Here is a 57,671-nt window from a genome sequence, read left to right as displayed (position 1 = left end):
GCGGGGTCCGGAGGCCGGCCGCCCAAGCCCCGCCCGGCGCGCCCGGCAGGGCGGAGCGGGCGCGCCGGGGGAAGCGGCGTGGCCGAACGGCGGAGCGGAACACGGCGGAGCGGTACACGGCGGAGCGGAGCGGCCCGGGAACGGCAGAGCGGAGGCGCCGTCGCCGGTCGCCTCCGCTCGGGCCCCGCGGGCCGGGCCGGTGCCTGCTCAGGCGTTTCCGGTCATGGACGCGTAGACCACCACGTTGTCCGAGTAGTGGTGCTTCGTCTTGTCGAAGTCCCCGCCGCAGGTGATCAGCCGCAGCCCCGCGTGATCGATGTTCCGGTAGACCTCCAGGGTCGGGAACTTGCTCTTCGGGTACTGGGCGATCTTGTCGACGGTGAACTTCGCCGTCCGGCCGTCCTTCCGGGTGACCTCGATGTCGTCACCCTTCTTGAGCTCGCCGAGCCGGAAGAACACCGCCTTCGCGCCGTTCCAGGTGACGTGACCGGCGATCACCGCGGGGCCCTTCGCGCCGGGGGTCGGACCGGGGGTGTACCAGCCGGCCTTGTCCGGGTCGGTCGGCGTCTCCATGGCGCCGCGCTGGTCCTGGCCCAGGTCCACGAGGGACGACGAGACCTGGAGCGAGGGTATGGAGATCCGCTGCGGCGGCGAGGCCTCCAGCGCTGCCGCCTTGCCCCCGGGCGCGGCCTCGCCACCGCCCGCCTGCCCGCCGCCACCGTCGGCCGGGGGCGCCGGCGGCGCGGCGGGCGCCGCGCTGGGCGGGGCGGACTCCTGGCGGGAGAGCCCCACCACCAGCAGGACCGTAGTGGCCACCGCGAGGACGGCGCCGATGGCGACGAAGAGGCCGCGCGACCCGCCCCGGGAACCGTGATGCGATCGGCTCATCGTGCTGCTCCCCTCAGCCGTTCTGGGCGGATCGGCGGGCCCGCTGCCGGGCGACGGTGAGCGCGCCCGCGGCCGCGACGAGCGTCAGACCGCCCGCGGCGAACATCCCCGGGGCCTCCATGCCGTCGGTGGAGCCGGATCCGGTCTCGACACCGCCCACCGGGACCGAACCGACGGCCGCTCCCATGACCATGCCGCAGTTCGTGGGCGCGGTGGCCTCCTGGGGCAGCTTGGGGTCGAGCTCGCTCTTGCCCTTGCCGAAGTCGTACTTCTTGTTGCCGTTGGGGTCGATGCCGTGCTGGACGACGTGCAGGTCCTTGAGGTGCTCGATCACGTCCGGGGAGACGGCGAGCGTGCGCTCGTAGGAGAGCTTGCCCTGCGCGTCGGCGGCGGGCATCCGGTCGACGGCGAGGCCGCTGTCCGGTGTCGTGTCGCCCGAGGTGGTGAGCGAGATGTTGATGTCGCCGTAGTCCTTGGTGGCTTCGGTGTTGTTGAGGATGCCGTCGCCGTCGGTGTCGTCGCTCGCGTCGGGGCAGTGGAAGTCGATGCCCTCGGTGGAGCCGTGGAGGTGCTGGGCGTGCGGCTGGCCGGGCGTGAGCCCCTCGGCCTCGATCTTCACGTTCAGCTTGTTCGTCCCCTGGGCGCTGAGCATCACAGTGCCGCTGGCCCCCGAGTCGTTCAACTGCTCCAGATCGATCTGGTAGGCCTTCCCGCTGCCTGCGGCCAGCGACGGGGCGGCCACCGCGAGCGTCAGGGCGGCGGGCAGAGCGACGAGCGCGGCGAGGCGGGTGGTGCGCTGGACTGTCACGGGCGTGCATCCCCTTCCGGGGGTTCCCCCGAGGTGGCGGGAACCGGTCTGTCTCGGTCTGAAGGGCCGGTGCACCGTTCGGCGATCGGTTCGTCCGGAACGAATGAGCGGCTCTTGACGGGGTATTCGGACCGCTCCCGGAAGCGGATTGGTCCGATGCGAAAAAATTTTTCTGCGCACCCCGACGGCGTACCGGAACCGGCCCCGACGGGAGGGTCCGTGACCCGGTGACGCCACCGTCCGGGGGCCCGGAACGACACCAACCCCCAGCGTGGCGCCGGGGGTTGGTGGGGATGCCGCGGGGTCAGGGGACGAGCTTCACCTCGGCGTGCGTGCCGGCCTTGTCGACGCCCGGGTAGAGGCTGAGGGCGCCCGACTCCCAGCGCACGATGATGTCGTTGGGCACGGTGTTGGCGCCGAAGGCACCCGCCGTGACCACATCGGCCTTGGTCCAGGCGGACTTGGGCTCCCGGATCTTGATCTCACCGTGGAAGCCCGCCGCGTCGACACCCGGGTAGATGGTGCCCTCGCCGTCGGACCAGCGGACGAGCAGGTCGTTGGTCCCCTTCCCGGTGAAGCTGCCGGCGCTGATCTGCTCGGCGTGCGTCCAGGTGCTGTTCGCCTTGGTCAGCTCGGTCTCCTTGCCGACACCGTTGGTGTCGATGTCGGAGTAGAGCGACACCTTTCCGCTGTCCCAGACCACGATCAGGTCGTCCCGCAGCGCGTTCGCGGTGTAGCGGCCGACCGCGACGAGCTTGGCGCTCTCCCAGGCCTTGCTCTTCGCCGGACGCAGCGTCTTCTCGCCGTGGAAGCCCTTGGCGTCGACGTGGGTGTACTCCGTGAGCTCCCCGTCGACCCAGCGGACCACCAGCCCGTCGGTGCCGCTGCCGGTGAAGCTGCCGCCGGACATGGTCCGCGCGTGCTTCCAGACGCTGCCGGCCGCGGCGAGCTTGTACTCGGCCGAGAAGGGGTACTTGGGGTTGTCGTGGTCGGCGCCCTGGTACAGCGTGACCGAGCCGTCCGACCAGCGGACGATCAGGTCCATGTGCCGCTTGCCGCCCGCGGATCCGCCGGTGAAGTATCCGGTGGCCAGCAGGTCGGCGTTGGCCCACTTCGCCTTGGGCAGCAGGTCGCGCGCGGTGAACTGCTGCATCCAGTCGGAGAGGTCGTCCACCCGGGCGTCGACCGCGCCCCGGCGGGTCTCGGCCGCGTCGGTGCCCAGGCACCCGCCCTGCCAGGACAGGCTGTTGACGCCCGCGAGCTCGACCCGGCCGTCCTTGATGCGCAGCGCCGGGCCACCGGTGTCGCCCTTGCAGACCGCCGCCTCGGCCGGACTCTTCGGGGACAGACCGAGCGTGGTGCCCGTGGTCGAGTCGACGGTGAACGTGCCGGTGTGCAGGCGGTCGGGGACCCACGCGTCGCGGGTGCGCCCGTAGCCGGCGACCCGCAGCTCCTCGCCCTGTGCGAGGGCGGTGCTCGCGAGCGCGACCGGAGCGACACCGGTGACCGGCTTGGCGAGCCTGACCATCACGGCGTCGCGGTCGGTGCGCGGGACGAGCTCGACGCCCTCCACCACGGCTCCGGTCGACGCGGTGAGGTTCGTCCGGCCGACGGTCACGGTCGTCTTCAGCTTCGGCGCACCGGCAGCGATCGTGAACCCCTGCGCGGGGTCGTCGGCGAAGCACGAGGCCGCGGTGAGGACCCACTGGTCGTCGACGAGCGCACCCGAACAGCTGCGCTTGCCGCCGATGTCGAGCTTCGCGGTGAACGAGTACGTCCCGTCCTTCGCGTCCTCGCCCACGACGGCGTGCGCCGGGGCGGCGGGCAGCACACCGGCCGCGACCGCTGTGAGAAGACCTGTTATCCACGCCGTGCGCGGATGTCTGCCAGACACGTTCATCTTTCCTTTGTTCATCGTGACGAAAAGAGCTGGGGTGTGCGGATGCGCCGTGAAGTGCCTCCGGAGCGCACCGGTCAGCCGGTTACCTTGAGTTCGACCAGGACGGTGGGCTTTCCGGTGGTGCCTTCACCGACGGGCTTGAGTTCGTCCTTGGGGATGTCGACGGTCGTCGACTTTCCGTCGGAGGTCAGACTGGCCCGGACCGCACGGTCCTCCGTCTGCACCGCGAACACCTCATTGACCTCCAGTGTGAGGTTGCCCGTCCTGCCGATGACGCGGAAGCAGAACTTTCCTTCCGCGTTCTGGCGCGTCCAGACCTGGATCTGGTTGGGCTCGCTGCACTCGGTCAGCAGGATGTGGCCGTCCCCCTTGCGCAGGACGATTCCCTTGTCCTTCAGGATCCGATCGGCCAGCGGGTACGTGAAGTCCTCGACCGCGGACGGCGGATTCACGTCATCAGAACCCGCTTGAGCAGCGGGTTTCGCGCCATTCTGGGCGGCCGAGGCGGAGGTCGGAGCGGAGACGCCGACCACGGCCACGGCAGCGGCGGCGAGGCCGGCGAGCAGTATTCCGGGCATGCGAAGTTTCACCAGAGGTTCCTTCCGGGGTGGCGTGCGGTGAGTGAAACCGCCGCAAGAGATGGCCCGTTCCTCCGGGCCTGCCGAAATTTAGCACCCTTTTACACCGGTGTTCGCCGAGGAGAGCGGCGATAACGAGTGCGTAACAACAATGTAGTTGGTGGAACGGAAGCCGATGAGTGGCGCTCCGGGCCGGAATTCATCACTCCTCTTCGTAACCCTTTCGTCACATCGGACGCGGTTATGCTCAGTCGGCCGAATTCTCGGCAACCCGCCGCGAATGAGCCGGGTTTGAAAATGGAGAGGTAGCATCTACTTGAACAGAACAGGGGGGAGATGGGTCCGTGGCATACGCACGCTGTGCCTCGGAGCCCTTTCTCTGTCATTGACCGCGGGGATTCTGGGCTCGAGCCCGGCGATCGCGGACGAAGGGCCCGGTGACGACAGCGTCACCAGCCCGATTCCGGCGACCGACCGCGGCCGTGTGGTCGAGGCCTGGCGCGAGGGCGGACCGGGGGTCAAGGCCGCGGCGGAAGTCGCGCTCATGGGGAGCGACGCCGATGTACGGCGCTTCCTGGACACCGAGAAGACCGTCGCCGAACTCCACGACGACCGGGTCACGACCACGCAGATCTTCACGGTCGGCGGCCGGGGGGTCCGCGACGCGGCCAAGGAAGCACTGGGCGGAACGCCCGAACAGCTCCGCGCGTTCCTCGACAGCGGCTGGCAGGCGCCGCTCGAACAGGACCAGCGGGTGCAGGTCACCCAGATCATCAACGAGGGCGGCCGGGGGACCAAGGAAGCCGGCAAGGCCGCGCTCAACGGCTCCATCGAGGACGTCCGCACGTTCCTGAACTCCGGTCAGGAGGCCGCCCGGGCGGCCGACGACCGGGTCGAGCTCACGCAGATCATGGCCACCGGTGGACCCGCCACCAAGGAGGCCGCCAAGGTCGCGATGAACGGCTCCATCGAGGACGTGCGCGAGTTCCTCGAGGTGGGCCAGCACGTGGCCCGCGCCCGCGACCAGGAGCGGGCGAGCATCGCCCAGCTGGCGTCGCAGGCGAAGGCCGCGGGCGCGGAGGCGAAGCGGCAGACCGAAGCCGCCAAGGAGGCATCGGCACGCGCGGTCGAGGCGTCGAAGCTGGCCAAGGAGGCGGCGCAGAAGGCCGCGAAGGAGACGGAAGAGGCCCGCAAGGACTCCCACCGGGCGGCGAGCGCCGCGGGGCGGGCCGCCGACGCGGCGCGCGGTGCGGCGTCGGCGGCGCAGGAGGCCATCAGCGCGGCCCGGGCGGCCAACCAGTCGGCGCGCGTGGCGGCCAACGCCGCGGCCCAGGCGGCGGCCGCCGCGGCCGGTGCGGCCGAGGCGGCTTCGCGGGCGCGGGGTGCCGCCGCTGCGGCGGCCACCGACGCGGGCCAGGCGGCCACGGCGCGGAAGGCCGCCGAGGAGGCGCGCAACGCGGCCAAGGGCGCCAAGCTGGCGGCGGAGGCCGCACAGCAGGCGGGTGTCGCGGCGACGGCCGCCGGTGACGCGGCCCGGTCGGCCGCGAGCGCCGGTGCGAACGCCGACGCGGCGGCGTCCGCGGCGAGCGAGGCCAGTGGCTTCGCCGACGCCGCGGGCGCGCACTCGGCGACGGCCGACGCCGCCGCTGCCGCGGCCCGCCGTCAGGCGCGCGCGGCCACCCGTGCGGCGAACTCCGCGGAGGAGCTGGCGCGTGAGTCGGCAGCCGCGGCCTACGAGGCGCGGGACGCGGCGAAGGACGCCGCCGAGCACGCGGAGAACGCGGCGAAGTTCGCGGACGAGGCGGCCGACCACGCGGGGGACGCGGCCACCGCCGCCAAGGAGTCCACCGCGCACGCCGAAGCGGCCAAGAAGGCCGCCGATGTCGCCACCAAGGCGGTGGCCAAGGCCCGCACCATCCAGGAGCTGGCGCGGAAGACCGAGGCGGCCGAACTGAGCGCCCGGACCGACGCCGCCATCGAGCGGGCCAAGGACCTCAAGGAGACCGACGACGAGCGCAACGCCGAGGCGGCGCGCGTCGCCAAGGAGGCCAGGAACCTCGACGAGGAGGCCGAGCGGCTGGCCGCCGAGGCCGCGAAGCCGGACGCGGACGTCCGGCAGGTCGCGGAGAAGGGCCGCCGGATGGCGGTCATCGCGATGAAGAACCGCGGGCCGTGGAGCAAGGCCGCCGCGGAGGTCGCGCTGGCCGGTTCGGACGAGGACATCCGTGAGTACGTCCGCTCCGGCCGGCAGGCCGCGGTGGAGCAGGACGAGCGGGCCCGGGTCGAGCGCCTGGCGGACGAGGCGGAGTCCGCGTCGGTCCGGTCGGCGGCCGGGAAGGCACTCGCCGGCGACGCCGGAGCGATCGGCGCCTTCCTCCGGGAGGGCCAGCACAAGGCGGCCGCCAACGACTACCGCGTGCGGGTCGTCCAGATCTCCGACGGAAGTCAGCGCGGCGTGAAGGAGGCCGCCCAGGCGGCCCTGAAGGACGGCTCGACGGACGCGCTCCGCGCGTTCATCACCACCGGCCAGTACGCCGCCCGGGAGGCCGACGAGCGGGTCCAGGCCGTCCAGCTGGTCAACAGCGGCGGCGCGGAGGTCAAGGCCGCGGCGCGGATCGCCCTGGAGGGGCCGCCGCAGCTGCTGCACGCCTTCATCGAGTCCGGCCAGTTCAAGGCCAAGCGCAAGGACCTGCTGACGGCCACCCACGTCGCCGATGTGCAGTCAATGATCGCCGGCGCCGCCGGTGTCGCGGCCCAGGCGCAGAAGCACGCCGCCGAGGGAGCACGGGTCGCCGCTCTGGCCCGGCGGGCCGCCGCGGACGCCGAGAAGTACGCCAAGCAGGCCCGTGATTCGGCCACGCTGGCCAAGAAGTACGCGGACGACGCCCGCGCGTCGGCCAAGGAGGCGGAGGCATCCGCCGCCGAGGCCAAGGAGTCGGCGAAGGCCGCCCGCAGGGCCGAGGCGGACGCGCACCAGGCCGCCCGCGAGGCCACCGCCTCAGCGGCCTGGGCCAAGGCATCGGCCGTCTCGGCCCGCGGCTCCGCCGAGGACGCCTGGACCTCGGCCAATGCCGCCCGTGCCTCGGCCACCGCCGCGGGCAAGGACGCCAAGGCGGCCGACAAGGCGGCCAAGGACGCCTTCGCCGCCTACGTCGTGAAGAAGCGCGCCGAGGACGAGGCCAAGCGGAAGGAGCAGGACCGGAAGGAGCAGGAAGAGCTCCGGAAGCTCGCGGAAGCCCTCGTGGAGTCCGCCGGCGAGGAGGAGGACGACACCAGCGTCTGGGACATGCTCTCCGAGGGCGGCCACTTCGCGCTGGACGTCGTCGGCCTCATCCCGGGAGCCGGAGAGATCGCCGACGGCGGCAACTGCCTCTGGTACGGCGCCGAGGGCGACGCCCTCAACGCGGGTCTCTCCTGCGCGAGCATGGTCCCCGTCGCCGGCTACGGCGCCTCCGGCATCAAGTTCGGCAAGTGGGGCAAGAAGGGCGCCGGCTTCTTCAAGAAGCTCTTCTCCAAGGGCGGCAAGCTGCCGCCGCCGTGCCGGAAGCCCAACAGCTTCACCCCGGAGACCCCGGTCCTGATGGGCGACGGGTCGTCCCGGCCGATCCGGGACATCCGGGCCGGGGACCGCGTCCTGGCGACGGATCCCGTCGCCGGCCGCACCGAGGCGCGCCCCGTGGACCGGGTCATCACCGGCTTCGGGGAGAAGAACCTGGTCCGGCTCACCGTGGACACGGACGGTGACCGGGGCGACGCCACCGGTACCGTCACCGCCACCGAGGGCCACCCGTTCTGGATCGCGGACCGGCAGGCCTGGGTCGAGGCGGGCGCCGTGGAACCGGGCGCCATGCTCCGCACCTCGGCCGGTACCTGGGTGAAGGTGACGGCGACCCGGGCGTGGACCGCCGTCCAGCGGGTCTTCAACCTCTCCGTCAACGGCATCCACACGTACTACACGGTGGCCGGGACGGCTCCCGTCCTGGTGCACAACGCCGGCAGCTACTGCGACATCAGTGATTTCCGGGCCGGCAAGGAGCTCGAGCACACGCTGAAGACCGACAAGGGCGACGTGGGCATGCTGGCGGATGTCGCCGTCGACGGGGACAACCTCCACCTGTCCAATCTCTCGGTCTACGGTGACGGGATGGAGCGCGGAGATCTCAACGTGGGCATCCTCATGAGGGAACTGCGTCAGAACATCGCCCCGTCCGCCGCGCGGCAGGGGTTCAAGAAGCTCCGCATCACCGCGAAACGCGTCAGTGGCAACGTCGGGCACGAAGTGGACTTCACCCTCGATCTCGCCCGTTATGCACAGTGAAGGAGACCGCCGATGAGCGCGTCAGGTGACCTCGACACCTCCGTGCGGAGGGAAGCGGGGCTGATGGAGGACGGCAAGCCGATGGAGTCCGTCCTCCGAGACCTGCGGGCCGAGGGCTTCGGGATGATCGACTGCATCAAGGCCGTGACCCGGCTGCAGTCGTGCTCCCTGGGCGAGGCGAAGCGGGTGGTGCACCTGTCCGCCGCCTGGTCGGACCGCCGGGAAGCCCATGACGCCTTCCACGACGAGCTGGAGCGGCAGGCGAAGGAGGAGCTGAACTGAGACCGGGGGCCGGACGGCCCCGCGCATGACGAGGCCCCGCCGGTCGGAACCGGCGGGGCCTCGACGCCAGAGGCGCTCGGAGGGTCTGCCGCGCGGATCACGTCCGATGGACCGGCCTGATCCGGACGGGAGGCCCTGGGGCGTGTTTCGAAAGTAGCGTCGTCCGCCCGAAGGGCGGGGCCGGAGGTGTCCGGTGCGTGCGATCGCAAGGCGGAGGGTGGGGGTACCTCCCGGGCCGCCAGGCCCAGGGGGAGAGAGCGCAGCGGGCTGCGCCGACGACCGACAACGCGGCGAGCGTGCGTGCCGGACACCTCCGGCCAGGCGGGACTTTCGAAACACTCCCTAGGTTTCGGAGTGACGGGGACTGGTGCACAGTGCCCAGATGACGAAGACGTCGATCGCTATCAGCGCCACGGCCCAGACCGGGGCGTAGGGCAGCCACAGGAAATTCGCCACGGCACCCAGGCCGGCCAGCAGGACACCGACCGCACGGGCCCACAGCGCCCCGGTGAACAGAGCGAACCCCGCCAGGACAATGACGACGCCCAGGATCAGATGGATCCAGCCCCATCCGGTCAGGTCGTACTCGAAGACGTAGTTCCGCGTGTTGACGAAGACCTCGTCGTTCGCGATGGCGGCAATGCCCGCGAAGAGGGTCATCAGCCCGCCGAAGACCATCATCACCCCGGCGAAGGTGACCCATCCGGACACGAAACCACTGGTGTCGGAGCTCCGGGCAGCACCGCCCGCCCGGGCACCGTGAACATGGCCGGTCATGGTGGCTCCTTTACAGGATCAGCCTGGCCGTCGGCGGGATTCACCCGATCGGCGGTCCTTGATTCCACAGTCACACAACCGGGCGTTCCGGGCATCTCGGCTCCGACCTCCCCGATCGCCGGTGGAGCGCCACCTCCGGTACCCCGGCGGAGCGGTCCGGGCACCGCGCCCGGAACCGGTGCGTCATGCCCTGCCGTCGGGCCCGCCGGCAGGGCTCAGCACCCGGTGCGCCGGGGTGTCCTCGCCCCGGTGGAAGGTCAGCCGGCCGTCCTCCACGTCGATCCGGAGGCTGGTGTGCGGCCGCAGGTTGCCGTCGAGCAGCATCCGGGAGAGCCGGTTGTCCACCTCGCGCTGGATGGTCCGGCGCAGCGGCCGGGCACCGTACTCCGGCTGGTACCCCTGGTGGGCGAGCCAGTCGACGGCCTTCGCGGAGATGTCCACCGCCACGTCCTGGGCGCGCAGCCGGCGCCGGGTCTCGTCCAGCAGCAGGTTGGTGATCTCCCGGAGCTGTTCGTCGGCGAGCCGGCGGAAGATCACGATCTCGTCGATGCGGTTGAGGAACTCCGGCCGGAAGTGCTCCCGCAGCGGGCGCAGCGCCCGCTCGCGCCGGGCCTCCTCCTCGGCGTCCGCGTCCCCCGCGCCGAACCCCGGCGCGCCGCCCCGGCCGCTGATCGCTTCCGAGCCCAGATTGCTGGTCATGACGATGACGGTGTTCTTGAAGTCGATCGTGCGGCCCTGGGAGTCGGTGAGCCGCCCGTCGTCGAGCACCTGCAGCAGGATGTTGAAGACATCCGGGTGCGCCTTCTCGACCTCGTCCAGCAGCAGCAGTGAGTACGGGTTCCGCCGCACCGCCTCGGTGAACTGCCCGGCCTCCTCGTGCCCGACGTATCCGGGGGGCGCGCCGACCAGCCGGCTGACGGTGTGCCGCTCCTGGTACTCGCTCATGTCCAGCCGGATCATCCGGTCCTCGCTCGCGAAGAGCGCCTCGGCCAGTGCCCGGGCGAGCTCGGTCTTGCCGACGCCCGTGGGGCCGAGGAAGAGGAAGCTCCCGATCGGGCGGTCCGGGTCGGCCAGCCCCGCCCGGGACCGCAGCACCGCGTCGGCCACCGCCGCCACGGCCTCGTTCTGCCCGACGACCCGGTGGTGCAGATGCTCCTCCAGGCTGAGCAGCCGGTCCCGCTCCTCCTCGGTGAGGCTGCTGACGGGGATGCCGGTCTGCCGGGACACGACGCCGGCGATGTCCTCCATCGTGACCTCGTCCACCTGGCCACGCTGGTGGCTGCCGCTGCCGATGCGGCCGTCCAGATCGGCGATGCGGTCGCGCAGTTCGGTGGCCCGCTCGTACTGTTCGGCGGCGACCGCCTGGTCCTTGTCCCGGGCGAGCTGCTCGGCTTCGCGCTCCATGGCGCGTACGTCGGTGCCCCGGGTGGCGGACCGCAGCCGGACCCGGGCCCCGGCCTGGTCCATCAGATCGATCGCCTTGTCGGGCAGGTACCGGTCGGTCAGGTAGCGGTCGGAGAACTCGACGGCCGCGAACAGCGCCTCGTCGGTGTACCGGACCTGGTGGTGCGCCTCGTAGCGGTCGCGCAGTCCGCGCAGGATCTCCACGGCGTCGGCGGTGCTGGGCTCGGGGACGAGGACGGGCTGGAACCGCCGGGCGAGCGCGGCGTCCCGCTCGACGTAGCGGCGGTACTCCTCCAGCGTGCTCGCACCCACGACGTGGAGCTCCCCGCGGGCCAGCGCGGGTTTGAGCATGTTGCCGGCGTCCATGGCCCCGCCCTCGGAACCGCCGCCCGCGCCGACGACGGTGTGCAGCTCGTCGATGAAGACGACCAGCTGGTCCGAGTGGGTGCGGATCTCGTCGATCAGGCCGGTGAGCCGCTCCTCGAAGTCCCCGCGGAAACGGGTGCCGGCCACCACTCCGGAGAGGTCCAGCTGGATGACCCGGCGGCCGAGGAGGATGTCGGGGACGTCGCCGTCGGCGATCCGCTGGGCCAGGCCCTCGACGATGGCGGTCTTGCCGACCCCCGCCTCACCGATCATGACGGGGTTGTTCTTGCCCCGGCGCGCGAGCACCTCGATGGTCTGCTCGATCTCCTCGTCGCGCCCGATCACCGGGTCGATCCGGCCTTCGGTGGCCAGCTCGGTGAGGTCCCGGCCGTACTTGTCGAGGTTCGGGGTGTTCCGCTCCTCCGGTCCGGGCCGCTGCCCGGTGGTACCGGACGTGCTCGTCGAGCCGTCCCGGGATCCGGCCGGCGGCGAGAAGTGCGCGGCGTTGAGAATCTGGCCGGCCGTGGAGTCGCGGTTCGCGGCCAGCGCCACGAGCATGTGCTCCGGGCCGATGTACGAGGCACCGGTGGAGCGCGCGATCTCATGGGCGTCGAGCAGGGCGCGCTTGACCGCCGGGGTGACGGCGATCGAGGTGCGCGGCGGTCCGTTCCCGGCCTGCCGGTCGATCTCCGCGGCGAGCGCGTCGGGGTCCGCGCCGGCCCGGGTGACCATGCCGCGCGTCGGCTCGGTGGAGAGCGCGGCCCGCAACAGGTGCTCGGTGTCGAGGTCGGAGCTGCCGTGCCGGGCGGCGTAGGTGGCCGCGGCGGAGACGAGCTGCCGCGCGGAGCCGCTCATCATGCGGCTGAAGTCGATGCGCCGCGCGTCCGGCGGCTGCCCGGGCTGGCCGCCGCCGAGGAAGTGCGAGAAGAAGTCTCCGAGGGGGTCCGGGCCGTGGTCCTCGGGACCCTGCTGGCCGTCGGTCATGGGTATCCGTCCCCGTGGTCCGGCCGGACCGGGCCACGCTGTCTCGGTGCGCGTGCGGCGGTCGGACACGGTCCCGCAGGCCCGGCGTACAACGGACCGCCGTAACCCCACCTGCCCCAATTTAGACGATATGGGGGCAGTGTGCCGGGCCCGGACGGAGGCGGTGCGCCGGGTCGGGCCGGCAGCCGGAAGGACTCACTCCGGCCGCTCGCGGTCATGGGTGACTCCGCGGGCGCCGACCGGCCGGGGAGTCGCGGAGTCGTCCCGCGCGGAGCCCGGCCGGGCCCCCGTCCGCATCGTGTGCGGCCGACGCGGCGCGGGCGCCGGCCGTGCCGGTCCGCCGTTCCGTGACCTCCGGCCGGCCCTCCGCTCCGCGCGGCGTCCCGCGAGGGCCGGCGCCCTCCGGGGGCGCCCCTGGGAGGTGGTTCCCCGTCAGCGGCACACTCCCGGCAGTGTTCATCTGTCACACCGTCAACTCGACTGCGAAGAAGCGGAGTTGGGGATACCGGAAGTGCCGGGAAGTGGCGCTGAAGATGCCCAACTTCAGGCTGATCAAAGCCCGTTACCGAAGGTATTCACACCGCCCGGCGCGCCCGGATCGCCCAATCGGATGAGAGTGAAGAAGTTCACAGAAGGCCATTTCGGCTCTGAAATACGGTGGTTGATGACGCAGGATCCATAACCGACAACAAGCCCCCGCCGACCGAGGCGGGGCGATCCGGATGGACGCCGAGTCCTGCCGCCGTCCGGATGTACCGCGAACACCCACCTTCGGCAGGAGCGGGAGACCCAAGCACGACCGAGCCATGAAGGTGATGGCTCTTGGGGTGAAGCCACATCATGTGGCCGGGCAACTTCGCCGGCCCGAACCCGACAGGTCATCTTTCGCAGGCGGATGACGAAGGGCTTCCGCATGTCTGCGCGTACACGCATTCCTGCGCTCATATCCCGTGCCGGAACCACCTCGGTTCTCACGGCCGCCGCTCTCGCCGGTTCGACGCTGATACCCGCTGCCGCGCCCACCGCGGAAGCGGCCACGCCGGCCGGCAAGGCTCTGAGGATCGCGGCTTCCAAGAAGGGATCCCCCTACCGCTACGGTGCGGTGGGCCCGCACCGGTTCGACTGCTCCGGCCTCACGCTGTACTCGTTCAAGCGGGTGGGCAAGAAGCTGCCACGCACGGCGGCTGCCCAGTACAACAAGACCCGCCATGTCTCGGTGCGCTCCCGAAAGGCGGGTGACCTGGTCTTCTTCCACTCGGGTGGCAGCGTCTACCACGTCGGCATCTATGCGGGGAAGGGCAGGATCTGGCATTCGCCGAAGCCCGGGAGGACGGTGCGCAAGGAGCGGATCTGGACCCGCAGCGTCTGGTACGGGCGGGTCAAGTAGGCCGTACCGCCGCTCGGCCGGACTGGCTGGGGGCCGGACGGCCTGGCGGCCGGACCGGCCGGGGCGGGGTCGGCCGCGTCGGCCGGTGCCGCGGATGGTCCCGTCGCGGGCCGGCCGCGCCCGGCCGCCGGCGCCGACGCCGGCCCCGGCCTCCCTCGTGAGGCCGAGGCAGGAGTCGGCGGAGGTTTCCGGGCGTACCGGCTTTCACCGGCCGAGCGCATACGGCGGTCCGGAGAGGGAAATTCCGCTTGCCCCGGATATTCCATTCCGTTTCCCTGACCGGCCCGCCCGTATGCCGGTATCGCGCCCCGTACGGATATCCCGCCGCTCTTCGGGCGGGTGATACGTGGGGCACCGGCCATGACCGACCCGGAGAAGTGGTCATGGCCGGTGCTTTCACCCCTGCATTCCGGTTCGGCGCGGCCGCCGGCCATTCCCGCCGTATCGCGGAGTGATGGCGCGGTGACGCCGCGCGGTTTCTTCTCCGCATGCGAGGTCACCGTCCGCCGATATTTCCGATGCGCCATGCGACCCGAAGTCCGGCTCACCCGCCGCAGCGAAACTCTGACCGGAAAACGTCGCTTCTGGCGCGGGCCGACGGAGAAAGGCTGACGGAGAGCCGTCCGTCGGGTGGGACGGGTGTGCGGTCAACGGGAAGGCGGGCGTCCGGCCGGCCCGCCGGGGTCCGTCCGGAGCCCGGCGTGGACCGGAACCGGAGTGTCAGCGCTGGGCGCCGCAATTGGTGCACAGCCAGCCGCCCTTGGGGCTCTGCTGCATCGGTGCGCCGCACTGCGGGCACTGGTTGCGGATCTCCGCCGGATCGATCCTCACGGCTGCCTCCTGTCGTCTGTCGTCGTCCATCGGATGAGAAGACGCTCCGTGGAGCCCGTAGGAAGTGCTGCCCCCTGATCGTGGCGCAAACGCGGGCCGAGAAGGGGAACATCCGGCCGAGGGACGATCCCGCGCACGCTTTCGGCCACCTGCCGGTATCCGGCCGGGAGGCCCGGCCCGCGTCCGGGAGACGCGGTGTCAGCTCTCGGACGGAGTGGCCGAAGGGAGCGGTACGGCCAGCAGCTCCGCGACCCGTCGCGCCGTCGAGGCATCCCGTGCGGCGGTGAACGGGACGACGCCCTGGTTCATGCGGAACGGCTCCCCGCGCGCCGTGAGCGCGGTCCCGCCGGCCTCCTGCACGAGCAGCACACCGGCGGCGTGGTCCCAGGGGTTGTCCCAGGTGTAGGCGACCGCGTCCAGTTCGCTCCGCGCCACGTCCAGGTAGTCGCACCCCGCCGAACCGCTCGCGCACGCCTTCACGCCGTGCTCCGGGGCCAGTTCGTAGAAGCGGTGCTGCTGCTCGGCGGTCAGGTGGGCGGGCCGGGCGCTCGCCACCTGCAGGACGCCGCTTCTCGGGGCGGGGCGCAGCCGCAGCGGCGCACCGTCGAGCAGTGCCCCCTCGCCGCGCCGTGCCACGGCCGTCAGGCCCGGCACCGGCAGATGGGTCCACGAGGCCAGCAGTTCGCCGTGGCGCACGACGGACACCAGGGTGGCGAACTCGGGCAGCCCGCGGACGAAGTTGGCCGTCCCGTCGATCGGATCGATGATCCAGACCGGGCCGTCGTCGTGCAGGGAGTCCAGCAGGCCGGGGTCGGCCGCCACCGCCTCCTCGCCGATGACCAGCGAGCCGGGGGCCATCGAGCTCAGCACCTCGGTGAGCCGCTCCTCCACGTTCCGGTCCGCGACCGTGACGAGGTCCCCAGGGCCGGTCTTCTCGCTGATGTCGGCATCCGACAGCCTGCCGAAGCGGGAGAGCACCTCCTCGGCGACCACGGTCCGGATCAATTCTTCCACCGCACCATACGTTCCAGAGCCGAACATGCGTCCATCTAACGCGATCGGTGCGCGCCGCCTCGCGGCGGGTCGGTGCCGGTGGTGGGGGGCGTGGTCGTCGCGGCCGACGCGGTGGGGAGGGGCCTCCGGGGGCCGGTATCCGTCCTCGCCGAGGGGCGACGCTCGGCGAGGCGGCTTCCGGCGAGGGGTTCGGCCCTCGCCGGGGGCGCGTGGCGAGAGGGGTCAGTCCTCGACGCGGGGTACGGGGGGTGGGGGGTTCTCTTCCTCGGGCGGGCTGACCCAGCCGCAGATGCCGCAGACGTAGCGGTTGTGCAGCCCGTCTATCTGTGCCCCGCAACCGGGGCACGTCGTGGTCCAGTAGGGCTCGCCGCTCAACGTTGTGCTCCGCAGTTTCCGCACAGCCAGCCACCGCTGGGGCTCTGCTGCATCTGGCCGCCGCACTGCGGGCACTGGTTTCGCAGCTCTCCCGGATCGATTCTCACATTCTTCTCCCGTCGTTCTCCGTCAGATGAGAGCCGATGCGAGGCGCACAGGTTCCCCTTTTCACTCATCTTTGGCTAGTGATTCACGCTCAGTAATTGACTGTCGGGGGAATTCGTTGCGGGCTCAACCGATGTCCGCGAAGCGGACTCTGATATTCCGGGAAGTCGGGAGGCGGTCCGGAAGGCGGGAATCGTGCCGGCGCGGGAAACGGGTCACTCGATTATCCGGACCGCGCGCGGAGCCTGTCATCGTTCTGCGGGTGGAGTGTCGCCACCCTGAGTGCGCGCGTTCCGGCCATTCCGAGCGGTGTTTCCGGCCAGTCGCGGTGCGGCCGACCGTCGGCGGGACGCGACCCGCTGGCCGCGTGTGCCGTCCGTGTCGCCGGGCTCCGCCCGGGGGATTCCGGGTGCGGCCGGGACGACCCCTGTCGGGACGGTGGCCCTACCGGCTCCGCCATCCGTGCCAGTGCTCCACGGCCACCAGGATCACCGGGCCGTCCGGGGGAGTCCTTGCGTACTGGGGGTACTTGGCCCGCAGCGGTGCCAGTGCCGGGTGGAGGTGTGGTGCGGCTCCCGGTGGGTGCTCCGCCGGGTCCTCGATGCGGGCCGTGCCGTCGGCCCGGACCCACCACAGGTCGCCCCAGTCGTCGTCGTACGCGTCGGCCAGGAGGCAGACGGAGGGGTGTGCCCTGATGTTGGCGAGCCGTTGCAGCTCATGGGTCCGTTTCGGCTTGTGGTCGACCGCCGTGACCACTGTGTCGTCCCACAGGGCGAAGGTCACCGGCACCAGGTGCGGACGCCCTTCGGGGCGCACGCCGGCCAGCCGGGCGACCCGGGCATCGGCGAACAGCCGCCTGGCCTCGCCCTCGTTCATGCGAGGCATCGCGGCCCCGCCCTCTCCCGGGGGTGCGGTCCGTCGGCCGTCGCGCCCCTCGGCAGGCGGGTGCCTCCGGCCCCCGGAGCGTCGGAGCGGGTCCCGTGGCTCCTGGGTGTCATGCCTCCACCATGACGCCGGCCCGCGGACCGTGCACGGAGCCGGGTCGGATGCGGTCCGGGTCCTGCGGAGCGCGATGGTGTGCGGTCGGCGCCCCGGCAGCCGCGAGAGCCCGCAATCGTGACAAAAGGTGCAAATATCTCGGTATGGGTTGGGAGGATGTTGCCGACGAGCTCTACGGGCTGCCGCCCGAGTCCTTCACCGCTGCCCGGGACGAGGCGGCCCGCGCCGCACCGCGCGGCCAGGCGGCCAGGATCCGCGCCCTGCGGCGGCCGACGCTCGCGGCATGGGCGGTCAATCTGCTGGTCCGGCGCGAGCGGGAGCAGGTCGAGGCGGTGCTCGGGCTGGGGGAGCAACTGCGCCGGGCCCACCGGGACCTGGACGGACGGCAGCTGCGCGACCTCTCCCAGCAGCAGCACCGACTGGTCACCGCCCTCTCCGGGCAGGCCCGCCGGCTCACCGCCGAGGCCGGCCGCCCGGTGCCGGACAGTGCGCTGCGCGACGTGGAGGCCACCCTCCAGGCGGCGCTGGCCGACCCCGACGCGGCCCGTGAGCTGGCGGCCGGGCGCCTGGCCAGGGCCTTCGCTCCGGTGGCGGGCTTCGGTCCGACGGGCGAGGCCACCGTCCACGCGCTGCGCCCGCCCGGGGAGGAGGCCCCCGGCCGGACCGGTTCCCGGGGCCGTGCCGACGGCCCCGCCGAAGGAGGTGCCGGACCGGGCCGGGCGGCGCCCCGCGGGACGAAGGGGGCCGAGGCGGAAAGGAAGGGGGCGGGGGAGCCGGCCCCGGTGACCGATCTGACGGAACGCAGCCGGCAGCGTGAGCGGGCGGAACGGGAACGGCGCGAGCGACTCGACCGGGCCCGCCGGGAGGCAGAGCACCTCCAGCAGGAGGCTCGTGCGCGTGCCGACGAGGCGGCCGCCGCGGAGCGCGGCCTGGCCGATGCGGAGGACCGCTTCCACCGGGCCCAACGGCGCGTGGAGGAGCTGACCGAGCAACTGCGGCAGGCGAGGAGCGACCTGTCCGCGGCACGGAGGGAGCGGCGCGCGGCGGGAGCCCCGGCCGAGCGGGCCAGGGACGCGGCGGAACGGGCCCGGGCCCGCGCCGAGGAGGGGGCGGCCGAGGCGGAGCGGGCGAGAAAGCGCCCGCCGGGCCGGCCGGCTGGGCGCGGCCGCCGCAGGACCTGACCCGTCGCGGTGCCGACGGCTTCCGGGCCGACGCCGGAAGCGCCGCTCCTCTCATGGCTGTCCGTGCGCCGTGCGGACCCCGCCGGGCACCCGGAGGGAGCGCGTCAGCGCGGTCAGCCGGGCGGTGGCCGTTCCGTACGGCGTCCCGTCCGGGTGCAGGGTGAGGACCGTGACGATCGAACGGTCGCCCGCCCCGACCGTTCCGGTGGTGTGGAGCGCCTCGCGGACCAGGTCGAGCCCGCCGGGTCCCGCGGTCCGCGGCCCGGCGGCCGGAGCTCCGCCGCCGGGCCGCCGGTGCCCTCCGCACCCGCCCGCCGCGCCGAACCCGGACCACCCCTGCTTCACCGCCCAGGGCCGCTCGAACGCCCCCGGGATGCCGAAGCGCTGGTCGAAGCCGTCCGCGGCGCAGCGGGCGGACCGCCGCAGCCGGCCCAGTACGAAGTCCCGGACGGCCGCCGGCGCCGAGTCCAGCAGATAGCGGTACACCTTCACGGTGTCGGCCGCGGTGACGGCCGTGTACCCCCAGAACCCCGGATACGCGGGTGGCGGCCCCGCGGTGCGGGTCAGGGCGAGCCGGGACGCCATCCGGGTGACGGCGGCGGCCCCGCCGCCCCGCTTCCAGAAGTACTGGGCGGCCGAGTCGTCGCTGCTCCGGAGCATGGCGTCCAGCCGGCGCCGGTCGGCGGGCGGTACGGCGTACGACGGGCCCCGCGTCCACAGAAAGTCGAGCGCGATCAGCAGCTTCACCACGGACGCCGAACGGAACCGCCGGTCCGCATGGCGCCGTTCGGTGAAGGTGCCGGTCCGCCGGTCGAAGACCGCGATGCCTGCCGTCAGCGGCGCGGCAGCCGCGGCGCGCGGGGCGGGCGGCTGCGGCGCCGCCGTCGTGCCGGTGGGTGCGGCGAGGAGTGCGGCGAGCGCCAGGGCGACGAACGCCCGGTGCCCGGTGCGCCGTCGGTCGGGGGTGAGCTGCACGGAGGTCCACTTTCCGCGGGGGTCCGGGGTGCGGCCTCCGGGGAGGGCCGGAGGTCGGAAGCCTGTTCGGCCCTGCACCGTAGGCCGGGAGCCGGCGGTCCGGACCCTGTGAACTCCGAGGTTCCGGCCGCCGCCACCCGCGACGCCCCGGCCTCCCGTCGGCCTCCTGCCGACCTCCGGTCGGTCTTCCGCTGCCGGGCGGGCGCGGGCCGCGCACCCGTACGGCGGTGCGCCCGGCTGCCGTTCGGAGACGGTGCGTCCGCCATCCGGGTGGCGTCACGGGGAATGCCTCGCTAGTGGGAATATCTGATATTTAGTCCGTTTCTGCGGAACGTATCGGCCGAGAGCAGGCCCAAGCAGTGGGCCGCACCGAACATGGAGATCCATATGCGCAATCGAGTGATCGTCAGCGCGCTGGTCGTCGCCGCCGGCGCCGCGCTGCTCAGTCCCGTCGGGACCGCGGGTGCCGACGACGGCGCGGCCGCGGTGGACCCGTCGCGGGGCGTTCCGGTCGTCGGCCTCGTCGGCGGCCGCGCGCTGGCCGCGTTCGACTCCGACCGGCCGGAGCACGCGCGTCCGCTGGGCAGGATCGAGGGCCTGCGGGACGACCAGTACCTCGTGGGCATCGACTACCGGGTGCAGGACGGGCGGCTCTACGGAGTGGGGAACCGGGGTGGCGTCTACACCCTGACCACGCCGCACCTGCGGGGCGGTGGCGGCGGTGAGCCGCAGGTCCGCGCCCGGAAGGTGTCCCAGCTGACCGTTCGCCTCCAGGGCCGGTACTTCGGCGTGGACTTCAACCCGGTCACCAATCAGCTCCGCATCATCAGTGACACCGGCCAGAACCTGCGCCACCGGTTCGAGGTCCGCGACCACGGCAACGGCCGGGCCGTCGACGGCGACGAGCACGGCAAGGGGCGCACCTTCGTCGACGAGCGGCTGACCAATGTCTCGACGCCGTCGACGAACTCCTCGCCCGACAACTCGACGCATTCCTCGCCCAGCAACGCGATGAACTCCTCACCCGACAACGCGATGAACTCTTCGCCGAACTCCTCGATGAACCCGTCGATGACCTCCGGTGACCGGAACGGCGGCCGGGGCCGGGTCGCGACCGGGGTGACGGGTGCCGCGTACAGCAACAACGACCGCAACCCCGGCTCGGGGACGACGCTCTTCGACATCGACACCGACCTGGACCGGCTCTCCATTCAGGCCCCGCCCAACGCGGGAACGCTCAACCCCGTCGGCCGGCTCGGGGTGAAGGTCGGCCCCAACGCCGGATTCGACATTCACACCGACGCGCAGCGCGGCACCAACACCGGTTACGCCAGCCTGGGCACGCGCGAGGAGCCGCGAGCCGGTGGCGGCAACCACGAGCGGCGGGGCTTCTACCAGGTGAACCTGCTCAACGGCCGGGCCCGGCTCATCGGCTTCTTCCCGGAGCGGCAGCCGGTCGAGGACGTCGCCGTCCCGACCGACAACCACTCCTGACCCGAGGACGCATTCGCGCTCGAACAGCCGCCGCCCGTCCGCCGGTTCGCCCGGCGGGCGGGCGGCGGCGTGCTGCCCGGAGTGCCCTCCGGCGCCGGGCCGGAACCCGTCGGTGGTCTCGAGCGGTGGGAGTCATTCCGTGGTCCGTGCCGGGAGAGTCCCGCTGACCAGGGGGTGCGGAAGCTCCGCTACCGGTCGCCTGCGGCAACTTCCCCGCCCCGGCTGACGGCGGCCGGATCCGTACCGTACGATCTTCACCTGTGACGATCAGTCAATTACACGGCGTTACGTCCTGGGGAGAGCTCCCGGGAGTGCCGCTCCGTTGGCCAAGACCCGCGGACCGGCCCCGCGCACTCGCGCGCGACTGAGTCCGCGGAGCACCTCGGGCCGAGGTGGTGGCACCGGTCCGGACGGGATGGGTTCGCCATCCGGTTCCCGGACGTTCCCGGCAGTGACCGGGAGCCTTGGCCCAGCGGCCGTACCTTCATATTCCCCCCACCGAAACGATTTTCCGGGCAGGCTTGATGGATGAGCACGTAGCAGTGGCACTGGCGTGGATCTTCGGCGCGTGCACGCTGGCTGCGGCACTGCTGGCCGTTCGCCAGCACCGGGCGCGCACTGCGGAGCGGGCCCGCGCGGCGGAGCAACTGGCGGCGGCCGAGCACCGCGCGGCGGAGACCATAACCGCGCTGGAAGGAGTGCGCGCGGAACTCCGCCACCTCGGCAACCGCCGCATCTCCGGTGCCGTGACCGCACTGACCCACCCCCACCTGGACACACCCGGCCTGCTGGACCCCCGGTGGGCGGGCAGCGACGTCGACCACGCGAGCCGGCGGGTGCTGGAGCACGTGGGGGAGGCGGTGCTCGCGGAACGGCAGCGGGTGGACGCCTCCGCCCGCTCCGCGCTGCGCGGCGCGACCACGCGGATCCAGGCGATGAGCTATCGGATGCAGGAGCTGCTCCAGGAGCTGCAACGCCGTTACGACGGCGAGAAGGTGATGCAGGACCTGGTCGATGTGGACTTCCTCAACGAACAGATTCTGCGCCGCATCCAGGTCACCGGCATCGTGTCGGACGCCTGGCCGGGGCTGGCCCGAGCCGACTCCTATCTGTCCGAGATCGTGATGGGGGCCAGCTCCCGGCTGCTGGGGTACCAGCGCGTCCAGGTGAGCAACCAGCTCCGGGACCCGATCGCCGTGGTGGCCCGCGCGGTCGAGCCGGTGGCGGTGGTCATCACCGAGCTGCTGGCGAACGCCCTCCACCACTCCCACCCGGACCTGCCCGTCTACGTCATCGTCCAGCAGGGCAACCGGGGCGCCTCGGTGATCGTGGACGACGCCGGCGTCGGCCTGGACCCCGACGAGGCCCGGCGCGCGGCCGAGTTGATCACCGGCGGGCACCCCGTCCTGCTGACGGAGCTCGGGGATCCGCCGCGCTCCGGCTTCGCCGCCATCGGACAGCTCTGCCGCGCGTACGGCTTCCAGGCGCACGTCGAGACGAGCGCCTACGGCGGAGTCCGGGCCGTGGTGTTCATCCCCGGCGACCCGCTGCTGACCCTGCTCGACGAGACGCAGCAGCCCCTGTCGGCGCTGGCGCCCCGGCCGCCCGGGGACCGTGCCTTCCACGGTCCGGCCGCCGCCGGGACCGGTGCCGCACCGGCCGGCGCGAACGCCTCCGTGGAGCCGGCCCCCGTGGACCGGGCTTCCGCGCCCGGCTTCCGGCCCGGAGCGGCCGGAGCCCCCGGAAGCCCCGAAGCGCCCGGGAGCCCGGAAACGGAAGCCGACGCCCTGCCGCGCCGCCGCCGGCGCAACCCCACCCCAGCCGCCGACCGGAGCACGGGCCGCGAGGCCTCCGGCGCGGCGCGCGCCCCGGAGGAGGCCGCGGTGAGCGCGGAGAAGTGGGCCGCTCTCCAGCGCGGATCCGCCGCCGGGCGCCACGCCACGCTCTCCGAAGCCGACCGCACCGATGAAGGGAACGCACCCTCATGAGCACGTCCGCACGCCGCCCCCTGACCGAGGACCAGTCCTGGGTGCTGGCACCGCTGCTGGAGGTGCCGCACGTCCGGCACGCCGCGGTCGTCTCCAGCGACGGCTTCGTCCAGGGCCGGTCACCGGAGCTCAGCCGGGAGAGCGCCGAAGGAGTCGCCGCGATGCTCTCCGCCCTCCAGGGCGCGGCCCGCACCACCACGAGCGCCTTCACCGGCGGCTCCGCCGACCTGCGGCAGACCGTCGTCGAGTCGGCGGAGGGCTGGCTGGTGGCCGTGCCCGCCGGAACCAACGCCTGCCTGGTGGTCTTCGCCGCGCCCGACATCAACATGGGCGTGCTGGCCCATCAGATGCACCTCCAGGTCGGCGCGCTCGGAGCGAAGGCGATGAGCAGCGAACCCCGGCAGAACGCCGCGCTGTGATGAGCCCCAGGCCCCACGGCCGGCGGCTGGTACCCCACTACCTGGCCACCGGCGGGCGCGCTCACGACGACCGGGTCCCGCTCGAACGGCTGTCGGTGCTGATGGCGGCGGCCCCCGCCGATCCCTCGGAGCTCAGCCCCGGGCAACGGCGGGTCCTGGACATCCTGCCGGTGGGCTGTTCGCTGCCGCTCGCCGAGGTCGCCGCCCACCTCGAGCTGCCGTTCAGCATCGCCCGCGTGCTGGCGGCGGACCTCGTGGAAGCCGGCTACCTGCGGTCCCGTCCCCCCATACCTCCCGCTCAGCAGCCCGACCGGGACATTCTGGAGAAACTGATCAATGGACTCTACGCCCTCAAGTCCTAGCGGCGGTCCCGGGCCGCTGTCGGACGAAGCCCAGCCCCTCCTGGTCAAGGTGCTGATCGCCGGTCCGTTCGGAGTCGGCAAGACCACCATGATCCGGGCCCTGTCCGAGACCCCGCCCTTCCACACCGAGGAGGTGATGACGCAGGCGGGAGCACTGGTGGACGACCTGTCGGGGGTGCGGGAGAAGACCACCACGACCGTCGCCATCGACTTCGGCCGCCGCACCATCGCCGACGACCTGGTCCTCTACCTCTTCGGCACCCCCGGGCAGAAGCGCTTCCTTCCCCTCTGGGAGGACATCGCGGAAGGGGCCCTGGGCGCCCTGGTCCTCGTCGACACCCGGCGCCTGGACGCCTCCTTCGAGGTGATGGACATCATCGAGGAGGCCGGGCTGCGCTACGCCGTGGCCGTCAACGCCTTCCCCGACGCCCCGCTGCACGACCCGGACACGCTCCGGGACCACCTGGACCTGCTCCCCGACACCCCGCTCGTCGTGTGCGACGCGCGGGACCGCAACCAGTCCGCCGACGCGCTCATCACCCTCGCGCGGCACATCATGGCCCACGCCCCCGTCGGAGCTCCCCGATGACCCACCCCACGCCCCCCGGCTCGCTGCCGATGCCGGGCTGCCCGGTCCGCGGCGACCACGCCCTGCTGCGCCTGTACGGACCGGAGTTCGCCGCCGACCCGCACACCGCGTACGCCGAACTCCGCCAGTACGGGGACCTGGCCCCGGTCGAGATCGCCCCCGGCGTCAGCGCGATGCTCGTCACCGACTACCGCACCGCACTGGACCTGCTGCACGACCCAGAGACCTGGTCCCACGACCCGCGGCCCTGGCAGGAGACCATCCCCGAGGACTCGCCGGTCCGGCCGATGCTCGCCTGGCGGCCGAACCCGCTGTTCAACGACGGTGCGGTGCACGCCCGTTACCGCAGTGTCATCACCGACTCGTTCCGCATGATCGAGTCCCATGAGCTGCGCTCCCACGTCCACCGGGCCGCCGACACCCTGATCACCGAGTTCGGCGCCACCGGCCGGGCGGACCTGATCAGCCAGTACGCGCGGGTCCTGCCGATGCTGCTGTTCAACCGGCTCTTCGGGTTCGGCGACTCCCACAGCACCCGGCTGATCGACTCCCTCGCGGGCATGATGGAGGGCAACACCCCCGAGGAGGCCGGCCGGGCCAACGCGGCCTTCGAGGCGTATGTCACCGACCTGGTCACCACCAAGAGCCAGGAACGCGGCCACGACCTCACCAGCTGGTTCATCGACCACCCCTCCGGACTGAGCACCGAGGAGGTCGTCCACCACGTCGTGCTGACGCTGGGCGCGGGACTGGAACCCACCACCAACCTCGTCGGCAACGCCCTGGCCCGGATGCTCTCCGACGACCGCTACTACACCACCCTCACCGGCGGCGCGCTCACCGCTCACGACGCCGTCAACGAAGTGCTCTGGCACGACCCGCCGATGGCCAACTACGGGGCCCACTTCCCGCGCCGGGACGTCTACTTCCACGGCACCTGGATCCGGGCCGGCCAGCTCGTCCTGGTCTCCTACGCCGCGGCCAACCTCTCCGTTCCCCGCTGCCCGGAGACCATCGCCACCGGTGCCGGATCCCATCTGGCCTGGTCCGCGGGGCCGCACACCTGTCCCGTCCGGAACCACGCCCAGCTCGTGGCCATCACCGCCATCGAGCGGCTGACCGCCTGGCTCTCCGACATCGAACTCGCCGTCCCGTACGACCAGTTGGAATGGCGTCCGGGAGGCTTCCACCGCGCTCTCGCCACCCTCCCCGCACGGTTCACTCCTCTCGTCCCCGACCCCACCGGAGTCACCCCGTGGAACACCAGCTCGCTGTCATCACCCTCGACCCCTCAGGACAGGACCTCCGGGCCGAGGCCGAACGCCTCCGCGACCGCGGCCCGGCCGTCCTGGTAGAACTCCCCGGCGGGATTCCCGCCTGGTACATCACCAGCCACGACCTGCTGCAGCAGCTCCTCGCCGACCCCCGCGTCTCCAAGGACCCGCGGCAGCACTGGCCGGCCTGGCAGCGCGGTGAGCACCACGACAGCTGGCTCCGCTCCTGGGCCGGGGTGAACAACATGTTCACCGCCTACGGGGCCGACCACCGGCGGCTGCGCAAGCTGATATCCCCGGCCTTCACCGCCCGCCGCACCAGCGCGCTGGAGCCGCGCATCGAAGCCATCACCACCGCGCTCCTCGACGGGCTCGCCGAGGCTCCCGCCGACGGCGTCACCGACCTGCGTGCCCGGTTCGCCCAGCCGCTGCCCATGCAGGTCATCTGCGAGCTCTTCGGCATCCCCGAGGAGAGCCGCCCCGCCGTGGCCGACCTGATCGAACGCATCATGGACACCACGGCCACCCCCGAACAGGCCGCCGCCACCGGAGAGATGGTCCAGCAGGCCTTCTCCGCCCTCGTCGCGCACAAGCGGGAGAACCCCGCCGAGGACCTGACCACCACCCTGGTCACCGCCCGCGACGCCGACGGCTCGGGGCTGAGCGAGCCGCAGCTCCTGGACACCCTGCTGCTCGTCGTCGGTGCCGGACACGAGACGACCGTCAATCTGATCGCCAACGCCGTGTACGGCCTGCTCACCCACCCCGAGCAGCGCCGTCATCTGGACGAGTCCAGGGCGACCTGGAACGACGTGATCGAGGAGACCCTGCGCTGGGCCCCCAGCATCGCCAACCTGCCGCTGCGCTACGCCGTCGAGGACCTGGAGCTGCCCGACGGCACGGTCATCCGGCAGGGGGACCCGATCCTCACCACGTACGGGGCGGCCGGATGGGACCCCGCCCGGCACGGACCGACCGCGGGCGAGTTCGACCTGCTGCGCCCCGACCGTGACCACCTGGCGTTCGGGCACGGTGTCCACTACTGCATCGGCGCACCGCTCGCCCGCATGGAGGCGCGCATCGCCCTCCCGATGCTGTTCGAGCGCTTCCCGGACATGGAGCTCGCCGACGAACCGCTGGAACAGGTCACCGGGTTCATCGCGGACGGCTGGCGCCGGATGCCGCTGCGCCTCACCCCGGCATGAGCCACGGCCGCCGGCCGCCCCGTCCCGGGCGCGGCCGGCGGCTCTCCGTTGTGCGTAGGCCGTACGGGCCGTGCCGGCGTGCCGGCCGGTGGCCGGCGGGACGGGCGGTCGGTGGCCGGCGGCGACGGGCCGGCCGATCGGAGGACGTGCCGGGCAGGTTGCGTCGACGTGCCGTCAGGCGGGCTGCGCCGCTGCTTCGAGAACGGCCTCGACGTCGACCGTGACATCGACGAGGTCGCTGACCACCACCCCGCCCTGGTCCACGACGTCGTTCCAGCTCACCCCGAAATCATGGCGGTTGATACGCGTCCTGGCGGTGAAGCCCGCGCGCTTCCGGGGGCCGAGGTTCTGCCCGTCCTCCCACCAGGGGGTGTCCCACTGGCCCAGATACGTCACGTCGAAGGTGACGGGCCGGGTCGTCCCCCGCACGGTGAGATCGCCGGTCACCGCGAACTCGGTCGCGCTCAACTGGTTGACGCGGGACCCGACGAACGTCCAGGCCGGATGGTTCTCGACATCGAAGAAGTCGGCGCTGCGCAGATGGGCGTCCCGCTGCGGCTGACCGGTGAACACCTGGGTCGCGTCGATCGTCGCCTCGACGCGGGCCTTCTCCGGTTCGTCCGGATCCACTTCGACGAAGCCCTGGACGTTCTTGAACTGCCCGCGTACGTAGGTGACCATCATGTGCCGGGCACAGAACTCCGCAGCGGTGTGTCCCGGCTCGAAGAACCATCGCGTCGTGGTCATGGCGGCTCCTGCGGTGTCTGGTCCCCTCCCTCGGCCTCGGTATCCCCCTGTTCAGCTGCCCCCCCCTGTTCACCTGCCTCCCCTGTTCAGGGTAGGGCGAGGCCGGGGCGCGGGCATCCGCTGACGGGTCCGGGTGCGCCTGCCCTGCCGGCCCGGATTCGGCCCGCTCCGCGGGCGGCGAGCCGTGTCGGCCGGTGTCCGGCCGCGTCGGCGGCGGCCCGGCGGTTCGGGATCTCCCCGTTTGATCGGACTCCGACAGGGTGCGACGCTGGAGATACGCGCCGGGACCGCCGCCGCTGGCCGGGCGTCGTCGCGGACCGGGCCGACGGGCAGAGGGCGAGCAGCCGGAGATCGGTCCGCCTGCGGCGTCCGCGGGGTACGGGCTCAGGAGGGCGCTCGAGGATTGCGCGCGCCGTGGGGAGTCCGTGGTTCCACGGGCATCGGTCGCGGTGCCACGCACGCCCGGGCCGGTGTGCGCATCCGTGGTCCCGGAGAGGTCCGCGGTCCCGGAGCGGGAGCGACCGTCCGTCGGCGTTCCGCGCCGACCAGCCGTCAGGAGGCGTCTCATGGATGCACACGCCGTGGTCAGGCAACTTCCGCTCCGGCTCACCACCGGAGCCTTCGTCCTCAACTCGGGCCTGACGAAGCGGGAAGCGGACCGGCCCGCGGCCGAGCAACTGCACGGCTTCGCCTCCAGCACCTATCCGTTCCTGGGCACCATGGAGCCGGAGCGGTTCGTCAAGCTGCTGTCCACCGCCGAGATCGCCCTCGGCTCGGCGCTGCTGGTGCCGGTGGTGCCGACGGTGGTCGCGGGAGCCGGCCTGACCGCCTTCTCCGCCGGGCTGTTCGGCCTGTACCTGCGGACGCCCGGAATGCGGCGTGAGGGCAGCCTCCGCCCGACCGACCAGGGCATCGCCCTCGCCAAGGACAGTTGGCTGATCGGTATCGGGCTCTCCCTCATCCTGGACGGTCTGCCCGTCCGTCGGCGGAGGGGACGGCGCCGGCGCTGGTGCTGATGCGGTGGGTGCGCCGCCCCGGTGGGCGCGCTCCCCGGTCGCCGACGACGGCCGTGGCGGTCACGCTCACCGGGCTCCGCCCGTCGACGCCCCGGCGAAGCCGGAACCGTATACCGAGCCGGAGCCGTATTCCGAGCCGGAAGCGGTGCCGTACCCGGAGCCCGCGCCCGCTCCACGAGAGCCGTACTCCGAGCCGGACGCCGACCCTGATCCGTACCCCGGTCCGCTGCTCGTACCGGAGCCGAACCCCGGCCCGGAGTTCGACCCGGACCCGGTGCCGTACCCCGACCCGGAGCCCGGACACGACAGTTCGCCCGCCTCGATCCCGCAGCGCACCCCCGCGGGCGGCCGGTACGGCTCCTCCCCGGGGGCCAGCACCACCGCCACGAGGATCGCCGCCAGCAGGGCACCGCCCACCGCCAGCGTGAGGGTGCGGATCCGTCGCCCCTCCGCCACCTCCTCCTGGTCGACCAGCGGCACGATCTGCAGTGACGCCGGCGCGGGCTCCGGCACACCGGTGTCCGAGGCCGTCGGCCGCTCCCGGCCCGGCCCGCTCGACGGCACCGTGGATCCTCCGCCCGCCCGCGCAGGTGACCGCTCCCCAGGCGTGGCCTCCCGTGGGCGGGCCGTGTCCGGGCGGCCCGGGTCCACCCCCAGCTCAGCCAGGTGCAGCAACAACCGCTGCTGGTCCGACGGCTGGGCCAGCGCCTCGCTCAGGAGGTCGCGCAGCGTCGCCTCGGACAGACCCGGGCAGACCAACGCTCCGTCCCCGCCCCACGCGGCTCTCCAGTACGCGCGCCCGCCGCTCACCACCGTTCGGCCCACCAGAGCCCGCAGGCCCTCCCGGAGACCGCCGGCCGGTGCGGGACGTCCGGTGGCCTCCGCGCAGCAGGCGGCGAACTCCGCGGCGAGAGCGTTCCGTCGGCCCTCCGCCAGCAGCCGCAGCACGGTGCCGAGGGACGCTTCCGTGTCGGCGGAGCCGCCGCCGGTCCGTACGGCGGCACGCAGCAGGGCGTCCGCCCGTGTGGCCGGTCGTCGGCCCGCCTCGGCCCGCAGCCACGCCCGCCACGGCATCCGGGCCTCCGCCCCGCTCCCACCTCCGACCCGGACGACGACGGCCTCCGCCGCCGCGGGGAGCAGGTCGCCCGCCGGCGACCCCGTGTCGTGGCCGACGGGTACGGGCAACCGCGCCAGCCGCCGGAGCCGGGTCACCAGCGGGGGATGGGCGTCCCGGCGGCCGGGCCCGGGTCCGCGCCCCCACCTGCGACCGGGTGAGCCGCCAAGGGCACCGAGCGGCGCGGCGGATGACGGTGTCTCGTCCAGCAGGGCCCGGAAGGCCCGGAACGGATCGTCCGGGCGCATTCCCCGCGCCGCGGCGGGCACCAGCCACTCGTCGGTGAACCGCCGCCACGCCACCCCGGCCCCATGGGCCGCACGCAGGGCCTCCGCCGTCACGGCGCGCCCGGCGAGGGCCGCCGCGGCGCTGTCGGCCTCCAGTTCCTGCCGCCGCCGGACGGCGAACGTCAGGCGGTCGAAGACCCGGGCGTACAGCCGCAGCACCCCGCCCACCAGGAACGAGTAGCCGTTGCGCGCCCCTGGCTGGTGGCGCAGCCGGTCCAGTGCGGTGGCCGTCGCCGTCGCGCACCGGTGCGTCAGGGCACCGAACCGGGTGTGGTGCCGGGCGCAGTGGCCGAACTCATGGCCCAGCACCGCACGCAGCTGGTCCCGGGTCAGGCACATCAGCAGGGGCACGCCCACGTACAGGCGCCGCGCCCCCGCCCGGAGTCCGAGCATCGGGCCGTCCTCGGCCACCGCGGCGTTCGGCTCGGGCGTCAGGAACAGGGCGTCCGGCGGCCGTACGCCGACCCGTCGGGCCACGTCCCGGACCATCTCCCACAGTTCGGGGGCCCGTTCGGGGCCGATCCGGACGGCGCGCGCCGCCACCGGCGCGGACCTGCTCACCATCGCCACTCCCCGGCGGAGCGCGAGCAGGACCGGGACACTGCCGAGAGCGAGGACGAGGGAGCGCGCGCCGCCCGTGAAACGCTGCTCTCCGTCGGCCGGGCCGTCCACGATCGGCACCAGGATCAGCGTCAGGTCCAGCACGACGAGCACGGTGACCAGGGCGTAGAAGCCGACGAGCAGCCCCAGCGCCAGGGCCGCCCGTAACCCGGCGGTCATGCCTCCCCACCGCCGTCGGCACGTCCGGACCGCCGGAGGGCGGAGCCGCCCGTCCGCCGTCGCAGCCAACGCGACCAGGGCGGGACCCGCTCGCCTGCGCCCTCCTCGGCCGCACCGCGTCGCACCTCCGTCAACGGCCGGTGCCCGGTGGCCCGGTCTGACTCCCAGCCGTCCCGCAGCCACTCCTCGGCGTTCCGCAGCCGGAGGGCGAGCCGGTCCGCGGGCAGCAGCGCCGGGCCGGGGGCCGCCGTGGCGACCAGGTGCTGGTCGGCGGTGCCGTGCTCCTCCGAGAGGCCCAGGACCCGGGCCAGGGTCCGGCGCGCCGAGTGGACCGCGGACGCCACCGTCCCCCGGGTGACCCCCAGCCGCTGCGCCGTCTCCTCCTGGGTCAGGCCCTCCAGACAGTGCAGGACAACGGCTGCCCGCTGCGCCGGAGGGAGGCCCGCCAGCGCTCCGAGGGTCTCCCGCACCTCCGCGGTGCGTTCGACGGAGGGGTGGGGCGGGAGGGGAACGTCGAGTCCCGAGGGCAGTTGGCGTCTGCCGCGCCGCCCGGCCGCCCACACCCGCTGTGTCATCACCTTGTGCACCCACGCCTCGGCCGAGTCGTAGGAGGCGATGCGGTGCCAGTGGCGCAGGGCTTCGGTGTACGCGTCCTGGACGGCGTCCTCCGCGGTCTGGCGGTGTCCGGTCATCAGCACCGCCCGGGCCAGCATCCGCGGCCGGGTACGGACGAAGAACCGGTCGAACTCCTCGGCCGGGGCCGGGGGTTGCTCCATGGGGCCGCTCATGTCGGCTCTCCCTTCGCTTCCCCGGCACCCGGCGGGCGCCGGGGCGACCGGGGGAGTGCGGGGGTGACGGCTGTCAGGCTTCCGTCCGCACGCCGGTCCAGGACGCCGGAGCCCGGCTCGGCAGCGCGCACCAGCGCTTCGACCGCCCGCCCCCGCGTCCGTTCCCGGAAGATCGCCATGCAGTGGAGAGAGACCGAGTACGCCATTCTGATAATGCACAGCACGACGGCCGCCACAACCGGATCCGGCATGGGAACCTGCTTTCCTCCCGGGGAACCGGCCTCCTGCCGGATCCACTCGGAGAACAACAGCCGGGGAGCGGCGGAATGTTGGGCGGCGGGAGCGGAAATCTTCTCCGGGGCCGAAGAGCGGGTGACCGGGGCCGTGCACCCGGTTCCGGTCCCGCCCGGGTGGCGCTACCGGCCGGTGTCAGGCACCGGCCGGCGGAGAGAGCTGGAGCGCGGCCGCCGCCTTCCGCGCCGCCTTCCGCGCCGGTGTCCGGACGGCCGCGGCAGCCGCGTGTCCGCCCGCCCCCGCGCCCCCACCCAGCCGAGTTTTGTCGGGAATCTGTAACAGCCGGAGCCTTTTCCCGAGTGTCCACATCATTCCCACCGACAGACCCGAGCAGGCGAGAAGAGGAGCGGTGCGGACATGAGGCGGAGCGGGGCGCGGGGAAACGGCCGAGTGCTGACGGCGGCGATAGGCGTGGCCGGGGCATCGGTCCTGGCGGCCTTGTGCGTGACCCAGAGCGCCAACGGCGAGTCCGTCGGTGCCGAGGACGCCGCGCCGCCCAAGCCGGTCGTGAGCCAGACGTCCAAACCCGACCCGGACCTGCCCAGCCCCCTGGTCAGCATGGACATCGCCCACGCCTCCGACAAGGGGCGGAAGGGCATCAACATCACCATCGACGACGGCCCCGACCCGACATGGACCCCACAGGTGCTGCGGGTGCTCGAGGACAACGGAGCCAAGGCGACGTTCTGCATGGTCGGCGGCCAGGCCGAGGCCCATCCCGACCTGGTGAAGGCGGTCGTGGCCGCCGGGCACCGACTGTGCGACCACTCCGTCTCGCACGACACCTCGATGGGGGGCAAGTCGCGCGCGTACCAGGCCAAGGAGATCCGCGACGCCCAGCGGATGATCACGAAGGCCTCCGGTGGCGTCAAGCCGCTCTACTACCGTGCCCCGGGAGGGGCCTTCACCCCCTACAGCCGCCAGATCGCCGCCGCGGCGGGCATGCGCCCGCTGGGCTGGAACGTGGACTCGAAGGACTTCGAGCAGGCGGGCGCCGATGTGATGACCGAGACGGTCAAGAACGAGATCTCCAACGGACCGACCGTGCTCTTCCACGACGCGGGCGGCGAGCGGGGCCAGACGGTGGAAGCGCTGCGCCGGCTGCTGCCCTGGATGAAGCAGCAGGGCTACACCTTCGGCTTCCCGGTCCGATGACCCCTTGGGCAGGTGTGCTGCTCCCTCTCGAGGCGGCCAACGGTGCGGCTGCCGAACCGGAGCCCGTGACGCGCGGGAGGAAGCGGCCATGAGCCGGTGCCGCGCGGTCGGCACCCGGATCGGAGAGCCGCTGCCACCGGGAGTACCCCACCCGGCCACCCCCTGATCCCCCGAGCGGCCCCGGTCCCCGCACGCCCTGTTGTCGGTCACACTCGGCGGCTGCGCCCGGCCGCACGCGGCCGAAACGGCGTGGACCGGCCCCGGCCCCCTGTCGCGACCGGTCCCCGTCTGCTCTGCTGGCCTTGAGGCCGCCGACGGGCCGCCGCCCGGGGTTGGGGGGAACGGGACGATGAGCCGCGACCTGAGCCGTCACCTGAAGAAGCGCGCCGTACCGGCGCTGATCGCCGCACTGTTGCTGCTGCCACTGTGCGGCCCGGACGCGGCGGCGACGCCCGCGGCCCGAAGGTCCGCTGCCGACCGTCCCACCCCCTCCGGCACCGCCGGCCCGCCCCGGGTGCTCTACCTCGGGGACTCCATCGCGACGGAGAGCCAGGACGCGCTGGGGGAGTGGATCCGGGCCGGCGGGCCGGCCGACTACACGAGCCTGCCCTACTCGGGCATGACGGTCTGCGACTACCTCGAAGGCCGGCCCGAGTCGTCCTTCGTACCGGACCGGCACAAGGCGGCCGCCCTGGTCCGGTCCCTCCGGCCGACGGTCGTCGTCCTGCAGTTCTGGGGAAACGCCTGGGCCTTCACCCCGTGCATGCACGGCGTGGAAGCCGGGTCGCCCGACTACTACACCCGCTACCGCGCCGATGTCGCCGCCCTCACGGACCAGATCACCGCGGCGGCCCGGGACGCGGGAGCGGCCCGGCCGGTCGTGGTCTGGGTGCTCCAGGGCCCGGACGCGTTCCGGCCCGAGCGGGTACGCCGGATCAACTCCCTCTACGCGGCGCAGGCGGACGGCTCGGGTGACGTGGTCTCGGACGCGGGGCGCGAGGTGAGCATGGCGGCCTACCCGTACGACAACCTCCCCCACGACCGGTACGCCTGGACCCAGTACCTGCCCTGCGACCGCTACGAGCGGGAACACCCCGCGTTCTGCACCGACCCCGGGTCCTACGGCGGCGTCACCCGGCTCCACCGGGACGACGACGCCCTCCACTACTGCCTGGCGCCCGTCACCGCGGACTCCCGCGCCTGCCCCGTCCCTTCGCCCGGCGTCCTCCGCTACAGCCGGGCGATCGCCCGTACCGTCGACGGGCTGCGGGGTGCCCGCTGACGCGAGGGACGCCGGGGGCGGGGGCCGCGTCGGAGGCCCTTCCGTGCGGGCGGCCCGAGCGCGGTCATGCACCCGCCCGTTCCCGCAATGTGCGCCTGCCCGTCGTGGGAGCGCGCCTCGGTGAGCCGGGCGCACAACTGCCGGCCCCCGACGGCAGAGAGCCCTTCCGTACGCCCGGAACAGCGCGGAGGTATTCACCCCCACCCGCCGTACGATTCCTTTCATGAATCTTGTGGTGTTTTTCCTTTCCCTCGGGATCAGCTGTCGCATAACACGGTTCATAACCAAGGACACTCTTGCCGCGGGGATCCGTTCCTGGGTCGCCGCGCGCTTCGGTGACGACTCGAAGCCCGCGTACCTGGTCACCTGCGGCTGGTGCACGAGCATCTGGGTGGCCGCGGCCGTGACCCCGCTCGGGTTCTGGGCGGGGGAGACCGTGGCGTTCCAACTGGTCGCCATGGTCCTGACGTTGTCCTACCTGACCGGGCTGGCCGCCAACTGGCTGGACTGATCCGCCGGGTCCCTTTTCGGCTTCGCCCGATTTCCTCGGTCGCCTTTCCCGGAACGGGTGACGCCCGAAAGCAACGGCCGTTCGGGAATGTATGACAAATTCGGTGTGCGTGTCGGTGTCATCAGGACGGGGGATGATGACTTCGGGTGTCCCCCGTGGTGACCGCGGGCGCGTACCCCGTCGGCAATGCTCCTCGTCGAGGCGGGCGATCCCGCCCCGCGCGGTCCCGCCGGCTCCGTCCGCGGTCCCCCCGATCGACTGCGATTCCGCCGGACCTGTACGGCGCTCGTCCCCTGGCTCGCACCGCACGCTCCGTCAGTGACCGCTTCATCCGTCAGTGACTCGTCCGTCCGTGAGCAGGCGGCGCAGGCGCGAGGCCGAGCGCGCAGCGACCGGTGTGCGGGCCGGGGCCCCGCCGGGAGGCCGACCGCAGGGCGGCCACGATCGAAGGAGAACCGCCATGGGATGCAACTGCGGCGGCGGTGCCCGCCGGACCGTCACTGTCTACCGGCTGGTCCTGCCGAACGGTGTGATCCGTCAGTACCGCACCTGGCAGGAGGCCGACGCGGCCAACAAGCGTGAGGGCGGCGTCGGCACCATCACCGTGGTCAACGAATAGGCGCGGGCGGCGCCCCGGTCGGGGTGCCCTGCCGGAGGCGCCCGCCACGGATGAGGCCCGCTCGGCATGTGCGAGCGGCGCCGGGGACCTGACCCGCGGTGCTCCGGTCCGGTCGCGGAGGCGCCCGGTGGGTCAGGGAGTCTTCGCCGCGATGTGCTCGATGTCCTGGTGGAAGCCCCGGATGTGTGCCTCCACCAGGTCTCCCGCGCGGTCGGCGTCGCCGGCCGCGATCGCCGCGTAGAGCGCGTGGTGTTCGGCGCGCAGCCGCTCGGCCACCGTGCTCCAGTCGGCGAGTTCGTGGAACGCCGTGAGCAGGGTGCGCCGGACCGCATTGCGCACGGCGATCGTCATGTCGGCCATGAGCCGGTTGCCGCCCGCCTCCGCGATGGCGACATGGAATCGGGTGTCGTGGTCGTTGAACGCCTCGAGGGCCAGGGCCGCGTCGTCCATGCGGTTCAGTGGCTCCCGCATCCGCGCGAGGTCCTCGTCGGTCGCGCGCTCGGCGGCCAGCCGGGCGCTGGACCGCTCCAGCGTGGCGCGGGCCTCCACCACGTCGGAGAGCGGAAAGTTCGCCAGCGCCATGTGCAGGCGCAGCAGCTGAGTGAGGCCTTCGCTGGGCATGGCCGCGATCACGCTTCCGGAGGAGGGGCCGGTGCCCACCCGGGAGCGCAGGACGCCCTGCGCCTCCAGGACGCGCAGCGCCTCCCGGACGGCGGCCCGGCTGACGCCCAGCAGCTCGACCAGTTCCCGCTCCGGGGGCAGCCGGTCGCCGACGCGCAGATTGCCCGCCAGGATCTGCTCCTCGATCCGGGCCAGGACCAGCTCGAAGGTGCGGGAGCGCGGTACCGGCTCCCAGGCCGCCGTGTCAGCCATGAAAGCCCCTTCACCTCTGTGCGTCGGCCGTGCCTGCATGGCCCGCCGGAGCGGACCCCGGTGCGTGATGTCTCCCTGATCTTAACTTTCGGGGTATTGGTCAGACCAATTTGGTTCCGGCCGACCTCTGGACACCCCGTGTGCCGCTGCTTAGCGTGTGACCCGTCCAAGCTATGGTCTGACCAAGCTCCATGGAGGGTCGCATGTATCAACCCGATCTCGCGCCGGCAGCGGACAGCCTCGCCCTCTCCGCACTCGTCGCGGCCCTGCCCCTGATCACGCTGTTCGTGCTGCTCGGCGGTTTCCGGCTCAAGGCCCACGTGGCCGGTCTGGCGTCACTGGCGGTCGCCCTCGTCGTCGCGGTGCTCGGCTACGGGATGCCCGCCGGCCTCGCGCTGCTGTCCGCGAGCGAGGGAGCGGCGTTCGGCCTCTTCCCGATCATGTGGATCGTGCTCACCGCGATCTGGCTCTACCAGCTCACGGTGGTCAGCGGCCGGTTCGAGGACCTCCGCCGTGCGTTCAACCTGATCAGCGACGACCCACGGGTCCAGGCAGTGATCATCGCCTTCTGCTTCGGCGCGCTGCTGGAGGCCCTGGCCGGATTCGGCGCCCCGGTGGCCATCACCGGCGTCATGCTGATGGCGCTCGGCTTCTCCTCCCTCCGGGCGGCGATCACGGTGCTGGTCGCCAACACCGCGCCCGTCGCCTTCGGCGCCATCGCGATTCCGATCATCACCGCGGGCAACCTCACCAAGATCCCGTACCAGGAGATCGGTGCCTACACCGGCCGGCAGACGCCGCTGCTCGCCCTCTTCGTCCCGCTGCTGCTGGTGGCGCTCGTCGACGGGCGGCGCGGGATACGGCAGACCTGGCCGGTGGCGCTGGTGTGCGGCGCGGTGTTCGCGCTGGTCCAGTTCGTGAGCGCCAACTACATCTCCGTGGAGCTCACCGACATTCTCGCCTCGCTCGCCGGCCTGGCCGCCGTCGTGACCGTCCTCCGCTTCTGGCAGCCGCGCGGCGGCGAGGAGGTCCGGGCGGACCTGCGCCGCGGCCGGGACGCCTCCGACGGGCCCGTGCCCGAGCGCGAGCCGGGAACCCCGGACTCCGGATCCGCGTCCGCACCGGCCGCCCACTCCGCCGGTCCCAGTGAGGCGCCCACCGGCACCCGGCCCACCGCGACCCGCCCCGCCGGCACCCGCACGCAGGCCCCGGCCGGCGCCGACGCGGCGGAGGAGAGCGGCAGCCGGCGGACCGTCATGGCCTTTCTGCCCTACCTGTTGGTGATCGCCGTCTTCTCGGCGGCCAAGCTGTGGACGCCCGCCAAGGACTTCCTCGCGGACAGCGACCTGACGATCGCCTGGCCGGGCCTGGACGGACAGGTGCTCACCGCCGCCGGAAAGCCCGCGACCTCCAGCGTCTACACCTTCCCGTGGCTCTCCTCACCGGGCACCCTGCTCCTGCTGTCCGGGGTGGTCGTCGCCGCTGTGTACCGGGTGAGCCCCCGGACGGCCGTCCGGGAGTTCGGTGCCACGGTCGCGAAGCTGCGCTGGGCCCTGCTGACCGTCGCCTCCGTGCTGGCGCTCGCCTACGTGATGAACCTCGGCGGGCTCACCCTCACCATCGGCTCCTGGATCGCGGGCACCGGCGCCGCCTTCGCGTTCCTCTCACCGATCCTCGGCTGGCTCGGCACCGCGGTCACCGGCTCGGACACCTCGGCCAACGCCCTGTTCGCCACCCTCCAGCAGGCCGCCGCGGACCAGGCCGGACTCGACCCGACCCTGCTGGTCGCCGCGAACACCTCCGGCGGCGTCGTCGGCAAGATGATCAGCCCGCAGAACCTCACCATCGCCGCCACCGCCGTCGGCATGGTGGGCCGGGAGTCCGAACTCTTCCGAGGAGCCGTCAAATGGAGCCTGATGCTTCTGCTGGCCATCTGTCTGCTGGTCTTCCTGCAGTCCAATGTCCTCGCCTGGATGCTGCCCTGAGGCCGGTGGACGCTGCCCCGAGGCCCGCCGCCGCCCGGACGCGTGCGTCCGCGGCGGCGCGGGCCACGCCCGGCTCGGGTACGGACCCACCGCGCCCGGAGCAGGAACCGGGCCGGAGCCGGAACGACCGTCCCCTGTACCGGAGCACCGGCTTCATGGACGAAGCAAGCACGAGGAAGGAACCATGCGGACCGCACTGTTCATCACCTGTTTCAACGACACGGTGTTCCCGGAGACGGGACACGCCGTGGTCGCCCTGCTGGAACGGCTCGGCTGCACGGTGGACTTCCCGCTCGGGCAGACCTGCTGCGGCCAGATGCACTTCAACACCGGCTACCAGCGCGAATGCCTGCCGCTGGTACGGCGGTTCGCCGAGGTCTTCGCGGACTACGACGCCGTCGTGACCCCCTCCGGGTCGTGTGCCGCCATGGTGCGGGACCACCATGCCGCGCTGGCCTCCCGCGTGGCGCGGGACCCCGGGCTGACCGCGGCGGTCGAGGCCGCGCCCAGGCTCTACGAGCTGTCGGAGTTCCTCGTCGACGTCCTGGGCGTCACCGACGTGGGCGCGTACTTCCCGCACCGGGTCACCTACCACCCCACCTGCCACTCGCTGCGGATGCTGGGCGTCGGCGAACGGCCGCTGCAACTGCTCCGGGCGGTGCGCGGGATCGACCTGGTGGAACTGCCCGCCGCCGAGGAGTGCTGCGGCTTCGGCGGCACCTTCGCCCTCAAGAACTCCGACACCTCCGTCGCCATGTGCGCGGACAAGGTCCGGCACGTACAGGACACCGGGGCGGAGGTGCTGTGCGCCGGGGACAACTCCTGCCTGATGCACATCGGGGGCACCCTCTCCCGGCTGCGCACCGGCGTCCGCACCCTGCACCTGGCCGAGATCCTCGCCGCCACCGAGGAGAATCCCTTGCCGGTCCGGCCCGAGAAGCCGCGGCGCGGCCGCGGCGCCGCCCGAGGAGCGTGCACCCGATGAAGAACACCACCTACCTCGGCATGCCCGCCTTCCCCGAGGCGGCCGGCCGGTCCCTGACCGACACCCAGCTGCGCCGCAACCTCGCGCACGCCACCCACACCATCCGGGAGAAGCGGGCCGACGCCGTCGGAGAGCTCGACGACTGGGAGGAGCTGCGCGAAGCCGGCCGCGCCATCAAGGAACGGACGCTGCGTCACCTCGACCACTACCTGGTCGAGCTGGAGGAGCGGGTGACCGCCGCGGGCGGGCAGGTGCACTGGGCCCGCGACGCTGAGGAGGCCAACCGGATCGTCGTCGGCCTCGTCCGCGACACCGGCGAGTCCGAGGTCGTCAAGGTCAAGTCGATGGCCACACAGGAGATCGGCCTGAACGAAGCGCTGGCGGACGCCGGAATCGCCGCGTACGAGACGGACCTGGCCGAGCTCATCGTGCAGCTCGGCGACGACCGCCCCTCGCACATCCTGGTACCGGCCATCCACCGCAACCGTGCGGAGATCAAGGAGATCTTCCTGCGGGAGATGGCCCGGCACGGCACCCCGGCCCCCGACGACCTGACCGACGACCCGCGCCGGCTGGCGGAAGCCGCCCGGACCCACCTGCGGGACAAGTTCCTCACCGCCAAGGTCGCCGTCTCGGGCGCCAACTTCCTGGTGGCGGAGACCGGCACCGCGGTCGTCGTGGAGTCCGAGGGCAACGGGCGGATGTGCCTCACCCTCCCCGAGACGCTCATCTCCGTCGTCGGCATCGAGAAGGTCGTCCCCACCTGGCAGGACCTGGAGGTGTTCCTGCAGACCCTGCCCCGCTCCTCCACCGGCGAGCGGATGAACCCGTACACCTCGACCTGGACCGGTACCGCCGACGGGGACGGGCCGCGCGCGTTCCACCTGGTGCTCCTGGACGGCGGCCGTACCGACACGCTCGCCGACGAGGTGGGCCGCCAGGCGCTGAACTGCATCCGCTGCTCGGCCTGTCTGAACGTCTGCCCGGTCTACGAGCGGGCCGGCGGGCACGCCTACGGATCCGTCTATCCCGGACCGATCGGCGCCATCCTCAGCCCGCAGCTCCGGGGCACCGGGTCGGCGGTGGACCGCTCGCTGCCCTACGCGTCGACCCTGTGCGGCGCCTGCTACGAGGTCTGCCCCGTCAAGATCAACATTCCGGAGGTCCTGGTCCATCTGCGGGCCCGGGTCGTCGACGAGAGCCGCGAACGGCGCCTGCCGACCCCGGAACGGATGGCGATGACCGCCGCGCGCTGGGTGCTCTCCGCACCGTCGCGCCTGGCCGTGGCCCAGCGCGCGGGTGCGCTCTTCGGCCGGCTGGTCTCCCGGGAGGGCCGGATCGGCCGGCTGCCGGGCCCACTGTCGGGGTGGACCGACGCCCGGGACGCGCCGGCCCCGGCACCGGAGAGTTTCCGCGACGCATGGAAGAGGACGCACCGATGAGCGCACGTGACGAGATCCTGGGCCGCATCCGCCGCGCCCTCACGGACGTCCCCCGCGGCGAACGGCCCGCGGACGTCCCCGTGGCCCGCGGCTACGCGACCGGCGGCCGCCCGCCCGCCGGGTCGGCGGAGGCCGTCTCCCTGCTGGCCGAACGGCTCGCCGACTACGGCGCGTCGGTGCGGCTGGAGGACCACCGGGACGCGGCGGCCGCGGTGGCCGACGCGCTCGCCGCCGGTGGCGTCCGGCAGGTGGTGGTGCCGCCGGGGCTCCCGGAGGCGTGGTGGGCCGGCACGTCCGCCGAGGTGCTGCACGACGAACCGCCGCTGTCCGTGACGGAACTGGACGCCGCCGACGCCGTCGTCACCACAGCCGCCTCGGCGATCGCGGCCACCGGGACCCTCGTCCTCGACGGCGGTCCGGGGCAGGGGCGCAGGGCGCTGACCCTGGTGCCCGACCGCCACCTCTGCGTGGTGCGTGCGGAGCAGGTCGTCGCCTCGGTGCCGGAGGCGCTGGCCCGGCTCGACCCCGCCCGGCCGCTGACCCTGATCTCCGGCCCGTCCGCGACCAGCGACATCGAGCTGGACCGGGTGGAGGGCGTGCACGGGCCGCGCAGGCTGGAGGTGCTCATCCTGCGGTGAACGCGGGGCTCCGGGGTCCGGGGCGGGTGGTACGGGGCGGCGGTCCGGGAGCGGGCGCCGGGCTCCGCCGTCCGTCATCGGTTGTCCGTGGTGCGTCGGCCGGCCGGGACCGTGGGCGTCCGAGCCCGGCCCCCGGAGCGCCCGTCCGCGGTGACGACGGGGCCCGTCCCACGGTGACCCTGCCCCTGAGCACGAGTAGGGTCCCTCCCGTGTGCGCTGAGCGACGACACCGGCCCCTGCCCCGGACCCCGGCACCCGGGAGCAAGGCCGGGTCCCGCGCGTCCGCGGCGGATCCGGCGGCCGGCGCGGCGCTCCCCGAGCCGGGCACGGAGGTGGCCGAGGTATGAAGCTGACGATTCTCGGGGGCGGCGGCTTCCGCGTCCCGCTGGTGTACGGCGTCCTGCTCCGGGACCGGGGCGAGGGGCGGGTCACCGACGTGACCCTGTACGACCTCGACCCCGGCCGCCTGGCGGCCGTCCGCCGCGTCCTCACCGAGCAGGCCGACCGCACCACGGCCACCGGCTCTGGAACCACCGGCTCCACCCCTGGCGGCTCCTCCGGCCCGGCCGCTCCCGGGCCCGCCGAAGCCCCGCGTGTCACGGTGACCACCGACCTCGACGAGGCCCTCCGCGGAGCCGACTTCGTGTTCTCCGCGATCCGCGTCGGCGGGCTGGAGGGCCGCGCCGCCGATGAACGCGTCGCCCTGGCCGAGGGCGTCCTGGGCCAGGAGACGGTCGGTGCGGGCGGCATCGCGTACGGTCTGCGCACCGTTCCCGTCGCCACCGGCATCGCCCGCCGGATCGCCGAACTCGCCCCGGACGCCTGGGTCATCAACTTCACCAACCCGGCGGGGCTCGTCACCGAAGCGATGTCCCGGTACCTCGGCGACCGCGTCATCGGCATCTGCGACTCGCCCGTCGGACTGGGCCGCCGGGTCGCCCGGGCCCTCGGAGCCGATCCGGACCGGGCGTGGCTCGACTACGCGGGCCTCAACCACCTCGGCTGGCTCCGCGGGCTGCGCGTCGCCGGCCGGGACGAGCTGCCCCGGCTGCTGGCGGACACCCGGGCCCTGACCTCGTTCGAGGAGGGCAAGCTGTTCGGCGCCGACTGGCTCCGCTCCCTGGGCGCCATCCCCAACGAGTACCTCCACTACTACTACTTCCAGCGGGAAGCGGTGCGAGCCGCGCAGCAGGCACCGCAGACCCGGGGCGCGTTCCTCCGGGACCAGCAACGGCGGTTCTACGCGCGGACGGAGGACGCCACCACGTCCGCACTGGACGCCTGGAACAGCACACGGGCGGAGCGTGAGGCCACCTACATGGCGGAGAACCGCGAAACGGCGGGCGCGGGCGACCGTGCGGCCGACGACCTGGAGGGCGGCGGCTACGAGCAGGTCGCGCTCGCCCTGATGCGGGCCATCGCCCGGAACGAGCGCACCACCCTCATCCTCAACGTCCGCAACCGCGCCACCCTGGGCGTCCTGGACGACGACGCGGTCGTCGAAGTGCCGTGCTCCGTGGACGCGAACGGCGCCCACCCCGTCGCCGTCTCCCCGCTGCCCGACCACGCCACCGGGCTGGTGACCAGCGTCAAGGCCGTCGAACGGGCCGTGCTGGCGGCCGCCGGGAGCGGGTCCCGCGCCCTGGCGGTGCAGGCCTTCGCACTGCACCCGCTGGTCGACTCGGTGCACATCGCGCGGAGGCTGGTGGACGGTTATGCCGCCGCGCACCCCGCCCTGGCCCATCTGCGTCACTGACCTGCCGCGGCATCCGCCGCAGCGACCGGACCACCGGCAGGTCACACCGCCGTCCTGCCTTCCGGCCCCGCGGCATCAGCTGACGTCCCGGGGCCGGAACTGGATGCTGATGCGCGGACCGACCGATTTCGACGTCTTGGGAATCGCGTGCTCCCAGGTGCGCTGGCAGGAACCGCCCATGACGACGAGATCGCCGTGGCCCAGCGTCCGCCGGACGGTCGGACCGCCGCCCAGCCGTGGCCGCAGCAGCAGCGGGCGGGGCTCCCCGACGGAGACGATGGCGACCATGGTGTCCTCGGAGGCGCCGCGGCCGTTCCGGTCACCGTGCCAGGCCACGCTGTCCCGCCCGTCGCGGTAGAGACAGAGCCCGGCGGTACGGAACGGCTCGCCGAGCTCGTCCGCGTAGTGGCCGCTCAGCGCCGACCGGGCGGTGGCGAGCACCGGGTGGGGAAGCGGGTCGTCCGCTCCGTAGAAGCACAGCAGCCGCGGGACGTCCACCACGCGTTCGTACATCCTCCGCTGCTCGGCGTGCCACGGGACCTCCCTGGCCAGTACCTCGAACAGGGCGTCGGCCCCGGTGAGCCAGCCCGGCAGGACGTCGAGCCACGCGCCCCGGCCCAGGGGCGTCCGGTGGAGGGCGCCGAGCGGGCCGAGCCCGATCTCGTCACCCCCGCCGAACAGTGAGCCCTGCAGGTGGAACGCCATACCGGCAGTGTACGCAAGGATTAGAACGCATGACCGAATAGGGTGAGCGGTGACGCCGGAGGGTGGTCGAGTCGATGCTCACGGTGAAGGATCTCCAGCCGTGACCCCCGCGCCTCTCCGGGATGCCCTCGTCCGGGTTCTCCCGCGCGGTCCGCCTCGCCGCTCCGGCTGCCGCCGGCGTTCCGGTGGGCCGGGCGGGTGATTGTCCGGCCGCTCCGGGAAAGGCCGCGACTCGTCAGAAGGCCTGCTCTGCACGGCAATTGCCGAGAACGCGGTCCCGTGACTCCGGATCGTCGGCCGCCGGCGCTCGGGCATACTGTGCGAATGCCTGCGCAGACCAGAATTCCGGCGTTGATCCACCAGACGTGGAAGGACGCGGACGTGCCCGCGAAATGGCGGGAGTGGGCCGACTCCTGGCGGCGTCACCACCCGGGCTGGGAATATCGGCTGTGGACCGACACGGACAATCGAGAGTTCCTCGAGGAGCACTACCCCTGGTTCCTGTCGATTTACGACGGATACCCCGATGGAATCATGCGGGCGGACGCGATCCGCTATTTTCTGCTCGATCATTTCGGCGGGCTGTATGTGGATATGGATTTCGAGTGCCTGCGTCCGGTGCACGACCTCCTCTCCGGACACGAACTCGTCCTCGGCTGTGAGCCCGAGGCCCACACCCGGCTGCTGCTGGCCCGGCAGCGCGGCCTCGGCCGCATCGTGGGCAACGCCTTCATCGCCTCCCGGGCCGGTCACCCCTTCTGGGCGCACGCCCACCGGCAGCTCGTCGCGGCCCACCGCAGGTCCGGCCCCCTCGATGCGACCGGCCCCTTCTGGCTCACCCGCACCATCGGGTCCGCCCCCGACACCGGCACCGTCACCGTCCTCGGTCCCGAGCTGCTGTACCCGGGGCTGAGCCCCTACGCCATCGAGCTGTTCGGCCCCCAGGAGATCGACCGCGACCGTGCCTACGCGCTGCACCACTGGTCGGGCAGCTGGACCCCCGAGGCCGTCGTTCCGCCCCGGACCACGGCCACCCGGAGAGTGCGCTTCTGGGCCAACCAGGAGCTGCAGCCCTTCGCCGACGGCGCCCTCGACGTCGACGCCCAGCGCCGCCGCTGGGCCGCGGGCGCCCCCGCCCCGCGCATCTCCTGCCTCATGGTGACCAAGGACCGGCCCGCACTCGCCCGGCGCGCGATCGCCTGCTTCCTCGCCCAGACCTACCCGAACCTGGAACTCGTCGTGGTGGACGACGGCGCCGACGACACCCTGGAACACCATGTACGGGCCCTGGGCGACCCGCGGATCCGGCTCCACCGCCTGGCCCCCGACGGACGGACGCTCGGCGAACTCCGCAACGTCGCCGTGGACCAGGCCGGCGGCCCCTACGTGTGCCAGTGGGACGACGACGACCTCTACGACCCGGAACGCCTCGAGGTCCAGATGGCGGCACTGCTCTCGCTCGGCGCCGACGCGTGCTTCCTCGCCCGGGAGCGGCTGTGGTGGCCGGCCCGCCGCCAGATCGCCACCTCCTGCGGGCGGCTGTGGGAGGGCTCCATGGTGTGCGCGAAGGAACGGCTCGCGCGCTACCCGGCGCAGCGCCGCGGCGAGGACACCCCGGTGGCCGAACAGGTGGCGCGCACCGGCCGGATCGTGTCCGTGGACGCCCCGGAGCTCTACACCTACGTCTTCCACGAGAACAACACCTTCGACGCCGCCCACTTCGCCCGGCACTTCGAGGTGGCCACCGACATCTGCGAGGGGGGCGCGGCCTATGCCGAGCGGGTCCTCGCCATGGCGGCCCGGCTCCCGCTGGACCCGCGGGACTGCGTCCACGCCGAGACCGAGACCGAGACCGAGCCCGGGACCGAGACCGGGACCGAGCCCGGGACCGGGCCCGTGACCGTACCGCGGGGACGCAAGGCGCATACCGTCGAGCCCGCGCCGTCCCCCGCCAAGGAGCGCCCCCCGGTGCTGGTGCTCACCCCGGTCAAGGACGCCGCCACCTTCCTGCCGCGCTATCGGAACCGGCTGAGCGCCCTGGACTATCCGCGCGAGGCGCTCTCGCTCGGGCTGCTGGAGGGCGACAGCCGGGACAACACCTGGGAGATGCTGCAGGGCCTCCTCCCCGAGCTGCGCGCGGAGTACCGCAACGTCACCCTGATCCGCCAAGACTTCGACTTCCGGCAGGCAGGCCCCCGCTGGCGGACCGGTGCTCAGCGGCAGCGCCGGTCGGTGCTCGCCCGGGCGCGCAACCACCTGCTGGCGCACGCCCTCACCGACGAGAGCTGGGTCCTCTGGCTCGACGTCGATGTCGCCGGATATCCCGCCGACCTCGTCCAGCGCCTGCTCGGCGCGGGCAAGGACATCGTCGTCCCGCACTGCGTGACCGCGCCCGGCGGGCCCACGTACGACCTCAACACCTTTGTCCGGCAGCCCGGTTCCGGTGCCCTCAACTGGTCCCAGTGGATCCGGGACGGCATCCTCCAGCCGCCGCGCGGATTCGGCCGGACCTACCTGGAGGACCTGCGGGGTCAGGAGCTCGTCCGGGTCGACTCCGTCGGCGGTACGGCGCTGCTGGTCCGCGCCGACCTGCACCGCGACGGCCTGGTCTTCCCGTCCTTCCCGTACCAGCACCTCATCGAGACCGAGGGGCTGGCCGCGATGGCCCGTGACATGGGTACCGCCTGCTGGGCGCTGCCCGCGCTGGAGGTGCTGCACCCGCACCGCGCCTCGGAACTCCCGAAGGCCGCGGCGATGCCCGTTTCCTGATTCCGCGACGGGCCCATTCGTGCGCGTCGATGCCCGGCGGCCGGGAGGGAACTCCCGGCCGCCGGAAATTGCCCGTTCAATGAATTTCTCCTGCTGCGAGTTGCCGCCGAAAGATCATCGAGCCGGTGAATCCAAAAGGCGACACGACGGGACTGCGCAATATGGAGTAGTTGCTTTGACAGGTCGCGTTCGCACCTTACCGTGAGCCCGACTCTCACCGTCGGGCTCGTCGCCATTGCGAGCCGCTCCGGTTCTCAGAAAAGAAAGGCGTCAATGTGAAAACCCGCCTCATCACCTCCCTGGCACTTCCCGCGGCCATGGCAACGGCCGGACTGCTCAACACCGCCGAGGCCGCCTACGCCGACGCGGGCGCGGACCACCAGATGTCGGGCGGCACGCACGACATGGCGACCCAGGGAGACGGGCACCACTGCCCGCCGATCGGCAACATCACCTGGGTCGACTACGGTCACGGCCACTGCTCGCCCATCGGCAACATCCCGTTCTTCGACCACGGTTACGGGCACCACTGCCCGCCGATGGGCAACGTGACCATCGTCGACTACGGGCACCACTGCCCGCCGGTGGCCAACGCCACGTTCTTCGACTACGGGCTGCAGACGGAGCAGTTCGTGAACGAGATCGCGGGGCCCGCCCTCGGGCGCTGAGACGAGGCCGGGTCCGGGGCCGCGGCACACCCGCCCGCGGCCCCGGACCCGGCCCGGCGGCATCCCGCCGTGACGCACGGCGGCACAGCAGGCATCGCACCCCTCCGCTCGAAGTGAAAGACGGCTCATGCATCACAGCTCCGACCCGGCGGTCTCCGTGGTCATCCCCTGTCACGACTACGGCCGCTACCTCCCCCAGGCCCTGGACAGCGTGCTCGCCCAGACGTTCCGCGACTGGGAACTCGTCATCGTCGACGACGGCAGCACCGACGACAGCGCCGAGGTCGCCCGGTCCCTCGTCGCCCGGTACCCGGAGCGCCGGATGCGCCTGGTCGAACAGGCCAACGCCGGGGTGTCCGCGGCCCGCAACACCGGCATCGCCGCCGCCACCGGCCGCTACATCCTGCCGCTGGACGCCGACGACGTGATCGCTCCGACCATGCTGGAGAAGACCACCGCGATTCTGGACAGCGATCCCGCCATCACGATCGCCTCCACCGACGTCTTCGCCTTCACCGAGGACGACCTCCCGCCGCAGGTGCTCCCTCTGCCCGCGTACAGCAAGGACCTGCTGCTCCAGCGGCTGATCATGTTCTACTGCTCGCTGTACCGCCGCGAGGCCTGGGAGGCCGTGGGCGGTTACAACGAGGCCATGCGGGCCGGTGAGGACTGGGACTTCTGGATCGGCTGCGCGGAGCAGGGCTTCGAGGCCCACCACATCCACGAGCCGCTGTTCGGGGCACGGAACAAGGACACCGGGCTCCACCTGGAGGCCGCCGAGAACGACCTGGCGATCCGGGCGCGGATCGTGGCCAACCACCCGCAGCTGTTCAAGCCGGTCACCCGGGACTGGGCGCAGGTCGTCCTCACCGGCGACGCCGACCGCTGCCGGAACGACGCGGCCGTGCCCGACGACATCCTCACCCGGGCCGCCGAGATGGACCAGTTCCTCCAGTCGGTCATGGCGCTGCAGCGCACCGCCCGCCTGCAGTACCACCACATCAAGTACTTGGAGAAGGCGCTGCAGGCACAGACCGGTGGGCCGGCCCCGGTGGGCCCGCAAGGTCAGGAGGGACCGACGTCCGCGCGCGGCACCGAACCCCTCGTGCCCCCGCACCCGACGGCACCCCAGGACCGGACGACCGCTCCCTCGGCCGTCTGAGACGGCAGTCGCGCAGAGCACCCCGGCTCGCCGCCCCGCCGCCGCTGCACCCGCCGGCGCCCGGTCGGGGACAGCGGTCCGTGAACGCCGAACCGCCCCGTACGTCGTCAAGAACCGTACGGGGCGGCTGCGTTCACGGTGCTGCGTTCTCGGACGGGGCTGCTGTGTTCCCGGACGGGGGCTGTTGTGTTCCCGGGACGGGAAGAGAGCCTCGCTCCCCGCCGGGCTGAAGGCTGCTTCCGCGAGGGAGACGGAAAGTTCACCGGCAGGGAGCGAGGGGTCGGGGGAGCGGTCCGGCCTTGCGGTCGGACCTGGCAGCTGCGGTCGACGGTGGTCGAGCCGCTGGACGGGATCCGGCCCGGTGCGGTGTCGCGGCCGTCGGGAGCGAGACGGCGCAACGGGCCGTGGCCGGTCGTTCGGAAAAACAGGAAAGGGAGGGACGCCCGGTCGGCGAGGTGTGACACCTCATAGGCCTCCAAGGTCGGTCACCCGGAACCGTGCATGTGGCTCTCTCTCCTCAACAACGCCGAAGTCCACGGTGGAGTCACGGTTCCGGTGGCAATTCGTGGTGAACGGGCGGAGCCGGACGACAGGCCGCGCTGTGCCGAGCGGGCGCGCCCGGCGAGAACGGGTCAGCGCCGGGGTGCCGGTCCAGCACGGGGCGTTGTGCAGAACGCTGTCCACATGAAGGGGCGGAGCGGGCGCTCACGGGGAGGGGCCCGCCGGTGAGGACGAGCGGCGGCCGGTGCTGCCTCCGAGGCTCCGGGGAACTCGAGGGAAGGACAGGGGCTTCCGAGCCGCTGAACACCTGGCTGCCGACACACGGCTGTGGTCCGGCGCAAGGACACCGGGCGTGCATTTCTCTCCCTGGGTTTCTGAGCCCCTCCGCTCGTATGGCGTGCGAGCGGAAGCGGTCATGGCATTCCCGCGGAGTGACGGCGTCCCCGGTGCATTCTCCGGTGCCGGTCTCCGGGACACTGCCCGCCCCCCAACTGTGCCGGTCCTGCCGGAATTCTTTGAATGCGGAATGATCCGCCGCCCCTCCGGAGTGTCGGTTCCGGCCGCCGCGGCCCCCGCTCGCGTGTCATCCCATCGTCCGGAGTAATGCGCCACGCCGGTGAATCACGCTGAGGGTGCGGCCACTTGAATCAACGGCGAGGTTCGGGCGCGTGAATTCTTAGGCCGTTGGGATGGCTTTCGGAGACACGCCGCCGGGTCGGTCTTTTGTCGTTGAGCGAGACCCCTCCACAGGGGTGATACTCGGACCTGTTCTTCCATCCGGAGAAGAGCTGAGAATGGAGAGATTGATGCGTACAGCCCTCAAGATGTCCGTGATGGCGATCGCCGTGGTCGCCGCGCTCGGCACCTCGGCCGCGACCGCCGGCGCCCACGAGAAGAAGAAGGACGACGACAAGCAGATCAACGTCTGCGGCAACGTCGACCAGACCGCCTTCGCCGCCGACTACGCCGCCCTCTCGTACGTCGAGCAGGAGGCCGAGGGACCGGTCTTCTGCCAGAACGGCAAGAACAACAACGCGTTCAACGACGAGTCGGAGTACTACGGCGTCGGCCTTCTCGGCGGACTCCTCTGAGCTTCGCCCGCCGACGGCACCGGCGCCGCACCCCGGTGACGGAACCGGTATTCCGCACATGCGGAGGAGTGCTCCAGGGGTAGGTCTCTGAGGAATGCTCCGAGAAAGCGAGAAACGCGTCCGCGGTTCGGGCGCGTTTCTCGCTTTTCGCTGCGGAGGAACTGCGGTGTGGGCAGCGCCTGTTGCGGCCGGACGGCTTTGCGGAGCGCGTCGTACCGGAGCGGCGGCAACCCCCGCCGGGAAAGCGATGCCCCCGGCCCGCGTCACCGGCCTTCGGTGGTAGCAACATTGTCCTATCAGCGGGTCCGGTGTCCGCGGCCGGTGATGCCGTGATCCGCGGGCAGAGGCCGAGAGGAAATCGACGGCCATTCGAGTGACGATCGGTTACGCCCGAAGAAACGTGACGTTGTGCAGGGGGCCGCTCGCGAGCAAGGGGCGGCAGCAACACGCTTACTGAGGGAGTTACGCCATGAAGGCAATCAAGAGCATCGCTGTCGTCGGTGTCGCGGCGGGCATGCTGGCCGCGGGTGCGGGCGTCGCCACGGCGCACGACGGTGGCAAGGCGAAGGGCCACGAGGAGAAGAGCCGTCACCACAAGAAGGCCCACAAGAAGGGCAACATCAAGGTCATCAAGAAGGTCACCTACGTGGAGGACGAAAGCGTCAAGGGCGCTGCCCTGGGCTCCCCGGGATTCGGCTCGGGCAACCTGACCGAGATCGTCACCACCCCGCAGACCAACGCCTGTGGCCTGACCACCAATGCCCTCGGTGGCGTGCTGAACTCGTCGTTCGAGAACCGTTGCGAGAACCGCTGACCGCTGGACTTCGCGCACCTCGGGAGCAGCACACACGGCTCTCCGCCCGGTGTGACGCCGCACGAGCCCCCGGCCTTCCGGCCGGGGGCTCGTCCCGTGTACGGCCGCCCTGGGGCACGGCCACGCCGGGCCGCTGGATGCGGCCCGGCGCGGTGCTGCGTTCCGGTGATGCGGTGTGGGTCAGGGCAGGAGCGGCGACGGCACGAAGGTGAGCGTTGCCGTTGCCGACGACGGGCTGAGGCAGGCGGCGCCTGCGAACGAGGCCGTGTACGTGCTGGCCGTGACCACGACCGGCGGGACGGTCTTGTTGGGCGGTGCCAGCGTCGCCACGCCGCTGGCGTTGGTGACCGCGGTCCCGAGCAGGAGCGGGCCGCCGGTCGCGTTGGCGGTGAAGGTGATGGTCTGGCCGGAGATCGGGGCGTTGGTCACCGTGTTCTTGAGCGTGGCGCTCATGGCCGGGATGACCAGTGTGCCGTTGGTGCGGAGCCGGATCTGTGCCGGCGGAGCCGTCAGGGTGGTCGAGGTGCCGGTCGTCGTGACGCTCACCGTTCCGGTGGAGGTCAGGAAGCAACCGTCACCGCTGTAGACCGCGGTGATGGTTCCCGAGGTCAGCGTGGTGCTGGTGAAGCAGGCCTGCCCGCTCGCGTTGACCGCGACGGTCTGGTTGAGTCCGCCCGGCCCGGTGAAGGTGACGGTTCCGGTGGGGGTACCCGATCCCGGCGGAGTGGCCGTCACGGTGGCGCAGACCGTGACGGTCTGGCCGCACGTCGACGGGTTCGGAGCGGCGGTGACGACCGTCGTCGACGCCGACTTGTTCCGGGTCAGCACCACCGTGCCGGTGGAGCCGGTGAAGCAGGGGTCCTCGCCGTTGTAGACCGCCGTCACCGTGCCCGAGCCCACCGTGGTGCTGGTGATGCAGGCCTGTCCGCCGGCGTTGAGGGACACCGTTTGGTTGAGTCCGCCGGGTCCGGTGAAGGTGACGGTTCCGGTGGGGGTTCCGGATCCGGGCGGGTTGGCGGTGACGATGGCGCAGATGGTGACGGTCTGTCCGCACACCGACGGGTTGGGCGCGGCGGTGACCGTGGTGGTGGTCGCCGCTTCGTTACGGGTGATGGTCACGGTGCCGGACGAGCCTGCGAAGCAGGGGCCCTCACCGTTGTACGTCGCTGTGATGGTGCCCGCGGCCAGGGTGCTGCTGGTGAAGCAGGCCTGTCCACTGGCGTTGAGGGTGACGGTCTGGTTGAGTCCGCCCGGCCCGGTGAAGGTGACCGTTCCGCTCGGGGTTCCCGATCCCGGTGCGTTGGCGGTCACGGTGGCGCAGACGGTGACGGACTGGCCGCACACCGACGGGTTCGGCGTGGCTGTCACCGTGGTCGTGGTCGCGGCTTCGTTGACCGTGACCGACACGACGCCGGCAGAGGTCGAGAAGCAGGTGTCCTCGCCGTTGTAGGTGGCGGTGACGGTTCCGGTGGCCAGGGCGGTGGTGGTGATGCAGGCCTGGCCGCCGGCGTTGAGTGCGGCGGTCTGGTTGAGTCCGCCGGGTCCGGTGAAGGTGACGGTTCCGGTGGGGGTGCCCGATCCCGGCGGGTTGGCGGTCACGGTGGCGCACAGGGTGACGGTCTGGCCGCAGACGGACGGGTTCGGCGTGGCCGTCACCGCGGTGGTGGTGGCCGCTTCGTTGCGGGTGATGGTCACGGTGCCGGATGAGCCTGCGAAGCAGGGGCCTTCACCGTTGTAGGTGGCCGTGATGGTGCCGGCGGCCAGGGTGGTGGTGGTGATGCAAGCCTGTCCACTGGCGTTCACTGCGACCGTCGCGTTGAGACCGCCGGGGCCGGTGAAGGTCACCGTTCCGGTGGGTGTGCCCGACCCCGGCGGGTTGGTCACCACGGTGGCGCAGACGGTGACGGACTGTCCGCAGACGGACGGGTTCGGCGTGGCCGTCACCGTGGTGGTCGTGGCCGCTTCGTTGACCGTGACGTTCACGGTGCCGGTGGAGCCGGCGAAGCAGGTGTCCTCGCCGTTGTAGGTGGCGGTGACGGTTCCGGTGGCCAGGGCGGTGGTGGTGATGCAGGCCTGTCCGCCGGCGTTGAGGGTGGCGGTCTGGTTGAGTCCGCCCGGCCCGGTGAAGGTGACGGTCCCCGTGGGGGTGCCCGATCCCGGCGGGTTGGCGGTCACGGTGGCGCACAGGGTGACGGTCTGTCCGCAGACGGACGGGTTCGGCGTGGCCGTCACCGCGGTCGTCGTCGATGCCTCGTTCCGGGTCAGCACCACGGTGCCGGTGGAGCCGGTGAAGCAGGGGTCCTCGCCGTTGTAGACCGCCGTCACCGTGCCCGAGCCCACCGTGGTGCTGGTGATGCAGGCCTGTCCGCCGGCGTTGAGGGACACCGTCTGGTTGAGTCCGCCGGGTCCGGTGAAGGTGACGGTTCCGGTGGGGGTTCCGGATCCGGGGGGATTGGCGGTGACCGTGGCGCAGATGGTGACGGTCTGTCCGCAGACGGACGGGTTCGGTGCCGCGGTGACCGTGGTAGTGGTGGCCGCTTCGTTCCGGGTGATGGTTACGGTGCCGGACGAGCCGGCGAAGCAGGGGCCCTCACCGTTGTAGGTGGCGGTGATGGTGCCGCCGACCAGGGTGCTGCTGGTGAAGCAGGCCTGTCCGCTCGCGTTCAGGCTGACGGTCTGGTTGAGGCCGCCGGGTCCGGTGAAGGTGACCGTTCCGGTGGGGGTGCCCGATCCCGGGGCGTTGGTGGTGACGGTGGCGCAGACGGTCACGGACTGGCCGCACACCGACGGGTTCGGCGTGGCCGTCACCGCGGTCGTGGTGGACGCCTCATTGACGGTGATCTCGGCCGTCCCCGCCGAGGGAGTGAAGCAGAGGTCCTCGCCGTTGTAGGTGGCGGTGACCGTTCCGGTGGCCAGCACAGTGCTGGTGATGCACGCTTGGCCGCTCGCGTTGAGGGAGACCGTTTGGTTGAGTCCGCCGGGCCCGGTGAACGTGACGGTTCCGCTGGGTGTGCCGGAGCCGGGCGGGTTGGCAGTGACCGTGGCGCACAGGGTGACGGTCTGGCCGCAGACGGACGGGTTCGGCGTGGCCGTCACCGTGGTGGTGGTGGCCGCTTCGTTGCGGGTGATGGCGACGGTGCCGGTGGAGCCGGCGAAGCAGGGGCCCTCACCGTTGTAGGTCGCGGTGATGGTGCCGCCGACCAGGGTGCTGCTGGTGAAGCAGGCCTGCCCGCTCGCGTTGACCGCGACGGTCTGATTGAGTCCGCCCGGCCCGGTGAAGGTGACGGTCCCCGTGGGGGTGCCCGATCCCGGCGCATTGGTGGTGACGGTGGCGCAGACGGTGACCGACTGGCCGCACACCGACGGGTTCGGCGTCGCGGTCACGGTCGTCGTCGTGGCCGCTTCGTTGACCGTGACGCTCACCGTGCCGGTGGAGCCGGCGAAGCAGGGGCCTTCACCGTTGTAGGTGGCGGTGACGGTTCCCGTCGCCAGGACGGTGGTGGTGATGCAGGCCTGGCCGCTGGCGTTGAGGGTGGCGGTCTGGTTGAGTCCGCCCGGCCCGGTGAAGGTGACCGTTCCGCTGGGGGTACCCGACCCGGGCGGGTTGGTCACGACGGTGGCGCACAGGGTGACCGTCTGACCGCACACCGACGGGTTCGGCGTCGCGGTCACGGTCGTCGTCGTGGCCGCTTCGTTGACCGTGACGCTCACCGTGCCGGTGGAGCCGGCGAAGCAGGGGCCTTCACCGTTGTAGGTGGCGGTGACGGTTCCCGTCGCCAGGACGGTGGTGGTGATGCAGGCCTGGCCGCTGGCGTTGACCGCGACGGTCTGGTTGAGGCCGCCGGGTCCGGTGAAGGTGACGGTTCCGGTGGGGGTGCCCGATCCCGGGGCGTTGGTGGTGACGGTGGCGCACAGGGTGACGGTCTGTCCGCAGACCGACGGGTTCGGCGTCGCGGTGACCGAGGTGGTGGTGGACGCTTCGTTGACGGTCACTTCAGCCGTGCCGATGGAGCCGGTGAAGCAGGTGTCCTCGCCGTTGTAGGTGGCGGTGACGGTTCCGGTGGCCAGGGCGGTGGTGGTGATGCAGGCCTGTCCGCTGGCGTTGAGGGTGACGGTCTGGTTGAGTCCGCCGGGTCCGGTGAAGGTGACGGTTCCGGTGGGTGTGCCCGATCCCGGCGGGTTGGCGGTGACGGTGGCGCAGATGGTGACGGTCTGTCCGCAGACCGACGGGTCGGGGGTCGCGGTGACCGAGGTGGTGGTGGACGCTTCGTTGACGGTCACTGCGGCGGTGCCGACGGAGCCGCTGAAGCAGGTGGCACCGTTGTAGGTGGCGGTGACGGTCCCGGTGCCCAGCGTGGTGGTCGTGAGACAGGCCTGGCCGGTGGCGTCGAGGGCGACGGTCTGGTTGAGTCCGCCGGGTCCGGTGAAGGTGACGGTTCCGGTGGGGATCCCGGAGCCGGGCGGGTTGGTGGTGACGGTGGCACAGACAGTGATGGTCTGTCCGCAGACCGACGGATTCGGCGTCGCCGTGACCGACGTCGTGGTGGACGCTGCGTTGACGGTCACCGTCGTCGTGGCCGCCGAACTGGAGACGCAGGTGTCACCGTTGTAGGTGGCGGTGACCGTCCCGCTGGCCAGCGTGGTGGTCGTGAGACAGGCCTGGCCGGTGGCGTCGAGGGCGACGGTCTGGTTGAGTCCGCCGGCTCCGGTGAAGGTGACGGTTCCGGTGGGGATTCCGGAGCCGGGCGGGTCGACGACCACGGTGGCGCACACCGTCACCGACTGTCCGCACACGGACGGATCCGGCGTGACGGTGACCGTGGTGGTCGAATCGGCCTGGTTCACCGTCACGCTGGTGGTGGCGACCGAGCCGGTGAAGCAGGCGTCCTCGCCGTTGTAGGTGGCGGTGACGGTTCCGGTGCTCAGCCCGGTGGTGGTGACGCAAGCCACTCCGCCGGCGTCGAGGGTGACGGTCTGGTTGAGTCCGCCGGGTCCGGTGAAGGTGACCGTTCCGGTAGGTGTGCCGGAGCCCGGTGGGTTCGCGGTGACGGTGGCGCAGACGGTGACCGACTCGCCGCACACCGACGGGTTCGGCGTCGCGGAGACGACGGTGGTGGTGGCGGCTTCGTTGACCGTGGCGTCGGCCGATCCGCTCGACGTCGCGAAGCAGGTGTCGCCGCCGTAGGTGGCCGTCACACTGCCGGTGCTGAGCTCGGTGGTGGTGAAACAGGCCTGGCCGGTGGCGTCCACGGCCACCGTCTCGTTGAGCCCGCCGGGACCGGTGAACACGACCGACCCCGTCGGGGTTCCGGTCGCCGGAGCCTGCGCGGTGACGGTCGCACACACCGTGACGGACTGCCCGCACACCGACGGGTCGGGGGAGACCGTCACCGCGGTGTTCGACTGTGCCTGGGTGACGTTCTGCGTCACGAACCCGGAGGAGTCCCCGGCGAAGTTGGCGTCGCCGGAGTAGGCGGCGGCGACGAGGTGCGGGCCGACGCTGAGGTTGCTCACCGTGGCCTGCGCCTGCCCCGAGCCGTCGACGGGGGCGATCAGCGGTGGTCCGTCGGCGCTGATGATGAACGTCACCGTCCCGGTCGGGGTACCGGCGCCGGGAGGAACGGGAGTGACCTGCGCGGTCAGGGTGATGGTCTCCCCGCAGACCGCCGGGTTGGGACTCGTGGTCAGGGTGACGGTCGTCAGGGCCGGGGTGACCACCTGGGTGTCCGCGCCGGTGGACGGATCGAGGTTCGCGTCACCGCTGTAGGTGGCGGTCACGGCGTGCGAGCCGACCGCCAGGGTGGAGATGGTGAGGAATGCCTGTCCGCTGCCGTTCACCGGCACGGTCACCGGTGCGCCACCGTCCACGACGAAGCTGACGGTGCCGGTCGGTGTGAAGATTGCCAAGGGATCGGCCACGGTCGCGGTGAAGGTGACCGTCTGACCGAAGACCGATGGGTCCGGTGCCGAGGTTACCGTGGTGGTCGATAGTGCCATGGTGCGAGCCCCTTTCACGGGTCCATGGACGGAAAGTGGGCAGCCCGAAGCCCGTGAGCGTTCGCAGCACGGACAAGGGCGGCGCAGGTCGGCACGGGGCACCGACGAGTCCGCCACCCCCCGACGCAGGAAGTGGGCGGCCCACCTGTCGATGTCAGCAGTAGGCAGCGCCGCAGCACCTTTGGGCCAGACGGAGGGATGCAATGTCCCCCGGTCGGCGCAGCGCTCAGCCGCGCACAAGGCGCACTCCGGCCACGCCGCACTACGCCTCGGTGCACCGCCAGCCGTCCGTTTTCATCCTGGTCCGACGACCGGTCCGGACCGGCCCGGTGGTAGGGGATCGGACGGTCCCCACGGGACGCCCGCCCCGGCTCGCTACACAGGGTGAGGCCGCGCTCGTTCATCAATTCGGGGATGCGCCGTGTGCGCCTCCGCGATGTGCGGCGACTGCGCCCCGGGGGGGGACGGGAGAGGCAAGCCCGTCCCCCGGGCGACGGCTCGTCTCTCGCATCGGCCGACGCCGCAGGTGACCCGAGGGAGAGCGGCATGACGGGCGGGAATCCCCCGACGGCCGGGCCGGGAACGGCCGGGATGCCGACGGGGTGCGCCGAGGCGGCATGTCCCCCTTCTGCCCCGCACGTTCCGTCACGGTGCCCCGGAGCGCTCCGCCCACCCCGTCGGGCACCGCGATCCGGCTGGTGCCGTGCGCCCTGCCTGCCGCAATGCGCCCCGGCTCTGCCTCTTCGCCATGTTCCGTGCCACGATGCGCCGTTCGGAGCCGAGAGCCGTACCGGCGGGGCGTACCGGAGAGGGCGGCGTGTCCGTCCACGGCGGTGGTGCGTCCGCTCGCGTGCGGAGCCCGGTCCGGCGCACGCACCGTGGCGATCGGCCCGTCACAGGAGCAGAACGAGCCGCGCGCCGCGATGTCACGCCACCGGCGGGAACATGACCCCGACGGGGCAGCCGGCCGGCGTCCCCGCGGCCGGCGCCGACGACCGCTCCGCGCCGGGTCCTTGGACGGCCCGCATGTCCACCTCCCGGTCCGAACGACCGGCCCTGAGGTCTGCGGGGCCCGCGGGGGGGGGCCCCCGGGCCCCGGGGGGGGGCCCGCCCGTCGCCCCCGTGGCGGCGAGCCGTTGCCGGAAAATTACGTCCCCCCCGGGCCGGCAACAGGGCCGGGCGGAGCGGC

42 protein-coding genes and 1 riboswitch are annotated in these 57,671 nt (G+C 72.3%); of the genes, 27 read left to right on the top strand and 15 right to left on the bottom strand.

Going from position 1 to position 57,671, the window contains the following annotated elements:
• Positions 1-207: 207 nt before the first annotated feature.
• From ACFYYR_RS06365 to ACFYYR_RS06350, 4 genes are all read right to left on the bottom strand, one after another.
• A complete protein-coding gene (locus ACFYYR_RS06365; protein ID WP_388847547.1) occupies positions 208-888 on the bottom strand; it encodes a class F sortase in 681 nt (226 codons plus the stop codon).
• Positions 889-901: 13 nt separating this feature from the next.
• Positions 902-1,696 carry a hypothetical protein gene (locus ACFYYR_RS06360; protein WP_388847545.1) on the bottom strand — a complete coding sequence of 265 codons (795 nt, stop codon included), beginning with the start codon at positions 1,694-1,696 and terminating at the stop codon, positions 902-904.
• A 304-nt stretch (positions 1,697-2,000) separates the two neighbouring features.
• The gene (locus ACFYYR_RS06355; protein ID WP_388847543.1) at positions 2,001-3,590 is read right to left on the bottom strand and encodes a S1 family peptidase; all 1,590 of its coding nucleotides are present in this window, start codon (positions 3,588-3,590) and stop codon (positions 2,001-2,003) included.
• 80 nt (positions 3,591-3,670) lie between these two features.
• Complete coding sequence (locus tag ACFYYR_RS06350) at positions 3,671-4,186, bottom strand: hypothetical protein (RefSeq protein WP_388847541.1); 516 nt, start codon at positions 4,184-4,186, stop codon at positions 3,671-3,673.
• A gap of 373 nt (positions 4,187-4,559) precedes the next feature.
• On the opposite strand from ACFYYR_RS06350, the gene ACFYYR_RS06345 reads away from it, so the two are divergent.
• Together ACFYYR_RS06345 and ACFYYR_RS06340 are read left to right on the top strand one after the other, a co-directional pair.
• The gene (locus ACFYYR_RS06345) at positions 4,560-8,492 is read left to right on the top strand and encodes a polymorphic toxin-type HINT domain-containing protein (protein WP_388847539.1); all 3,933 of its coding nucleotides are present in this window, start codon (positions 4,560-4,562) and stop codon (positions 8,490-8,492) included.
• Positions 8,493-8,504: 12 nt separating this feature from the next.
• Positions 8,505-8,774, top strand: a complete 270-nt coding sequence (locus tag ACFYYR_RS06340) for a hypothetical protein (protein ID WP_388847537.1) — start codon at positions 8,505-8,507, stop codon at positions 8,772-8,774.
• Positions 8,775-9,116: 342 nt separating this feature from the next.
• Here the strand turns inward: ACFYYR_RS06340 and ACFYYR_RS06335 are convergent, their stop codons facing one another.
• Both ACFYYR_RS06335 and ACFYYR_RS06330 read right to left on the bottom strand, forming a co-directional pair.
• Positions 9,117-9,551 carry a hypothetical protein gene (locus ACFYYR_RS06335; protein WP_388847535.1) on the bottom strand — a complete coding sequence of 145 codons (435 nt, stop codon included), beginning with the start codon at positions 9,549-9,551 and terminating at the stop codon, positions 9,117-9,119.
• Between the two features lie 183 nt (positions 9,552-9,734).
• The gene (locus ACFYYR_RS06330) at positions 9,735-12,305 is read right to left on the bottom strand and encodes an ATP-dependent Clp protease ATP-binding subunit (protein WP_388847533.1); all 2,571 of its coding nucleotides are present in this window, start codon (positions 12,303-12,305) and stop codon (positions 9,735-9,737) included.
• 752 nt (positions 12,306-13,057) lie between these two features.
• Positions 13,058-13,214: riboswitch (cyclic di-AMP (ydaO/yuaA leader) on the top strand.
• A gap of 4 nt (positions 13,215-13,218) precedes the next feature.
• On the opposite strand from ACFYYR_RS06330, the gene ACFYYR_RS06325 reads away from it, so the two are divergent.
• A complete protein-coding gene (locus ACFYYR_RS06325) occupies positions 13,219-13,692 on the top strand; it encodes a C40 family peptidase (protein ID WP_388847531.1) in 474 nt (157 codons plus the stop codon).
• A 360-nt stretch (positions 13,693-14,052) separates the two neighbouring features.
• Entirely contained in the window at positions 14,053-14,304 is a 252-nt protein-coding gene (locus ACFYYR_RS06320) for a hypothetical protein (RefSeq protein ID WP_388847529.1), read from the top strand.
• A gap of 417 nt (positions 14,305-14,721) precedes the next feature.
• On the opposite strand, the gene ACFYYR_RS06315 is transcribed toward ACFYYR_RS06320, so the two are convergent.
• Together ACFYYR_RS06315 and ACFYYR_RS06310 are read right to left on the bottom strand one after the other, a co-directional pair.
• Entirely contained in the window at positions 14,722-15,537 is an 816-nt protein-coding gene (locus tag ACFYYR_RS06315; protein WP_388847527.1) for an inositol monophosphatase family protein, read from the bottom strand.
• 924 nt (positions 15,538-16,461) lie between these two features.
• Positions 16,462-16,902 carry a TIGR03668 family PPOX class F420-dependent oxidoreductase gene (locus ACFYYR_RS06310; protein ID WP_388847525.1) on the bottom strand — a complete coding sequence of 147 codons (441 nt, stop codon included), beginning with the start codon at positions 16,900-16,902 and terminating at the stop codon, positions 16,462-16,464.
• Positions 16,903-17,159: 257 nt separating this feature from the next.
• Here ACFYYR_RS06310 and ACFYYR_RS06305 point away from each other — a divergent pair, with 257 nt between their 5' ends.
• The gene (locus tag ACFYYR_RS06305; RefSeq protein ID WP_388847523.1) at positions 17,160-18,197 is read left to right on the top strand and encodes a hypothetical protein; all 1,038 of its coding nucleotides are present in this window, start codon (positions 17,160-17,162) and stop codon (positions 18,195-18,197) included.
• A gap of 51 nt (positions 18,198-18,248) precedes the next feature.
• Here the strand turns inward: ACFYYR_RS06305 and ACFYYR_RS06300 are convergent, their stop codons facing one another.
• Positions 18,249-19,172 carry a hypothetical protein gene (locus ACFYYR_RS06300; protein ID WP_388847521.1) on the bottom strand — a complete coding sequence of 308 codons (924 nt, stop codon included), beginning with the start codon at positions 19,170-19,172 and terminating at the stop codon, positions 18,249-18,251.
• Positions 19,173-19,559: 387 nt separating this feature from the next.
• Between ACFYYR_RS06300 and ACFYYR_RS06295 the strand changes: the two genes are divergently transcribed.
• The 7 genes from ACFYYR_RS06295 to ACFYYR_RS06265 all read left to right on the top strand — a co-directional run bounded on the left by ACFYYR_RS06295 (position 19,560) and on the right by ACFYYR_RS06265 (position 26,503).
• Positions 19,560-20,666 (top strand): DUF4394 domain-containing protein, encoded by a 1,107-nt coding sequence (locus ACFYYR_RS06295; RefSeq protein ID WP_388847519.1) that lies wholly within the window; start codon positions 19,560-19,562, stop codon positions 20,664-20,666.
• 524 nt (positions 20,667-21,190) lie between these two features.
• Positions 21,191-22,654 carry a sensor histidine kinase gene (locus ACFYYR_RS06290; RefSeq protein WP_388847517.1) on the top strand — a complete coding sequence of 488 codons (1,464 nt, stop codon included), beginning with the start codon at positions 21,191-21,193 and terminating at the stop codon, positions 22,652-22,654.
• Positions 22,651-23,073: a roadblock/LC7 domain-containing protein gene (locus tag ACFYYR_RS06285; protein ID WP_388847515.1), complete on the top strand. Its 423-nt coding sequence runs from the start codon at positions 22,651-22,653 to the stop codon at positions 23,071-23,073. Before ACFYYR_RS06290 ends, ACFYYR_RS06285 begins: the two co-directional genes overlap by 4 nt.
• Complete coding sequence (locus ACFYYR_RS06280; protein ID WP_388847513.1) at positions 23,073-23,435, top strand: DUF742 domain-containing protein; 363 nt, start codon at positions 23,073-23,075, stop codon at positions 23,433-23,435. Before ACFYYR_RS06285 ends, ACFYYR_RS06280 begins: the two co-directional genes overlap by 1 nt.
• The gene (locus ACFYYR_RS06275; RefSeq protein WP_388847511.1) at positions 23,410-24,024 is read left to right on the top strand and encodes an ATP/GTP-binding protein; all 615 of its coding nucleotides are present in this window, start codon (positions 23,410-23,412) and stop codon (positions 24,022-24,024) included. Before ACFYYR_RS06280 ends, ACFYYR_RS06275 begins: the two co-directional genes overlap by 26 nt.
• On the top strand, positions 24,021-25,379 hold the full coding sequence (locus ACFYYR_RS06270) for a cytochrome P450 (protein ID WP_388847509.1): 1,359 nt from the start codon (positions 24,021-24,023) through the stop codon (positions 25,377-25,379). Before ACFYYR_RS06275 ends, ACFYYR_RS06270 begins: the two co-directional genes overlap by 4 nt.
• Positions 25,280-26,503 (top strand): cytochrome P450, encoded by a 1,224-nt coding sequence (locus ACFYYR_RS06265; protein WP_388847507.1) that lies wholly within the window; start codon positions 25,280-25,282, stop codon positions 26,501-26,503. Before ACFYYR_RS06270 ends, ACFYYR_RS06265 begins: the two co-directional genes overlap by 100 nt.
• A 174-nt stretch (positions 26,504-26,677) precedes the next feature.
• Here the strand turns inward: ACFYYR_RS06265 and ACFYYR_RS06260 are convergent, their stop codons facing one another.
• Positions 26,678-27,250, bottom strand: coding sequence for a YceI family protein (locus ACFYYR_RS06260; RefSeq protein ID WP_388847505.1), 573 nt, complete (start codon positions 27,248-27,250; stop codon positions 26,678-26,680).
• A 566-nt stretch (positions 27,251-27,816) separates the two neighbouring features.
• Between ACFYYR_RS06260 and ACFYYR_RS06255 the strand changes: the two genes are divergently transcribed.
• Entirely contained in the window at positions 27,817-28,266 is a 450-nt protein-coding gene (locus tag ACFYYR_RS06255; RefSeq protein WP_388847503.1) for a hypothetical protein, read from the top strand.
• A gap of 66 nt (positions 28,267-28,332) precedes the next feature.
• Here ACFYYR_RS06255 and ACFYYR_RS06250 read toward each other — a convergent pair whose 3' ends face one another.
• Together ACFYYR_RS06250 and ACFYYR_RS06245 are read right to left on the bottom strand one after the other, a co-directional pair.
• The gene (locus ACFYYR_RS06250; protein ID WP_388847501.1) at positions 28,333-30,447 is read right to left on the bottom strand and encodes a M48 family metallopeptidase; all 2,115 of its coding nucleotides are present in this window, start codon (positions 30,445-30,447) and stop codon (positions 28,333-28,335) included.
• The gene (locus ACFYYR_RS06245) at positions 30,444-31,235 is read right to left on the bottom strand and encodes an RNA polymerase sigma factor (RefSeq protein ID WP_388847499.1); all 792 of its coding nucleotides are present in this window, start codon (positions 31,233-31,235) and stop codon (positions 30,444-30,446) included. The genes ACFYYR_RS06250 and ACFYYR_RS06245 overlap by 4 nt, the downstream gene beginning before the upstream one ends.
• Positions 31,236-31,886: 651 nt before the next feature.
• On the opposite strand from ACFYYR_RS06245, the gene ACFYYR_RS06240 reads away from it, so the two are divergent.
• The 4 genes from ACFYYR_RS06240 (at position 31,887) to ACFYYR_RS06225 (ending at position 35,096) form a co-directional block, all read left to right on the top strand.
• On the top strand, positions 31,887-32,684 hold the full coding sequence (locus ACFYYR_RS06240) for a polysaccharide deacetylase family protein (RefSeq protein ID WP_388847497.1): 798 nt from the start codon (positions 31,887-31,889) through the stop codon (positions 32,682-32,684).
• A 349-nt stretch (positions 32,685-33,033) separates the two neighbouring features.
• The gene (locus ACFYYR_RS06235; protein ID WP_388847495.1) at positions 33,034-33,966 is read left to right on the top strand and encodes an SGNH/GDSL hydrolase family protein; all 933 of its coding nucleotides are present in this window, start codon (positions 33,034-33,036) and stop codon (positions 33,964-33,966) included.
• A gap of 223 nt (positions 33,967-34,189) precedes the next feature.
• Positions 34,190-34,477: a hypothetical protein gene (locus ACFYYR_RS06230; RefSeq protein ID WP_388847493.1), complete on the top strand. Its 288-nt coding sequence runs from the start codon at positions 34,190-34,192 to the stop codon at positions 34,475-34,477.
• 460 nt (positions 34,478-34,937) lie between these two features.
• A complete protein-coding gene (locus ACFYYR_RS06225) occupies positions 34,938-35,096 on the top strand; it encodes a hypothetical protein (protein WP_388847492.1) in 159 nt (52 codons plus the stop codon).
• Positions 35,097-35,228: 132 nt separating this feature from the next.
• On the opposite strand, the gene ACFYYR_RS06220 is transcribed toward ACFYYR_RS06225, so the two are convergent.
• Positions 35,229-35,969 (bottom strand): FadR/GntR family transcriptional regulator, encoded by a 741-nt coding sequence (locus ACFYYR_RS06220; RefSeq protein WP_388847490.1) that lies wholly within the window; start codon positions 35,967-35,969, stop codon positions 35,229-35,231.
• A gap of 203 nt (positions 35,970-36,172) precedes the next feature.
• Between ACFYYR_RS06220 and ACFYYR_RS06215 the strand changes: the two genes are divergently transcribed.
• From ACFYYR_RS06215 to ACFYYR_RS06195, 5 genes are all read left to right on the top strand, one after another.
• Positions 36,173-37,954, top strand: a complete 1,782-nt coding sequence (locus tag ACFYYR_RS06215) for an L-lactate permease (protein WP_388847488.1) — start codon at positions 36,173-36,175, stop codon at positions 37,952-37,954.
• Between the two features lie 184 nt (positions 37,955-38,138).
• Positions 38,139-38,939: a (Fe-S)-binding protein gene (locus ACFYYR_RS06210; RefSeq protein ID WP_388847486.1), complete on the top strand. Its 801-nt coding sequence runs from the start codon at positions 38,139-38,141 to the stop codon at positions 38,937-38,939.
• Complete coding sequence (locus ACFYYR_RS06205; protein WP_388847484.1) at positions 38,936-40,381, top strand: LutB/LldF family L-lactate oxidation iron-sulfur protein; 1,446 nt, start codon at positions 38,936-38,938, stop codon at positions 40,379-40,381. The genes ACFYYR_RS06210 and ACFYYR_RS06205 overlap by 4 nt, the downstream gene beginning before the upstream one ends.
• Positions 40,378-41,019 carry a lactate utilization protein C gene (locus ACFYYR_RS06200; RefSeq protein ID WP_388847482.1) on the top strand — a complete coding sequence of 214 codons (642 nt, stop codon included), beginning with the start codon at positions 40,378-40,380 and terminating at the stop codon, positions 41,017-41,019. Before ACFYYR_RS06205 ends, ACFYYR_RS06200 begins: the two co-directional genes overlap by 4 nt.
• 343 nt (positions 41,020-41,362) lie before the next feature.
• Positions 41,363-42,775 (top strand): 6-phospho-beta-glucosidase, encoded by a 1,413-nt coding sequence (locus ACFYYR_RS06195; RefSeq protein ID WP_388847481.1) that lies wholly within the window; start codon positions 41,363-41,365, stop codon positions 42,773-42,775.
• Between the two features lie 75 nt (positions 42,776-42,850).
• Here the strand turns inward: ACFYYR_RS06195 and ACFYYR_RS06190 are convergent, their stop codons facing one another.
• On the bottom strand, positions 42,851-43,480 hold the full coding sequence (locus ACFYYR_RS06190) for an alpha-ketoglutarate-dependent dioxygenase AlkB (RefSeq protein WP_388847479.1): 630 nt from the start codon (positions 43,478-43,480) through the stop codon (positions 42,851-42,853).
• 324 nt (positions 43,481-43,804) lie between these two features.
• Here ACFYYR_RS06190 and ACFYYR_RS06185 point away from each other — a divergent pair, with 324 nt between their 5' ends.
• From ACFYYR_RS06185 to ACFYYR_RS06165, 5 genes are all read left to right on the top strand, one after another.
• The gene (locus ACFYYR_RS06185; protein ID WP_388847477.1) at positions 43,805-46,249 is read left to right on the top strand and encodes a glycosyltransferase; all 2,445 of its coding nucleotides are present in this window, start codon (positions 43,805-43,807) and stop codon (positions 46,247-46,249) included.
• Between the two features lie 275 nt (positions 46,250-46,524).
• Entirely contained in the window at positions 46,525-46,917 is a 393-nt protein-coding gene (locus ACFYYR_RS06180; RefSeq protein WP_388847475.1) for a hypothetical protein, read from the top strand.
• A 127-nt stretch (positions 46,918-47,044) separates the two neighbouring features.
• Complete coding sequence (locus tag ACFYYR_RS06175) at positions 47,045-48,079, top strand: glycosyltransferase family 2 protein (protein ID WP_388847473.1); 1,035 nt, start codon at positions 47,045-47,047, stop codon at positions 48,077-48,079.
• A gap of 1,307 nt (positions 48,080-49,386) precedes the next feature.
• Positions 49,387-49,671 (top strand): hypothetical protein, encoded by a 285-nt coding sequence (locus ACFYYR_RS06170; RefSeq protein ID WP_388847471.1) that lies wholly within the window; start codon positions 49,387-49,389, stop codon positions 49,669-49,671.
• 469 nt (positions 49,672-50,140) lie between these two features.
• The gene (locus ACFYYR_RS06165; protein WP_388847469.1) at positions 50,141-50,485 is read left to right on the top strand and encodes a chaplin; all 345 of its coding nucleotides are present in this window, start codon (positions 50,141-50,143) and stop codon (positions 50,483-50,485) included.
• 180 nt (positions 50,486-50,665) lie between these two features.
• Here ACFYYR_RS06165 and ACFYYR_RS06160 read toward each other — a convergent pair whose 3' ends face one another.
• Complete coding sequence (locus ACFYYR_RS06160; protein ID WP_388847467.1) at positions 50,666-56,482, bottom strand: Ig-like domain repeat protein; 5,817 nt, start codon at positions 56,480-56,482, stop codon at positions 50,666-50,668.
• Positions 56,483-57,671: the final 1,189 nt, after the last annotated feature.

Source organism: Streptomyces sp. NPDC001922 (assembly GCF_042891165.1).
Classification (GTDB): Bacteria; Actinomycetota; Actinomycetes; order Streptomycetales; family Streptomycetaceae; genus Streptomyces.
This window is presented reverse-complemented; position numbering and strand designations above follow the sequence as displayed.

Bases quoted from the DNA above. Each gene is read 5' to 3' on its own strand.
- ACFYYR_RS06365 (WP_388847547.1), bottom strand. From the start codon at position 888: ATGAGCCGATCGCATCACGGTTCCCGGGGCGGGTCGCGCGGCCTCTTC.
- ACFYYR_RS06340 (WP_388847537.1), top strand. From the start codon at position 8,505: ATGAGCGCGTCAGGTGACCTCGACACCTCCGTGCGGAGGGAAGCGGGG.
- ACFYYR_RS06335 (WP_388847535.1), bottom strand. From the start codon at position 9,551: ATGACCGGCCATGTTCACGGTGCCCGGGCGGGCGGTGCTGCCCGGAGC.
- ACFYYR_RS06330 (WP_388847533.1), bottom strand. From the start codon at position 12,305: ATGACCGACGGCCAGCAGGGTCCCGAGGACCACGGCCCGGACCCCCTC.
- ACFYYR_RS06325 (WP_388847531.1), top strand. From the start codon at position 13,219: ATGTCTGCGCGTACACGCATTCCTGCGCTCATATCCCGTGCCGGAACC.
- ACFYYR_RS06320 (WP_388847529.1), top strand. From the start codon at position 14,053: ATGACCGACCCGGAGAAGTGGTCATGGCCGGTGCTTTCACCCCTGCAT.
- ACFYYR_RS06310 (WP_388847525.1), bottom strand. From the start codon at position 16,902: ATGCCTCGCATGAACGAGGGCGAGGCCAGGCGGCTGTTCGCCGATGCC.
- ACFYYR_RS06305 (WP_388847523.1), top strand. From the start codon at position 17,160: ATGGGTTGGGAGGATGTTGCCGACGAGCTCTACGGGCTGCCGCCCGAG.
- ACFYYR_RS06295 (WP_388847519.1), top strand. From the start codon at position 19,560: ATGCGCAATCGAGTGATCGTCAGCGCGCTGGTCGTCGCCGCCGGCGCC.
- ACFYYR_RS06290 (WP_388847517.1), top strand. From the start codon at position 21,191: ATGGATGAGCACGTAGCAGTGGCACTGGCGTGGATCTTCGGCGCGTGC.
- ACFYYR_RS06285 (WP_388847515.1), top strand. From the start codon at position 22,651: ATGAGCACGTCCGCACGCCGCCCCCTGACCGAGGACCAGTCCTGGGTG.
- ACFYYR_RS06280 (WP_388847513.1), top strand. From the start codon at position 23,073: ATGAGCCCCAGGCCCCACGGCCGGCGGCTGGTACCCCACTACCTGGCC.
- ACFYYR_RS06275 (WP_388847511.1), top strand. From the start codon at position 23,410: ATGGACTCTACGCCCTCAAGTCCTAGCGGCGGTCCCGGGCCGCTGTCG.
- ACFYYR_RS06270 (WP_388847509.1), top strand. From the start codon at position 24,021: ATGACCCACCCCACGCCCCCCGGCTCGCTGCCGATGCCGGGCTGCCCG.
- ACFYYR_RS06260 (WP_388847505.1), bottom strand. From the start codon at position 27,250: ATGACCACGACGCGATGGTTCTTCGAGCCGGGACACACCGCTGCGGAG.
- ACFYYR_RS06255 (WP_388847503.1), top strand. From the start codon at position 27,817: ATGGATGCACACGCCGTGGTCAGGCAACTTCCGCTCCGGCTCACCACC.
- ACFYYR_RS06250 (WP_388847501.1), bottom strand. From the start codon at position 30,447: ATGACCGCCGGGTTACGGGCGGCCCTGGCGCTGGGGCTGCTCGTCGGC.
- ACFYYR_RS06245 (WP_388847499.1), bottom strand. From the start codon at position 31,235: ATGAGCGGCCCCATGGAGCAACCCCCGGCCCCGGCCGAGGAGTTCGAC.
- ACFYYR_RS06240 (WP_388847497.1), top strand. From the start codon at position 31,887: ATGAGGCGGAGCGGGGCGCGGGGAAACGGCCGAGTGCTGACGGCGGCG.
- ACFYYR_RS06235 (WP_388847495.1), top strand. From the start codon at position 33,034: ATGAGCCGCGACCTGAGCCGTCACCTGAAGAAGCGCGCCGTACCGGCG.
- ACFYYR_RS06230 (WP_388847493.1), top strand. From the start codon at position 34,190: ATGAATCTTGTGGTGTTTTTCCTTTCCCTCGGGATCAGCTGTCGCATA.
- ACFYYR_RS06225 (WP_388847492.1), top strand. From the start codon at position 34,938: ATGGGATGCAACTGCGGCGGCGGTGCCCGCCGGACCGTCACTGTCTAC.
- ACFYYR_RS06220 (WP_388847490.1), bottom strand. From the start codon at position 35,969: ATGGCTGACACGGCGGCCTGGGAGCCGGTACCGCGCTCCCGCACCTTC.
- ACFYYR_RS06215 (WP_388847488.1), top strand. From the start codon at position 36,173: ATGTATCAACCCGATCTCGCGCCGGCAGCGGACAGCCTCGCCCTCTCC.
- ACFYYR_RS06210 (WP_388847486.1), top strand. From the start codon at position 38,139: ATGCGGACCGCACTGTTCATCACCTGTTTCAACGACACGGTGTTCCCG.
- ACFYYR_RS06205 (WP_388847484.1), top strand. From the start codon at position 38,936: ATGAAGAACACCACCTACCTCGGCATGCCCGCCTTCCCCGAGGCGGCC.
- ACFYYR_RS06200 (WP_388847482.1), top strand. From the start codon at position 40,378: ATGAGCGCACGTGACGAGATCCTGGGCCGCATCCGCCGCGCCCTCACG.
- ACFYYR_RS06195 (WP_388847481.1), top strand. From the start codon at position 41,363: ATGAAGCTGACGATTCTCGGGGGCGGCGGCTTCCGCGTCCCGCTGGTG.
- ACFYYR_RS06190 (WP_388847479.1), bottom strand. From the start codon at position 43,480: ATGGCGTTCCACCTGCAGGGCTCACTGTTCGGCGGGGGTGACGAGATC.
- ACFYYR_RS06185 (WP_388847477.1), top strand. From the start codon at position 43,805: ATGCCTGCGCAGACCAGAATTCCGGCGTTGATCCACCAGACGTGGAAG.
- ACFYYR_RS06175 (WP_388847473.1), top strand. From the start codon at position 47,045: ATGCATCACAGCTCCGACCCGGCGGTCTCCGTGGTCATCCCCTGTCAC.
- ACFYYR_RS06170 (WP_388847471.1), top strand. From the start codon at position 49,387: ATGCGTACAGCCCTCAAGATGTCCGTGATGGCGATCGCCGTGGTCGCC.
- ACFYYR_RS06165 (WP_388847469.1), top strand. From the start codon at position 50,141: ATGAAGGCAATCAAGAGCATCGCTGTCGTCGGTGTCGCGGCGGGCATG.
- ACFYYR_RS06160 (WP_388847467.1), bottom strand. From the start codon at position 56,482: ATGGCACTATCGACCACCACGGTAACCTCGGCACCGGACCCATCGGTC.